Below are 42,103 nucleotides of genomic sequence, written 5' to 3' on the forward strand. Positions count from 1 at the left end.
GGCGATGCAACAGCGCGAGATCGACGCAGTGTCCACCGACGACTCGATTCTGGCCGGGCTGGTCGAAGAAGACCCGTACCTGCACATCGTCGGCCCGAACATGGCCACCCAGCCCTACGGCATCGGGGTCAACCTGAACAACACCGGACTGGTCCGGTTCGTTAACGGCACGCTGGAACGCATCCGTCGCGACGGCACGTGGAACACGTTGTACCGCAAGTGGTTGACGGTTTTGGGTCCCGCGCCCGCCCCTCCTGTACCTAGGTACGTGGACTGATGACCGAAGCTATCGACCCGCGCGACAGCGAAGACACTGACGACCCGGGCCCCGGCACTCAGCCGCCGGACGAGCAGTCGGGCCCGCTGTTGGAGTCGCGGCCGCAAGCCACTCAGGCGCTGTTCCGCCCCGATTTCGACGATGACGACGACGACCTAGCCCCGCTCTCCGGCGGCGGCATTGAAACCGACGCGCAGGAGCGGATGACGGCGGCCACCCGGGTGCTCCCGCCGGTACGACAGCTCGGCGGCGGGCTGGTCGAAATCCCCCGCGTGCGGGATATCGATCCGCTCGAGGCCCTGATGACCAATCCCGTGGTGCCGGAGTCCAAGCGCTTCTGCTGGAACTGCGGCAAGCCGGTCGGGCGGTCCGGCGACCACGGCAAGGGTACGTCCGATGGCTGGTGCCCGTTCTGCGGTAGCCCGTATTCGTTTCTGCCCCAACTGAATCCCGGAGACACCGTCGCCGGCCAGTACGAGGTCAAGGGCTGCATCGCGCACGGCGGGTTGGGCTGGGTCTACCTGGCCGTCGACCACAACGTCAACGATCGTCCGGTGGTGCTCAAAGGCCTGGTGCACTCCGGCGACGCCGAGGCCCAGGCGATCGCGATGGCCGAACGCCAGTTCCTCGCCGAGGTGGTTCACCCGCAGATCGTGCAGATCTTCAACTTCGTCGAACACACGGATCGGCACGGGGACCCCGTCGGCTACATCGTCATGGAGTACATCGGGGGGAAGTCGCTCAAGCAAAGCCTCAAAGACCGGGAAGCCGAGAAGCTACCGGTTGCCGAGGCCATCGCCTACCTGCTGGAAATCCTTCCCGCACTGAGCTACCTGCATTCCATCGGCCTGGTCTACAACGACCTGAAGCCGGAGAACATCATGCTCACCGAAGAGCAACTCAAGCTGATCGACCTGGGCGCGGTATCACGGATCAATTCGTTCGGATACCTTTACGGCACACCGGGTTTCCAGGCGCCGGAGATCGTCCGGACCGGCCCGACGGTGGCCACCGACATCTACACCGTGGGTCGCACGCTCGCGGCACTGACGGCCAACCTGCGCACCCGCAACGGCCGCTATGTGGACGGGCTGCCCGACGACGACCCGGTGCTGACCAGATACGACTCGTTCTGCCGACTGTTGCGCCGCGCCATCGACCCCGACCCACGGCGGCGGTTCACCAGCGCCGAGGAGATGTCCGGGCAGCTGATGGGTGTCCTGCGCGAGGTGGTCGCCCAGGACACCGGGGTGCCGCGGCCGGGGTTGTCGACGATCTTTTCCCGCACCCGCTCGACGTTCGGCGTGAATCTGCTGGTCGCCCACACCGATGTCTACCTGGATGGGCAGGTGCATTCGGAGAAGCTGACGGCCAAGGAGATCGTGACCGCCCTGCAGGTGCCGCAGGTGGATCCGGCCGACGTCGCCGCCCCGGTGTTGCAGGCCACGGTGTTGTCCGAACCGGTGCAGACGCTGGATTCGCTGCGGGCCGTCCGGCACGGCGGATTGGACGCGGAGGGCATCGACGTGTCCGAGTCGGTCGAGCTGCCCTTAATGGAAGTCCGCGCGCTGCTGGACCTGGGCGACGTGGCCAAGGCGACGCGCAAGCTCGACGACCTGGCCGAGCGGGTGGGCTGGCGCTGGCGGCTGGTGTGGTACCGGGCCGTCGCCGAGCTACTGAACGGCGACTTCGACTCGGCCATCAAACACTTCACCGAGATCCTGGACACCTTCCCCGGCGAGCTGGCGCCCAAGATGGCCCTGGCGGCCACCGCCGAACTGGCCGGCAGCCCCGACGAGAACAAGTTCTATCAGGCCGTGTGGAGCACCGACGACGGCGTGATCTCGGCGGCCTTCGGATTGGCCCGAGCCCTGTCCGCCGCCGACGACCGGATCGGTGCGGTGCGCACCCTCGACGAGGTGCCGGCCACTTCCCGGCATTTCACCACCGCGCGCCTGACCAGCGCGGTGACGCTGCTATCCGGCCGGTCGGCCGACGAGATCACCGAGGAGCAGATTCGCGACGCCGCCCGCCGGGTGGAGGCGCTGCCGCCCACCGAACCGCGTGTGCTGCAGATCCGCGCCCTGGTGCTGGGCGCCGCGATGGACTGGCTGGAGAACAACCGGGACGGCCGGAAGGCCAGCACCAACCACATCCTGGGCTTTCCGTTCACCGAACACGGGCTGCGGCTGGGCGTCGAGGCGTCGCTGCGCAGCCTGGCCCGCGTCGCGCCCACCCAGCGGCACCGCTACACGCTGGTGGACCTGGCCAACCGGGTGCGCCCCACCAGCACGTTCTGAGTTCCGCCGGGTCGGCTTGTCGGCCTTTTGCCGCGTCGCCGCGTGTGCTCGCCGCGCGTGCTCGCCGCGGCTGTCCTGCGGCCGTCCTGCCTGCACCGAGCGTGAACTCTGGGCGAAAATCGCGCCCGATTTTCGCCGTCACGTCACGCTCGGCGGGTGCTCGCGCGGCCCGTCCGCGGCCATCCGCATACCGTTCGCCGAGCGTGAACTCTGGGCGAAAATCGCGCCCGATTTTCGCCCTCACGTCACGCTCGGCGGGTGCTCGGCGGCGGCCCGTTCACCCGTCTGAGCAGGCCCGCAAGCGAATCGCAAGGAAACGCCCGCACAGTTAACTCATGCCACAGGGGGCACAGTGGATCGCCACCGCACGCATGCTGCGGCGCGCTGGGTTCGGGGTCAGCGGACCCGAGGTCGACGCGGCGGTCAAGCGCGACTGGCCGACGTACGTCGACGCCATGCTGGCCGCCGACCCCGACGCCGACCCGAGCGCGGTGGCCACCCCGATGCCGGCGCTGAGCCAGCCGAGCGCACCCGGTAAGAAGGCGACGCCGGCGGCGCGCAAGGAATATAACCAGCAGCTCACCGAGCAGGAGACGGTGCTGTCGCGCTGGTGGCTGCAGCGCATGGTCGCCGTCCAGCAGCCGGTGCATGAGAAGCTGACGCTGTTGTGGCACAACCACTTCGCCACCTCCGCGCAGAAGGTGCGGTCGGCTGCCCACATGGCGGCGCAGAACCAAAAGCTGCGCGCCCTGTCGCTCGGTGATTTCCGAACCCTGGCATACACGATGCTGACCGACGCCGCGATGTTGCGCTGGCTGGACGGGCAGGCCAATACCGCCAAGGCTCCCAACGAGAACCTCGCCCGGGAATTCATGGAGCTGTTCGCGCTGGGCCATGGCAACGGCTACACCGAGGACGACGTGCGCAACGGCGCCCGGGCGCTGACCGGGTGGGTGATCGGCCCCGGCGGTGAGACCTCGCTGACCCCCAAACGGCACGACGCGGGCGCCAAGACGCTGTTCGGCGTCACGGGCAATTTCGATGCCGGCAGTTTCTGTGACGCGGTGCTGGGTCAGCCCAAGTCGGCGGAGTATGTCGCGGGGCGCCTGTGGCAACAACTGGCTTCCGACGACCCGCCGTCATCGCAGGCACTCGACCGGGTCGTCTCGGCGTACGGGCCGCGGCGCAGCCTGCGCGCGATGACCCGGGCGATCCTCACCGATAGCGAGTTCATCGGCGATCGGGCCGCCCCAACCGGCAGGGTCAACACCCCGGTGGAGTGGCTGGTCGGGGTGCTGCGCACGCTCCAGGTGCCCTTGGATGATCCCAAACAGCTGAAGCTGGCCGAGGCGACGTTGCGAGCGTTGGGCCAGCGCCCCTTCTATCCGCCCAGCGTGGGCGGGTGGCCCAGCGGTCAGGCGTGGCTGTCTACCGCTAGCGCCGGCGCCCGACTGCGCGCCGCGACTCAGCTGGCGAGCGCCGGCGATCTGTCCGGCGTCGAAAGCGTCGGCCCCGGTGATCGCATCGACGCGGCCGGCTACCTGATCGGGGTCGGCGCGTGGTCGCAGCGCAGCGCCGAGGCGCTCAGACCTTTGGTGAACCGGCCGGCACAACTCGTCGCCGCCGCCGTCAACACGCCCGAATACCTGACGTCCTAGCGAGAGTGCCATGCCCGAAATCAATCGCCGCAAGTTCCTGCTCGCCAGCGCCGGCGTGGGCGCGGCCGGCGTGCTGTCCGGGGCCGTCGCGGTCAGCTGGCCCGACTTGATGCGGGCCGCGCAGGACCGGCCGCTGCCGGCAGGCGCCGGCGTGCTGGTCATCGTCTCGCTGTACGGCGGCAACGACGGGATCAACACCCTGATTCCCTACGCCGACAACGCATATCACGATTCTCGGTCGGACCTTGCGTACGCGGCGGCCGACGTCCTGCACCTCGATCAGCAACTCGGGCTCAACCCTGCGATGAAGGGGCTGGCGCAGTTGTGGAACCAGCACCAGCTCGCGATCGTGCGCGGTGTCGGCTATCCGCAGCCCGACCACAGCCACTTCCGGTCCATGGATATCTGGCAGACGGCTTCGCCAGCCGAACCGGTCTCGACCGGTTGGATCGGCCGCTGGCTCGACGCCACCGGCGACGACCCGCTGCGCGCTGTCAACATCGGGCCCGTCCTGCCACCGTTGGCAGTCGGCCAAAAATACACGGCCGCAGCACTTTCCACGTCTCCCGGGACAGCGGCGGGCAGATTCGACACCATCATGGACGCGCTGGGCCGTGACGACCCCGGTGACAACCCGGCGATGGCGGCCGTGGCCAAGGCCTATCGCGCCGCGCGCACCACCGACTCCACCTTCAAGTCGGTCAAACCGTCTGACAAGGCACACAATTCGCTGGCCACGCAGTTGAGCATGGTGGCCGCCGCGGTGCGGGCCCGTGTCCCCACCCGGGTATACATCGTCCAACTCGGCGGGTTCGACACCCACGCCAACGAGCGCGACACCCAGCAGCGCCTGCTGACAACTTTCGACCAGGCCGTCAGCGGGTTCCTGCAGGAGATGGCCGGCACCAAGGTCGTGTTGATGGCGTATTCGGAGTTCGGGCGCCGGGTGAAAGCCAACGCGTCCCAGGGCACCGACCACGGCACCGCGGGGCCGGTCTTCGTCGCGGGTGCACCCGGCGGACCCGTCAAAGGCGGCTTCTACGGCGACGAGCCCAGCCTCACCGACCTGGACAACGGCGACCTGAAGTACACCACCGACTTTCGCGACATCTACTACGAAGTGCTGGCGCGGACCGTCGGCACCGATCCCACGCCGTCGGTCGGCACCGGCCGCAAGGCCCTGGGCTTCCTAACCGCCTAGCACGCTGACGCAGTCACGGGCGATGGCCAGTTCCTCGTCGGTGTGGACCACGAGAATCGTGATCGGTGCATCGTCGGCGGAAATGCGGCCTTCACCACGCGCATTGCGGTCCTGGTCGAGGACCAGACCGAGCCCGGCCAGTCCGGCTAGCGCATCTCGCCGCACCGCCGCGTCGTTCTCACCGATGCCGGCCGTGAAGGTCAGCACATCGGTGTGCCCCAGCACCGCCAAATAGGCGCCGACGTATTTGCGTAATCGGTGAATGAACACGTCGTACGCCAATTGTGCTGCGCTGTCCCCAGACTCGATCAGCTGGTGCAGACGGCGGAAATCGCGCTCACCGGCCAGGCCCAGCACCCCGGACTTGTGGTTGAGCAGCGATTCGACCTCGTCCACCCCCATCCCGGCGTTGTGCCACAGATAGCCGACGACGGCCGGGTCCACGTCGCCGCTGCGGGTGCCCATCACCAGACCTTCCAGCGGGGTCAGGCCCATTGACGTGTCGACCGGGCGGCCGCGGGCGATCGCCGACGCCGACGCGCCGTTACCCAGATGCAGCACAATCTGATTCACGCTGTCCAGCGGCCTGCCCACAACCGAGGCGGCGCGCTCGCTGACGTAGCGGTGCGACGTGCCGTGGAATCCATAGCGGCGGATCTGCCACCGTTCGGCCAACTCACGGTCGATGGCGTACGTCGCGGCCGCGGCCGGCAGATCGTGAAAGAACGCCGTGTCGAACACCGCGACATGCGGCAGGTCGGGCAGCAGTTTGCGGGCCACCTCGATGCCCCGCAGTGCGGGCGGGTTATGCAACGGGGCCAGCGTCGACAACTCCCTGAGCCTGTCGATGACGGTCTCGTTCAAGACCGTCGGTCGGTGAAACTCCTTGCCGCCGTGCACTACCCGATGTCCCACCGCCAGCAGCCCGCAGGCGTGCAGGTCGATGCCGTCGTCGGACAGCATGTCGAACGCGCGCCGCAGCGCGGCTTCGTGGTCGGGGACCCCTCCCGAAGCCTCGCCGATCTGTTCGACGTGGCCGGAGGCCCGCGCCATGCCCGAGTCGGGGTCGACGAGTTGGAACTTCAGCGACGACGAGCCGGAATTGATCACCAGCACAAGGTGATTACTCATGGGCGTCCTGTGCCTGGATCGCGGTGATGGCCACGGTGTTGACGATGTCTTCGACCAACGCACCCCGGGACAGGTCGTTGACCGGCTTGCGCAAGCCTTGCAGCACCGGCCCGATCGCGATCGCCCCGGCGGTGCGCTGCACCGCCTTGTAGGTGTTGTTGCCTGTGTTCAGGTCGGGGAAGATCAGCACCGTCGCGCGACCGGCCACGGGCGAATCACCCAGCTTGGTGGCCGCGACGGACAGGTCCACCGCGGCGTCGTATTGGATTGGTCCCTCCACCAGCAGTTCAGGCTCCCGCTCGCGCACCAACTCCGTTGCCGCCCTGACCTTGTCGACGTCGGCGCCGGAGCCCGAGTCGCCGGTGGAGTAGGACAGCATGGCAACGCGGGGCTCGATGCCGAACTGGGCCGCGGTGCGCGCGGAGCTGATCGCGATATCGGCGAGCTGTTCGGTGCTGGGGTTCGGGATGATCGCGCAGTCACCGTACGCCAGCACCCGATCGGACAGGCACATCAGGAAGATGCTGGACACCGTCGAGACGCTGGGAACGGTTTTGATGATCTCCAACGCCGGCCGCACGGTGTGCGCCGTGGTGTGCACGGCTCCCGAGACCATCCCGTCAACCAACCCGTTGTACACCATCATGGTTCCGAAATATGTTGAATCGCGGATGATCTCGTGGGCCTGCTCGGTGGTGATGCCCTTGGCCTTGCGTAATTCGGCGTATTGGTCACCGAACTTGTCGAGCAGTTCGCTGGTGCGCGGGTCGGTCACGTCCGCACCATCCAGGTTGACGCTGAGTTCGGCAGCGCGCGAACGGATCTGGGCCTCGTCGCCTAGAATGGTCAGATCCGCAACGCAGCGCTGCAGCAACCGCCCGGCCGACTTGAGGATGCGGTCGTCGTCTCCTTCGGGCAGGACGATCCGCTTGCGGCGCGAACGCGCCTGCTGCTGCAGCCGCCGGGTGAACATCTGTGGCGTGGTGACGGTCGGGATCGGGATCGCCAGCTGCGCCAACAGGTCGTCGACATCGATATGGCGGTCCACGAGTTCCAGCGCGGTGTCGATCTTGCGTTGCGACGTCGCGGTGACCCGCCCGCGGGCCTTGGAGGCCGCACTGGCCGTGTCGTAGGTGCCCAGTACGGTGGTGATGATCGGCAACCGCAGACGCAGGCCCGTAACCAGCGCCGCGATGGACGGATGCAGCTCGAACCCGCCGTTGAGGACGATGCACGACAGCGACGGAAATCCTTCGGCCGCATGGGCACTCGCGACCGCGAGCACCACGTCGGAGCGGTCGCCAGGGGTGATCACGGCCATGCCGTCCCGCAACCGCTCCAGGACGTGGTCAGCGGTCATCCCGGCGACCAGCACGCCCATCACCTCGCGGTCGCGCAGCGCGACGTCGCCGCTGACCACCGTGCCACCCACGGCCTCCCGCAGTTCGGCTACCGTCGGCGCGGACAACAGGGGTTCTTCGGGCAGCACGTAGCTGCGCAGGGCGGGCGGAAGGGCCTCCGCCAGGGCACGTGAGACCGCATCAACGTCCGTGGGCTCGCACCGGTTGGCCACCACCGCGGCGGTGTGGGCCCGTTGGGCGGATAACTCCGACAGGCAGACCGCCACGACACTGGCGATCTCGGCGGGCGTGCGGTCCTTGCCGCGCACCGTCAACAGCACCGGCGCGCCGAGATTTACCGCGATCCGCGCGTTGACCGAGAGCTCCGCGGGGGTCGCCGAAATCCCCAGATCGGAGTAGTCGCTGCCGACGATCACCACCGCGTCGCACGCCTTGGCCATCGCCTGATACGAGTCGACGACGATGGCGATCGCGGCGTCAGGGTCGTCGTGCAGCTGCTGATAAGTCACGCCCACGCATTGCTCATATGGCAGCCCCGCGGTGGAGTGCTCCAGCAGCAGCTCCAGGATGTAGTCCCGCTGCCCCCCGGCGTCCTGCCGCGTAATCGGCCGAAACACACCGACTTTGGCGACGGCCGCTGCCAATCGATGCAGCAGGCCGAGCGCGATCGTCGACTTGCCCGTCTCCGGTTCGGGCGCGGCGATGTAGATCGCCGAACCCAGCACCACGGTTTCAGCCAAGTCGCCGCAACCTGGGCGCCAAGTCCTTTTCGAAGAGTTCGAGGAAGCGACGCTGGTCGTGCCCGGGTGCGTGGAACACCAGATGATTGAGACCCCACGTCACGTACTGGCCGACCTTCTCGACGGCCTCGTCGGGATCCGACGCCACGATCCAGCGCTTGGCGATCTGCTCGATCGGCAGTGCGTCGGCGGCCTTCTCCATCTCGATCGGGTCGTCGATGCTGTGCTTCTGCTCGGCGGTGAGCGACAGCGGCGCCCAGAAGCGGGTGTTGTTCAGGGCCAGCTCTGGATCGGGATCGTAGGAGATCTTGATCTCGATCATCTTGTCGATGTCGTCGGGGTTGCGGTCGGCGGCCGCCGCGCCCTCTAAGACGGCAGGCATCAGCTTTTCGGTGTAGAGCTCCTCGCCCTTCCCGGAGGTGCAGATGAACCCGTCCCCCGCGCGCCCGGCGTATTTGGCCACCGCGGGGCCGCCAGCGGCGATGTAGACCGGCACCCCGCCTTCGGGCACGTCGTAGATGGAGGCGCCCTTGAGGCGGTAGTACTCGCCGTCGAAGTCGACGCGGTCGCCGCGCCACAGCTCGCGCATCAGCCGGACCGATTCGCGCAACCGCGCGAACCGTTCCTTGAACTCGGGCCAACTGCCCTGATACCCGGTGGCGATCTCGTTCAGCGCCTCGCCGGTGCCCACCCCGAGGAAAACGCGTTGGGGGTAAAGGCAACTCATGGTCGCAAAGGCTTGCGCGATGACGGCGGGGTTGTATCGAAAGGTCGGGGTGAGCACCGAGGTGCCCAGCTGGATCCGTTCCGTGCGCTCGCCGACGGCGGTCATCCACGCCAGCGAAAACGGCGCGTGCCCGCCCTCGTGGCGCCACGGCTGGAAATGGTCGCTGACAGTGGCGCTGTCCATGCCGTGAGCTTCGGCGGCAACGGCAATTTCGACGAGCTCACGCGGTGCGAATTGTTCGGCTGATGCTTTATATCCGAGTTTCAGTTGAGCCACTCGTCATTTCTACTCCCTATGCTCGCGACCCGCCGCGCCCGGCTTCGCCGCGCTTGCGATCGCTCCTACACTCGCGGGCATGGAGACTGAACTCGTTCAGATCACCGACATTGTTCACCTCGCGCGCGGTCACGCGGTCAACTGGACATTGGTCACCGACGACACGGGTGTGGTGTTGATCGACGCCGGATATCCCGGGGACCGTGACGAGGTGCTGGCCTCGCTGCGCAAGCTGGGCTATGGGCCCCCAGACGTGCGCGCGATCCTGCTCACCCACGCGCACATCGACCACCTGGGGTCGGCGATCTGGTTCGCCCGCGAGCACGGCACCCCGGTGTACTGCCATGCCGACGAGGTGGGGCACGCCAAGCGCGAATACCTTGAGCAGGTCTCGGTTTTGGATATCGCGCTGCGCGTCTGGCGACCTCGCTGGGCCGTATGGACGGCGCACGTAGTGCGCAGCGGCGGCCTGATCCGGGACGGGATACCGACCGCCCAGGCGCTGACCGCCGACGTCGCCGCCGGCCTGCCGGGCCACCCGAGGGCCGTTTTCACTCCGGGCCACACCAACGGGCACTGCTCATATCTGGTCGACGGGGTGCTGGCCAGCGGAGACGCGCTGGTCACCGGCCATCCGCTGATGCGACAGAGCGGGCCGCAACTGCTGCCGGCGATCTTCAGCTACAGCCAGGAGCGTTGCGTCCGCAGCCTGGCCGCGCTGGCCCTGCTGGAAACCGAGATTCTGCTGCCCGGCCACGGCGACGTGTGGCGCGGTCCTATCCGCGAGGCCACCCAGGCCGCTCTGAACAAAGCGGCGTCCTAGCCCGCTAGCCCAGGTGCTCGCGCAGCGTGTGTCCGGCATACTCCGTCCGGAACGCACCCCGCTCCTGCAGCAGCGGAACCACCCGGTCGACGAACTCGTCGAGGCCGTGCGGCGCCAGGATGAAGCCGTCGCAGGCATCGGCCTGGACATAGCGGTCGATCTCCTCGGCGAGGTGCGCCGGGGTGCCCACGAACTGCTGGCGACTGGTGACGGCGATGACCAGTTCGCGGATCGACAGGTTTTGGGCCTGCGCGCGGTCGCGGTATTGGCGCACCACCGCGGCCGAGTTCGCGATCGGATCGATAGCGGGTAGCGGGCCGTCCGGGTCGTACTGCGACAGGTCTCGACCCCATACCCGCTCCAGCATCGCGATGGCTGCGGCGCGGCTCACCTGCTGATAGCGGATGTGTCGCGCCCTGTCCTCCGCGTCGTCGGTGGTGTCACCGATGACGAAGGCCGTGGCCGCAAAGACCTTGAGCCGGTTCGGGTCTCGACCGCAGTCCTTCGCGCGGCCCTTCACGTCAGCGTAGTGGTGCCGCCCGTCCTGCACCGACGCGTGCAGGGTAAACAGGGCGTCGGCGTACCGGGCGCCAAAAGCGCGACCCTCCGCGGAGTCGCCAGCGTGCAACAGCACCGGATGCCCCTGCGGTCCCGCGGGCAGTGTCGCGAAACCCCGCACGTCGAAGTGCACACCCCGGTATTCGACGGCGCGGATGCCGTTCGGGTCGACGTAGACGCCGTCTTGCGCATCCGCCAGCACCGCACCCGGCGCCCAGCCGTCCCAGAACTTTCGCGCCGCGATCAGAAACTCCTCGAGCCGCTGGTATCGGTCGGCAGGGTCGAGAAAGGCGCCGCGCCGGAAGTTGGCACCGGTGAAGGCGTCCGATGAGGCGACAATGTTCCAGCCCGAGCGGCCGTCGGACAGGTGGTCCATCGTGGCGAATTGCCTTGCGACCTCGAATGGTTCGTTGAAGGTGGTGTCGATCGTCCCGGTCAGCCCGATCCGGTCGGTGACCCCCGCCAGGGCTGCCAGCACCGTGCAGGTGTCCAGCCGGCCCACCACGTCGAGGTCGTAGATTCGGTCGCGGTATTCGCGCCCTCGCGGCCCTTCGGCTAGGAGAAAATCGAACAGGCCACGTTCGGCGGTGCGCGCCAGGTGCACGAACGACTCGAATTCGACCGGGGAACCCACGCCCGGGAAATGCGCCGCCAAGTGAATCGGCTTGCGACTCAAGGGATCAGACCCCACCTTTGCGCGATGAGTTCATGCGAGCGCAACCGGTCCTGGTGCCGGTGGGTCACCGAGGTGACGACGAGTTCGTCGGCGCGTGTCAACCGTTGCAGCGCGGACAGCCGCTCCGCGACCTCATCCGGATCACCCACAAATTGGGTTTCCAGCCTGTCTTTCACCACGGGCAGCTGTTCCTCGGTGAGCGGCGGACAATCGTCGGGATCCGGATAGGGCACGGCGCCGACGCCGGTTCGGATGGAATACACCCACTGCCCGTAGCCCGCGGCCAGACGCCGAGCGGTGGCGCTGTCGTCGGCGACGACGATGTCGGCGGACACCACAACGTAGGGGCGTTTCAGCGCGGCCGACGGGACGAACGCATCGCGGTACGCATCGATAGCCTCCAGAGCGGTCGCCGGAGTGATGTGATAGCTTGCGACGAACGGAAGCCCCTGCGCCCCAGCAAGTCTGGCGCTTTGACCCTTGGTGCTGCCGAAGATCCACGGTGTCAGTCCGGATCCCTCGCCCGGTACCGCGTGCACGTCAAAACCCTGGACTTGGTATGTACCGTCCAGCATCGCGATGATGTCGGCGAGTTGCTCGGCGAAGTCGGGCACCACCGCCTCCGGTTGCTGAAGAATCCCCATGGTTGCTTGGACCCGCTCCGTGTCGAGGAGTCCGCGCAGGTCGAACGGCAGCGGGATCACCACACCGTCGACCTCGCGCCACTGCCGCGGCGTGCGGCCCTTGACCGACGGCTGCTTCGGCTTGAAGCCGCTGTCGCGACGTTGCCCCCGGCCGACGCCCAAGTCGATCCGGCCCGGATAGAAGGCCTCGAGCATGCCGAAACTCTCGACCACCGCGGTGACCGTCGTGTAACCCAACTGCACCGCGGCCGCGCCCACGCGAATCGTGTTGGTAGCGGCCGCGATTTGGCCGATCAACACGGCCGGCGCCGAGCTGGCGACGCCGACGAAGTGGTGCTCGGCGATCCAGTAGCGACGAAAACCCCACCGCTCGGCGTGCTGGGCCAGGTCGATGGTGTTGCGCAGCGCCGTCGCAGCGTCGCCACCCGCGCTGATCGGCGCCAGGTCCAGGATCGACAGCGGGACGGTCACCGCGGCACCGCCGCGTAGCGGTTGGGAGCCACCGGTAGGCGGAGTCGCTCGCGCAGGGTTTCACCGTCCCGGTAGCCGGTCCTGAACCGACCGGCTTTCTGCAGCAGCGGCACCACCTCGTCGACGATCACCGGCAGATCGGTGGCGTTGACCGCGGGCCGCAGCCGCGCGCCGTCGATGCCGAGGCGCTGCCAATCCAGCAGCATATCGACCAAATCCGGTGCACTGGTTGATATTACGAGACAGTCGGAACGAAAATCGGCGTCACCACCGAACGACACCACCACGTCGGCGAACACCTTCAGGCCGTGCACCTCGTCGAGGATGGCGCGCAGCCCGGCGGCATCCATCGGCGTGATGAAGACGACATCCGCGGTGGCTACCGCGAATTGGTAGGCCGGGCCCGCGTGGGCCAGTGCGGCCACCACGGGCTGGCCCTGCGGTGGCCGCGGCGTGATCGACGGCCCCTTGACCGAGAAGTACTTTCCGGTGAAGTCGATGTGATGCAGCTTGTCAGTGTCGACGTGGTGTCCGGCCACGTCGGGGCGCACCTCGTCGTCCTCCCAACTGTCCCAGAGCCGGCGCACCACCTCGACGAAATCCCGGGCCTCGGGGAACAGGTCGGCGGCATCGACGGTTCGGCGGCCGAACAGCACCGCCTCGTGCGTCGTCACACTGACCCGAGGCTGCCAGCCCGCCCGGCCGCGTGACACATGGTCAAGCGTGGCAATGGATTTCGAGATATGAAAAGGCTCGGTGTGGGTGACCGTGGCCACCGGAACCAGCCCGATGTGCCGCGTCGCCGGGGCGATGCGCGCCGCCACCAGCACGGCATCGCCGCGGCCAGCCAGGCGTTTGGGATCGATGCGTTCGCGACGGCCCGGTTGCGGCATCAGGCTGTCGTCGATGGTGAGAAAGTCGAGCAACCCCCGCTCGGCGGTGACGGCCAACTCAGTCCAGTAGCGGCCGCTGAATGGCGACGGCGCCCGGGTGACCCGCCACGCCTGCGGGTTCCAGCCGTATCCGTCCAGTGCGACGGCCAGGTGAAACATCATGCCAGCCCTTTTGCCAGTTCTTTGTGGAAGGCAACCGGAAACACTGGGCCCTCCGACGGCAGCGGCTCGGGCAGCCGGATGTATCCGGCCGCCTGATACAGCTCCTCGGCCTCGGGCTGCCGGTCGCCGGTCATCAGGTAGACGTTCCGGTATCCGCGCGCGGCGATTTCGGCCTCCAGTTCGCTTAGCAGTGCCATCGCGTATCCGCGCCGTCGATGCGCGCTATCGGTCCAGATTCTCTTGAGTTCGGCGGTGTCGGCGTCCAACCGGCGGAAGCCTCCGCCGGTGACGGTCCGGCCGTCGAGCACGCCGACCAACAGTCCGCCGTCGGGCGGCGCGAACTCGTCGTCCGGGTTGTTCTGCAACCACGCCAGAACCCGATCGGGCGCGCCGCCGTACCGCTGCGCATATTCCACCGCCAGCTCCGCCAGCAGCGGCTGCGCCAGCGGCCCGTCCAACGCGGTTGGCACAAACGTCAGTTGGCCGGCTTCGGGCATCGGCTAAACCCGTGTTGCCGTGACGTACCGGGGGGTCACGGCAACGTCGCGTCCGCTGACCCAATAGCGCGAGGGGGATCCCGTGGTGGTGAACAGTTCGACGACGTTCCTGTCGACTGCGTGCCAGCCGTGAGCCGCCAGGTATTCGGGAACGTCACGGTAGTCGCCGGGGTAGGTCAGCCCGGCCAGGTCGATTTCCAGGCCGAACTCACGCCAGCGCTCGACGAACGCCTCCCCCGCCCTCAGCTGCTGCGTGGTCCAGGTCGGCATGTGGTCGGCCACGAACCGGCTGCCCGCGGCACTCACCGCGGTGACCGTATCCAGCAACCGATCCTGTCCGTCGGGCGGCAGATAGCCGATCAGCAGGTTCTCGGCGACCCACGCCGTCGGTTCAGCGGCGTCAAACCCGACCCGGCGCAGGGCGGCGAGCCAATCCTGACGGAGGTCGATACCGACCGCGCAACGATTGGCGGTCAGCTTGGCGTCCAGCTCGTGCAGCACTCGGCACTTGAAGTCGATGACGTTGGGCTGATCAATCTCGTAGACCGTAGTCCCGGCCGGCCACCACAGCCGAAACGGCCGGGCATCCAGACCGGACCCCAGAATCACCACCTGGCGGATGCCCGCCCGCCCGGCGTCTGCCAGGAATTGGTCTACAAATTGCGCATAGGTCGCAAGGATCTCGAGCATCCCCGTCACCAGCTGGTCTTCGCCGTCGTCGTCCGCGAACACCTCGTCCGTGACAATCCGGTTGAAGTACTCCAGCCCGGCGGCGCGAACCAGCGGCTCGGCGTATGGGTCGTCGAGCAGCCCTTTGTTGGTGCCCACGGCCCTGGCGGCCGCGCCAAACGTCGCGGTCATTCCGACACCGGTTGCCGGGTCCCACGTGTCGTCGTCGGTCCTCATCGGGTGGCAAACCCGACGGCCGCTCGCCAACCGAGCAACAGCACCGCAGTGACCGACGCGGCAACCGCCACAAAGCTCGCTGCCACACCCGCGGAACTGGCCCTGCGCAACAACATGCCGACCCCCACCGTGCACAGCCAGACGATCACGCCGGTGGGGGCCACGGACGTCGGCCGTCGCCACGCCCGGGCAGCCAGCCAGCCGACGAGGGTCCCACTCAGAAACGGCCACGCGGTGGATGCGACACCGGTGACGGTCAGCCCCTCGGCGTGGCTGCGGCGTCCAAGGGCGCAGAACACCAACACCCCAAGGAGGTCGGCGCCCAGCCACGCCAGCCCGCGACGTGGTTGCATGCAGCGAGACTACCGCGAATCCTTGACCCTCATGAGCACACAAGGACCACCGGCCTTCGATCCGTACGACCCGCTTGGGCTGGACGCTTCGTTGTCCGGCGACGAGATCGCGGTACGCGACACCGTCAGAAAGTTCTGCGCCGAGCACGTCATCCCATACGTCGCCGGCTGGTTCGAAGACGGTGACCTACCGGTGGCCCGCGAACTGGCGAAACAGTTCGGCGAACTCGGCCTGCTCGGCATGCACCTGACCGGCTACGGATGCGGCGGCGCCTCGGCGGTTCACTACGGCTTGGCCTGCCTGGAACTCGAGGCCGCCGATTCGGGCATCCGCTCACTGGTGTCGGTGCAGGGCTCGCTGGCCATGTTCGCGATCTGGCACAACGGGTCCGAGGAGCAGAAGCAGCAGTGGCTGCCGGGCATGGCCGCGGGTGATTTGATGGGCTGTTTCGGGCTGACCGAGCCCGATGTCGGATCCGACCCGGCCGCGATGAAAACCCGTGCGCGACGGGATGGTTCGGACTGGGTGCTGAACGGCCGCAAGATGTGGATCACCAATGGCTCCGTCGCCGATGTCGCCGTGGTGTGGGCCGTTACCGACGAGGGCATTCGGGGCTTCATCGTCCCCACCGACACCCCGGGTTTCACCGCCAACACCATCCACCACAAGCTGTCGCTGCGGGCGTCGATCACCAGCGAGTTGGTGCTGGATGACGTGCGATTGCCCGCCGACGCTCTGCTGCCCGGCGCTACTGGGTTGAAGGGACCGCTGGCGTGTCTGTCGGAGGCGCGGTACGGCATCGTCTGGGGGGCGATGGGGGCGGCCCGTTCCGCCTGGCAGGCCGCGCTCGACTATGCCACGCAGCGAACGCAATTCGGCCGTCCGATCGCGGGATTTCAACTGACCCAGGCAAAGCTCGTCGACATGGCCGTCGAACTGCACAAGGGCCAGCTGCTGTCGCTGCACCTCGGCCGCCTCAAAGATGGTGTGGGCCTGCGTCCCGAACAGGTCAGCTTCGGCAAGCTCAACAACACGCGTGAGGCGATAGAGATCTGCCGCACAGCCCGAACAATATTGGGCGGCAATGGAATATCGCTGGAGTACCCGGTTATCCGGCACATGGTCAACCTGGAATCGGTGCTGACCTACGAGGGCACGCCCGAAATGCACCAGTTGGTCCTTGGTCAGGCGTTCACCGGCTTGGCCGCGTTCCGCTGATGGTCATGCGCCGCATTGCCTGCCTGCTCTTGGCTCTCGGGATGGCGGCCGGGTGCGGGACGCCGCCCGGCGGCGGTCATTCCGAGGCGCCGTCCGGGGCGCCATCGGGCCCGTCGTCCTCCGTTGCGTCCGGGGACCCGGCCAAGGCCGACGCGGTGATGAAGGTGGTCAGTGACTTCATGGCGCAGGCTCATCTCAAGGCGGTGATCGTCCGAGTCACGTTGAACGGCAAGGAGATCGTCACGCGAGCGGTCGGCGACTCGATGACCGGCGTGCCCGCAACCACCGACATGCACTTCCGCAATGGCGCGGTCGCGATCTCCTACGTGTCGACCCTGCTGCTGAAGCTGGTCGACGAAAGGAAAGTCAGCCTGAACGACACGTTGTCGAAGTGGTTGCCCGACTTTCCGCATGCCGAGCGTGTGACGCTTGGGCAACTGGCGCAGATGACGTCCGGTTACCCCGACTACGTGCTGGGTAACGATGCGTTCTCCAACGCGTTGTACGCGGACCCGTTCCGGCAGTGGACAACTCAAGATATCCTTGGCCAGATCTCCTCGCGGCCACTGCTTTACGATCCCGGGACGAACTGGAACTACGCGCACACCAACTACGTCCTGTTGGGGCTGGCGCTGGAGAAGGCCACCGGCCAGGACATGCCGACGCTGTTGCAGAACGAGGTGCTGGGTCCGCTGGGCCTGAAGGCCACCGCCAACTCCGAAACGGCGGAGATCCCCACGCCGGTGCTGCATGCCTACAGCTCCGAACGACGCCAATTTCTCAAAATCCCCGCCGGCTCACCGTTTTACGAGGACTCGACCTACTGGAATCCGTCCTGGACCATCACCCACGGCGCCGTCCAGACCACCGACATCTTCGACATGGAGGCGACGGCGGTCGGTATCGGGTCGGGCAAGCTGCTGTCGCCGGAATCCTACCGGCGCATGGTGTCGACCGATCTGCGCGGAAAGACGCACGACCAACCCGGCTGTGGGACCTGCATGGAACAGGGCGTCGGCTACACCTATGGGCTCGGCATCATCACGTCCGGCGACTGGCTGATGCAGAACCCCATGTTCGCCGGTTATGCGGCGGTGGAGGCCTACCTGCCGTCGCAAAAGGCCGCGATCGCTGTCGCGGTTACGTATGCCCCGGATGCGTTCGACGTTCAGGGCAACTACACCAACCAGGCCGACATCCTCTTCCGCAAGATCGGCGCCGCAGTAGTCCCGGACGACGCCCCGCCCATGCCTCCGGAAGGTAGTTAGAAGGGCGGTGGGTCGTCGTCGCCCGGGTCGCCTTGGGTGGTGACCTGGGAGGTGACTTGCGTTGCGGAATAATAGTTTTGGCGGGATTGCCGATTGAGTCGACGTTCCGCCTTGACGTAGCGGGCGCGGTTCTGGGCGCGGGTGCTGGTGCGCAGCGGCATCGTCGCGGTCTTGTCGGCGCAACGCTGCCTGCCGGCCTGCTCGGGAGCAGGCAGGTCGCCGGTGGGGACGCACAGGGACGGGAACAGCAGCGCGCTGCCCGGCGTGGTCACGTAGGTGTGAGCCGAGGGTGAGGTCCAGATGACGGTGCCGTCCGGCAGCTGTTTGTCGCGCCAACCCCAGAACGTCTTGATCAAATGATGTTGGCGGCAAAGACATTTCAGGTTCGAGGCATGAGTGGCCCCACCCTGGTCGTGCGGGACGGTGTGGTCGAGGTCGCAGTTCAACGCGCTGCGGTCACAGCCGGGGAACCGGCAGGTCAAATCGCGGCACCGGATGAACTCGGCCAAACCGCGAGACGGCGTGTAGCCGCGCTCGGGACTGGCGTCGGTCGGGTGGATCAGCGGCGCCAGCTTTGCCGACGCGGCCAATTCCGCGACCAGCTCGGCGGGAAACAGCTCCTCAGTACCGACCACAAAACCCGGTGTCTGTGCGGCGCCCTCGACGGTGGCCTGCTCGGCGACCACATGAATCACCACCGCGGGCGGGGCCGAAGTCGCGCCGGCGGGGCAGGCCGGCAGCCCGCACCGGCACGCCAGCCGCTCCGCCCCGACCGCCAACGCTCCCATCGCGTCGGCCCGGCGCTGCATGCGGGTGCGCGGGTCATCGGCGCATACCGTGTCGGCCAAGGCATCCAGCCGCTTGTCCACCGCGTGCGCATCGGTACTGACCAGGCGACCAAAGATGTCGGACAGGCCATTCCCGCTGTCGGAGATGGACAGCTTCCGATCCTCCTTCGCCTTACGCCGGCGCCGCACCGCGTCGCGGTCCATGCGCTCGACGACCCGATCGATGCACGCGACCAACCGGCCGCGTGTCATCGACGCCCAGCGCCGGACCTTCGCGGCCAGTTCGGCATCCACGCTGGCCATCACCTCGGTATCGGTAATCAATTCGGTGCGGTACGCGATCGTCTGGAACGTCCAAAAGGTGATGTCACCGGCCACCAACGCGGCACCCACTCGAGGCAGGCGGTTGCGAAGAATGCGCGCGGACTCCACGTAGCTCGCGGCCAGGCCCTGGCTGATCTGCAGGGCGGCGGCCACTTCTGCCGTCACCGCATCCCAGGTGTCGGTGCAATACGTTTCGCACTCCCCGCGCTCGCGCAGCCGCAACACATCAAGCTCACCGATCGCGACCAGACGCTCCCCGGCCGCCCGGTTCTCCGCCCGCGACGCCGCGCACATCCGGTCGATCACATCGGCCGCGGACTCTGATTCGAACATGCTTGCGACTATAGCCGGGCCTACTGACATGGACGCCGCCAAAGACCCAACTTGTGGACAAAGCGGCGACTGTGGACAAGCGGCGGCTGGAGATTGCCATAGGTCGCCTCAGGGCGTTCAAGCCCGCCACGACTTCGGGCGTTCCCACCAATCGCGCCGTACGGTATAGATGCCCTGAGCGGACCAGTCGGCACTGAAGGAGGACCATGACGTCATCCAGCGAACCTGCCGCTGCTCACGGGCGCCATCACGTCGTCATCATCGGAAGCGGGTTCGGCGGCCTGAACGCTGCCAGGGCGCTCAAGCGAGCCGACGTCGACGTCACTCTCATCTCGAAGACCACCACCCACCTGTTCCAGCCACTGCTATATCAAGTGGCCACCGGGATCCTGTCCGAAGGCGACATCGCCCCGACCACCCGCCTGATCCTGCGCCGGCAAAAAAACGTGCGGGTGCTGCTGGGCGAGGTAAGCGCGGTCGACCTCAAGGCCGGGACGGTCACCTCGAAGTTGATGGACATGGAGACGGTCACGCCGTACGACAGCCTGATCGTGGCCGCCGGTGCGCAGCAGTCCTACTTCGGCAACGACGAGTTCGCCACCTACGCGCCCGGCATGAAGACCATCGACGACGCGCTGGAGCTGCGCGGCCGCATCCTCGGCGCGTTCGAGGCGGCCGAGGTCACCACCGATCCCGCTGAGCGGGACCGCCGCCTGACGTTCGTAGTGGTCGGCGCCGGCCCGACCGGTGTCGAGGTGGCCGGCCAGATCGTCGAACTCGCCGAGCGCACCCTGGCCGGGGCATTTCGAACCATCAAGCCCAGCGATTGCCGGGTGATCCTGCTCGACGCCGCACCCGCGGTCCTGCCGCCGATGGGTCCGAAGTTGGGTCTCAAGGCACAACGACGGCTGGAGAAGATGGGCGTCGAGATACAACTCAACGCCATGGTGACGGCCGTCGACTACAAGGGCATCACGATCAAGGAGAAGGACGGCGGCGAGCGTCGCATCGAATGCGCGTGCAAGGTGTGGGCGGCCGGCGTCCAGGCCAGCTCGCTGGGCGAGATGATCGCCGAGCAGTCGGACGGAACCGAGACCGACCGGGCCGGACGGGTGATCGTGGAGCCCGACCTCACCGTCAAGGGGCACCCGCACGTCTTCGTCATCGGCGACCTGATGTCGGTGCAGGGCGTGCCGGGGATGGCTCAGGGCGCCATCCAGGGTGCGCACTACGCCACCGACGTGATCAAGCAGACCGTCAAGGGTCGCGACGATCCGACAAATCGCAAGCCGTTCAAGTACTTCAACAAGGGCAGCATGGCGACCATCTCCCGGTACAGCGCCGTGGCACAGGTCGGCAAGCTAGAGTTCGGCGGCTTCCTCGCCTGGTTGGCCTGGCTGGTCCTGCACCTGTTCTACCTGGTGGGCCACCGCAACCGCATAGCCGCCATCTTCTCGTGGATGATCTCGTTCCTGGGTCGCACTCGCGGCCAGATGGCCATCACCAGCCAGATGATCTACGCGCGAGTGGTGACGAATTGGATGGAGGCCCAAACCCAAGGGCCGCTGGCGGCAGCAGAGCGAGCCGAAGAGGCCGAGCAGAAAGCCGCGGGTTAGCGCCGGCACATGTTCAACGCGCAAAACGATCTGCAGCAGGCGTTGGGCGGGACTATTGCCGCGGATCCGGCCGCGTCGGAAGGCCGCCAGAAACCCCCAAATTTTATTGGGCATGCGCGTAGTGTGAGATCGGAAAAAAGCGGGTAACCGCGCGGCGTTACCCGGGATCGCACTTAGAGGGGGATGGACATGTCGTTCGTTATCGTCGGACCGGAAGCTCTGGCCACAGCCGCCAGCAACCTGGCCAACGTCGGTACGTCGCTCGGTTCGGCCAACGCTGCGGCGGCAGCGCCGACGACTGGGGTTCTGTCCGCGGGGGCCGACGAGGTTTCAGCGGCTATCGCAAATATGTTTTCCGGATACGGGCAGGCTTACCAGGCGCTCGCCGGCCAAGTGTCGAACTTCCATGACCAGTTTGTGAATCTGCTCAACGGCGGCGGGTCACAGTACGCCAGCGCCGAGTCCCAGAACGCCGCGCAGCAAGCGCTCAACGCGATCAACGCGCCCGCGCAGTCGATCTTCGACCGCCCCCTGATCGGCAACGGCGCCGACGGCTCTTCGCCAGGTGCCGACGGCCAGGACGGCGGCATCCTGTGGGGCAACGGCGGGAACGGCGCGGCGGGTACCGTGGCCGGCCAGTCGGGTGGCCGCGGCGGCGACGCCGGCATCTTCGGCGGCAACGGCGGCAACGGCGGAGGCGTGTTGCTCGGTACCGGCGGCAACGGTGGCAACGCTGGCTTGTTCTTCGGCAACGGCGGGTCCGGCGGGATCGGAGTCAGCGGTAACGGCGGGGCCGGCGGGGCCGCGGCGTTCATCGGCGGCAACGGCGGAACCGGCGGGAGTGACTTCGGTGGCGGCGTGGGCGGTGCGGCCGGCCGGGCCGGATTCTTGTTCGGCGACGGCGGCGGCGGCGGCTTCACCAGCGGGGGCAGCGGCGTCGGCCAAGCGGGCGCCCCCGGCGGCTTCCTTTCCGGCAACGGCGGGGCCGGCGGCGGCGACAGCGTCTTGGGTGCAACCGGCGGTAACGGCGGGTCCTCCACCTTCTTCGGCAACGGTGGGGACGGTGGGTCTGGTAGCGGCGCCGGTGGCGCCGGCGGCCACGCCGGACTGTTCGGCAACGGCGGCGACGGCGGCGTCAGCAGTGCGGGAACCGGTGGCAATGGCGGCTCGGCGACGCTGGGCGGGAACGGCGGAAACGGCGGGTTCGGCCTCTTCGGAGGTGGCCAGGGGGGCACCCGCGGGCTGCTGTACGGCCAGAACGGCTCGAACGGGCTGTAAGCCGACTACTCACCAACGCACCACGTGGCGGCGAACTCGTCGCCTAAGCAACGCCCAGCCGGAGCGGCGGTCTCCATGCCGCCTCTCCGGCAACAGCGGCGACGGCCTAATGGATGCTCGTCGACCGCCGTGTCGCAGGCGTGGGCGCGAGACCGCGTGAGCTCTCGAGTCATTTCGCCCGAAATTAGGCATACTAGAGACACCGACGCCTAACATCTCTTCCAACGACTGCGCGCGTTGATGCCGAGCTGCTTTTCGATCCCCAGGGGGCCTGGATATGTCGTTTGTGAACGCGGTGCCGGAGGCGCTGGCCGCAGCGGCCGGTGACGTCGCGAATATCGGCGCGACGCTCGGCAGCGCCAACGCCGCCGCGGCGGCCCCCACCAGCGGGGTCCTGGCCGCCGGTGCCGACGAGGTTTCGGCGGTCATCGCCCAGATGTTCTCCGGCCATGCGGAGGCCTATCAGGCCCTGGCCGCCCAGGCCGCGAGCTTCCACGACCAGTTCGTGAACCTGATCAACGGCGGCGCGTCCTCCTACGCCACCGCCGAATCCCAAAATGTCGCCCAGACCGGGCTCAACGCCATCAACTCCCCCGCCCAGTCGATCTTCGACCGCCCCCTGATCGGCAACGGCGCCGACGCCACCACCCCCGGCGGCAACGGCGGCGACGGCGGCATCCTGTGGGGCAACGGCGGCAACGGCGCGACCGGCGGACTCGGTCAGAACGGCGGCAATGGCGGCTCCGGCGGGATCCTCTTCGGTAGCGGCGGCAACGGGGCGACCGCCGGACCCGGCGCGGCCGGTGGCAATGGCGGGAGCGCCGGGCTGTTGCTCGGCGACGGCGGCACGGGCGGGGCCGGACTGGGCGGCAACGGCGGCGCCGCAGGCCAGGCCGGGTTCCTGTTCGGCAACGGCGGTGGCGGCGGGTCCGGCACGAACTCGGGCGGTGCCGGCCAGGCAGGTGCCAACGGTGGGTTGCTATTCGGCAGCGGCGGGGGCGGCGGAGCCAACGAGGGCACAGGTGCGGGAAGCACCGGCGGTCAAGGCGGGTCAGCCTTCCTCTTCGGCGACGGCGGCAAGGGTGGATTCGGCGACCCGACCGGCGGCGCCGGCGGCCACGCTGGGCTCTTCGGCAACGGAGGCGACGGCGGCGTCGGCTTTGAGAACGGCGGAAACGGCGGCTCGGCGACGTTGGGTGGCAACGGCGGAAACGGCGGAGCCGGCTTAGTCCAACCCGGCGCCGGCGGCAGCCGCGGGCTGCTTTACGGCCAGGACGGGCAGCCCGGCATCTAGTCCAGCCGGGCGTCTGCACCGCGAGTCAAACCCTCACAGCGGCGCAGGTGGCAGCCCCGGGCTGCCGTACGGGCGACCAGCCAGCCCGGGGATTGGCCGAAAGCGCAAAACCGGCGCGTCCCGTCGCATACCATTCCGATCATCGCTTCAAGTTGAGCTGCAGGGGGCCTGGACATGTCGTTTGTGAACGCGGTACCGGAGGCGCTGGCCGCAGCGGCCGGCGACGTCGCGAATATCGGCGCGACGCTCGGCAGCGCCAACGCCGCCGCGGCGGCCCCCACCAGCGGGGTGCTGGCCGCCGGGGCCGACGAGGTCTCGGCCGTCATCGCCCAGATGTTCTCCGGCTACGCAGGGACCTACCAGGCGCTGGCCGCCCAGGCCGCGAGCTTCCACGACCAGTTCGTGAACCTGATCAACGGCGGCGCGTCCTCTTACGCCACCGCCGAATCCCAAAACGTCGCCCAGACCGCGCTCAACGCCATCAACTCCCCCGCTCAGTCGATCTTCGACCGCCCCCTGGTCGGCAACGGCGCCGACGCCACCACCCCCGGCGGCAACGGCGCCGACGGCGGCATCCTGTGGGGCAACGGCGGCAACGGCGCGGCCGGGCTTCCCGGCCAGGCAGGTGGCAACGGTGGTTCCGGCGGGATCTTCGTCGGCAATGGCGGTACGGGCGGGGCGGCTGGCACCAATTCGTTTGGCGGCAACGGCGGCAACGCTGCGTTCTTCTTCGGCAATGGCGGCAACGCCGGGTTGGGTGCCGGCGGAAACGGCGGGGCTGGCGGGGCCGCCGGGGCCATCGGCGGCGACGGCGGAAGGGGCGGTAACGACTTCTCCGGGGGTATCGGCGGCACTGCGGGCCGGGCCGGAGACTTCTTCGGCAACGGTGGCAGTGCCGGGTTCAGCACGAGCGGCAATGACGTGTACCACGATGGCACCAACGGCGGGCTCTTCTACGGCAACGGCGGAGATGGCGGAGGGGACTCCGCACACGGTGGTAAGGGCGGGTCAGCGTTCCTCTTCGGCAACGGCGGGGCAGGCGGTGACAGCCCCATCAACGGCGGCGAGGGCGGCCACGGCGGACTTTTCGGCGACGGTGGCAGGGGCGGCGACGGCATCCTTGGCTTCGGAGGCAACGGCGGCTCGGCGACCCTGGGGGGCAACGGCGGCAACGGCGGGCTGGGTCTGTTGCAAGGGGGTCACGGGGGCGCCCGCGGCCTGCTATTCGGCAACGACGGCCAGCCCGGCGCCTAACCCAACGCCTGCTCGATATCGGCGATCAGATCGTCGGTGCCCTCCAGACCGACGGAGATGCGAACCACGCCGTCGCCCAGCCCGATCGCGGCTCGGCCCTCAGGCCCCATCGCACGATGTGTCGTCGTCGCCGGGTGTGTGACAAGGGATTTGGCGTCGCCGAGGTTGTTGGAGATGTCGATCAGCCGCAACTTGTCCAGCACCTCGAAGGCCCGGTTCTTGGCGGCACTGTCGGGAACGTCGAGTTCGAAGGTGACAACCGTTCCCCCACCCGACATTTGGCGCTTGGCCAGGTCATGCTGCGGGTGCGACGGCAGGAACGGGTAACGCACCCATCGCACCGCCGGATGACCTTCCAGATACTCGGCGATCCGATGCGCCGAGGAGTTACCGTGCTCGATCCGAACCGCAAGCGTCTCAAGACCTTTCAGCAATATCCAGGCGTTGAAGGCGCTCAGCGCCGGACCGGTGTGACGCATCAGCTTCTGCACCGGTCCGTCGATGTACTCCCGGTCACCGAGGATCGCCCCGCCCAGCACGCGGCCCTGGCCATCGATGTGCTTGGTGCCCGAGTACACCACCACATCCACCCCGAGCGGAAAACCCTGCTGCAACAATGGAGTCGCAAATACGTTGTCCAGCACCACCTTTGCGCCTGCGCCGTGTGCCAGCTCGGTCACCGCAGCGATGTCCACCAGCGACTGCATCGGGTTCGACGGCGTCTCGAAGAACACTGCCTGGGCAGACACCGAGAGCGCCTCCTCCCACTGCGACAGGTCGTCGCCGTCGACAAAGACGGTCTCGACGCCCCAACGCGGCAGGATCTCGTTGCACACCACGAAGCACGACCCGAACAGGCTGCGCGCCGCGACCAACCGGTCGCCGGCGGCCAGCAGGGCGCCCAGCGAGGTGAACACCGCCGCCATGCCGCTGGCGGTGGCGAACGCCGCCGGGGCCCCCTCGATCAGCCGCAGCCGCTCCTCGAACATCGTCACGGTCGGGTTGCCGTAACGCGAGTAGACGAAGTGGTCCAGATCGCCGGTGAAAGATTTCTCGGCCGTGGCCGCGGACGGGTACACGTAGCCGGACGTCAAGAACATCGCTTCGGCGGTCTCATCGAAGCCGGACCGCAGCAGCCCGCCCCGCACACCGATCGTGGCCTGACTGACGCCGTCGGGCAGTTCCTTCGGAGTGCGAACCGAAGGAGGGTCGGTCACCCCTGCCTCCAGGGCAATCCGACTGCCCGCCAACCGGTTTCACCGCGGTGCCCGTGGGCGTCAAGCTGTCCCTCGAAACCGTCCAGCACGTTGTACGACGGAGCGATGCCCGCGTCGGTCGCGACCTCGGCGGCGCCGATGGACCGGTTGCCCGAACGACACAGGAACACCACCGGCCGGTCCCCCGACGCGGATGGCACCCGGTCGGCAAGTTCGGTCAGGAAGTTCTCGTTGTGCCGGCCGTCGGACGTATTCCACTCGATGAAGACCACGTCGCGGCCGAGGCTGGACAAATCGGGCACCCCCACGAAACGCCATTCGGCGTCCGTGCGCACGTCGACCAATACCGCCTCGGGGTTGTCGCTCAGCATCTTCCACGCCTCGAGCGGCGTGATATCTCCCGCGTAGCTCACCCGCGTGAGTCTCGCATATTCAGCCGGCTCGCGACTTCCCGGGCGCGATCGCGGGCGGCGGCCACATCGGGTGCGGTGGCCAACGCCATCCCCAGACCGCGCGGCGCATCCGGCTCGGACCGGGCGGCCTGGCCGAACACCTGGACGTCGCTTTCGGGGACACCCAGCGCATGGGTCAGCACGTCCGGGGCCACGATGCTGTGGTTGGCGCGGATCAGGCGAGCGGCACCCGGCGAGAGCATCATCGTGTCCACCGCCAAACCGAGGATGACCCGTGCCTGCAGCTCGAACGCTGAAAGCCGCTGCGTGCGCAGCGTCACCCAGGAGGTGTCCGGCGGGTAGGCGGTGACGTCGGCGAAGTACACCTCGTCGCCGTTGACCATCAGTTCGACACCAAACACGCCGCGCCCACCCAGCGCCTTGATGATGCGCGCCGCGATCGACTTGGCGGCGTCCAGCGCCGCGTCGCTCATCGGCTGCGGTTGCCAGGATTCGAGCGTCTGGGTCTCGTCTCGGCGATGGCCGATGGCCGAACAGAATTCGATGAACGGACCGCGCGGACCCTCGCTGCGCACCGCGAGCAGCGTGACGTGAAACTCGACTTCGACGACCGTTTCGGCCAGCACGCGCTGGGGCGCTTCCGGCCGCCCGACCGCGCGACGCCAGGCGGACTCGATGTCGGCGGGGCCCTTCACCAGCGCGCGCCCCTCGCCTGCCACGGGCATTACCAGCAGCGGGTATCCAGCGTGGGCAGCCACCGCCTGCAGCTCGCCCACCGATCCGACGAACCAGAACGGGGCGGTTGGCAGGCCGAGCTGGTCAGCGGCCAGCCGTCGCAAGCCCTCCCGGTCGCCGGTGAGCCGCACACCGCGGGCGCCGGGCACGACCTCGGTGAGGTCACCTTCGGTTTGGGCGCCGAGAGTCTCGAGAACCTCCACGGCGACAGCATGGGTGGTCGTGACCACGAAATCCGGTTGCAGTCCCTCGATGACCGTCGACAGCTCTGCCCCGTCGGTCATCGTGACCACCAGCGACTGATCGGCTACCGCGTGCGCGGGGGCATAGGCGTACCCGTCGATGGCGATGACCTCCGCGCCGAGTCGGCGCAGCGAAATCGCCAGCTCCCGGCTGAGCTCACCGGAACCCAGCAGCACCACCCGGGGCCGGACTTCGCCCTCGCTTTCGGCCGGCGTGGCGTCGGGGACCGCGGTGCGCTCGTCTGTCACAGGTCAAGGATAGGGGCCGGCGGGCGGTACTCAGGGCTGACCAGGCAGTAGCCGCACCATCAGGCCGTTGGCTTGGGCCAATACCTGGCCGCCATCGACCAATACCTGGCCGCCATCGCCACCGTCGACCAATTCCGCGCCCACAAACGCCTTGCGGCCCTCGACGCGGGTGACCCGTCCACGTACCGCCAGCGGGACATCGATCGGGGTGACGTTGCGGTAATCGACGTGCAGGAAGGCCGTGCGGCTGATCGGCCGTCCGGCGGCGTGCACGATCATGCCGAACAGGTGATCAAACAGCAGGGGCAGCACACCGCCGTGCACTGCGTGGTTGCCGCCGACGTGGAACCTGCTGAAATGCCCGGTCATCTCGACACCGTCGGGGGCATACCGCGTCAGCGTCCAGGGCGGCAGCAGCAGGCTGCCCATCCCGGGCAGGTCCGGCGTCCGCCCGGCCGGGGCCTTGCCTTCCTCGGCGGCCTGAAAGGGGCCGAGCAGCTCGACCAGCGCCGCGGCGTGCTCGGCCGCTTTGTCCCATACCCCGCCGTCCGGGTCGGCGGACACCGCCAAATCCTGCACCCGGCGCATGGTCTCGACGAATCGTCGGAAACCCGCGCCAGGCTCGGCCGGTCCATACGCCGGAAAGCCGCCGTGGTGTTCGTATTCGGGGTCGAGTTCCTTCGGATCGGATTCCTGGTTTGGGTCAGCCTCTGTCACGAGGCCGCCAATACGTCGCGGCGCACGATCGTTTGGTCCCGTCCCGGGCCCACGCCGATACACGAAACATGCGCTTCGGCAAGCTCTTCCAACCGCAGCACATAGTCGCGCGCCTTGGCGGGCAAGTCGTCGAACTCCCGCGCCGCCGAGATGTCCTCCCACCAACCGGGCAGCTCCTCGTAGACCGGTTTGGCCCGGTGTAGCTCGCTTTGGCTCATGGGCATCTCTGGGGTGCGTTTGCCGTCGATCTCGTAGGCCACGCAGACCGGCACGGTTTCGAGGCTGGAGAGCACGTCGAGCTTGGTCAGGAAGTAGTCGGTGATGCCGTTGACCCGGCTCGCGTAGCGGGCGATGACGGCGTCGAACCAGCCGCAGCGCCGGCGCCGCCCGGTGGTGACGCCGAACTCCCCACCGGTCTTGGACAGGTACTCGCCGTTCTCGTCGAACAGCTCGGTGGGGAACGGGCCCGAGCCCACGCGGGTGGTGTAGGCCTTGAGGATGCCCAGCACGGTCCCGATCCTGGTCGGGCCGATGCCGGAGCCGACGGCCGCGCCGCCCGCCGTCGGATTTGACGACGTGACATACGGATAGGTGCCGTGGTCGACGTCGAGCAGGGTTCCCTGCGAGCCCTCCAGCAGGACGGTTTCGCCGGCCTCCAGCGCGTTGTTGAGCAGCAGCCGGGTGTCGGCGATGCGATGCCGGAATCCCTCGGCCTGTTCGAGTAGGACCTGTACGACGTGCTCGGGTTCCAGCGCCTTGCGGTTGTAGATCTTGACCAGGATCTGGTTCTTGAGCTCGAGCGCGGCCTCGATCTTGTGGGTCAGCAGTTCGGGGTCGAGCACGTCGGCGACCCGGATCCCCATCCGCGCGATCTTGTCCTGATAGCACGGCCCGATACCACGGCCGGTGGTGCCGATCTTCTTGCTGCCCATGTACCGCTCGGTGACCTTGTCGATGGCCACGTGGTAGGGCATCAGCAGGTGGGCGTCGGCGGAGATCAGCAGCTTGGAGGTGTCGACGCCGCGGTCTTCCAGCCCCTTGAGTTCGCTGAGCAGCACCCCGGGATCGACCACCACGCCGTTGCCGATGACGTTGGTGACGCCGGGTGTGAGCACCCCCGACGGGATGAGGTGCAGCGCGAAGTTCTCGCCGGTGGGCAGGACGACGGTGTGCCCGGCGTTGTTGCCGCCCTGATAGCGCACCACCCATTGCGCGCGACCACCGAGCAGGTCAGTGGCCTTACCTTTGCCCTCGTCACCCCACTGGGCGCCGATGAGGACGATTGCCGGCATGACATGCTCCCTGCTCAGTCGTGGTGATCGCAGCCGGGTGCAGCGGGTCACCACCAAATTGTGGTCCAGCCGGTGAGCTACCCTATCTCAGCAGCTCGCGAGGAGGGTCTTGATTTCCAGTGTGGCGGTGCTGCCGTTCGCGGATCGGCGGGTCCCCGGCCCGCTGCAGGGCCTGCCCACCCACGCGGCCATAGACGACGCGATCGGCCCCTACCGACGGCTGCTGGTGGTCGGCGCCGACGCCGACCTGGCCGCGGTGCTCAACCGGTTGTTGCGCGCCGACCGGCTCGACGTCGAGGTCGGTTACGTGCCGCGCCGGCGCAGCGCGGCAACCCGGATCTACCGCCTGCCGGCGGGTCGGCGGGCGGCGCGGCGCGCGCGGCACGGTTCGGCCCGACGGGTGCCGCTGATCCGCGACGAGACGGGGTCGGTGATCGTGGGACGTGCCGATTGGTTGCCGCCGGACGAGCGGCCGGTCCTGCACGGCGAGGCCGTCGTGGACGACACCGTGCTGTTCGACGGCGACGTCGCCGGGGTGCGCATCGAACCCACGCGTGCCGCGCCGGGCCTGCGGGCGACGTTGCACGGCAATGGGTTTCGACGTCGTTGGGTCACCGGGCGCGCGGTCCAACTGGGCAGTACCGGTGTCCTCGTGGTGCGCGACGGCGTCCCGGCCTCGCGTTCGGCCCGCCGTTCGACGTTCTACCGCCACCTCGAGGGCTGGCTGCTGGTCCGGTAGTTTTCGACCGTGAGACCTAGCCCGATCTTCTTGGCCCTGGTTGGTGTGACGGCCACCGGCGGCGTGCTGGCCTGGCTGGCCGGCGACGAGGTGCGACCGCTGTCCTATGCCGGGGTGTTCACCTTCGTCATCGCCGGGTGGTTGGTGTCGCTGTGCCTACACGAATTCGGCCACGCGTTCACCGCGTGGCGATTCGGCGACCACGACGCGGCCGTGGGCGGCTACCTGACCCTGGACCCGAGGCGCTACAGCAATCCCGGCCTCTCGCTGCTGCTGCCGATGGTCTTCATCGCGCTGGGCGGGATCGGCCTGCCCGGCGCCGCGGTGTACCTGCGCACCTGGTTCATGACGCCGACCCGGCGCACGCTGGTCAGCCTGGCGGGCCCGGCGGCAAATCTGATACTGGCGGCGCTGCTGCTGACGCTCACCAGACTGTTCTTCGATCCCCGGGACCCACAGCACTGGGTGCTCTGGGCGGGAGTGGCCTTCCTCGGGTTCCTGCAGATCATGGCGGTGGTGCTGAACCTGCTGCCGATCCCCGGCCTGGACGGTTACGACGCGCTGGAGCCGCATCTGAGTGCCGAGACGCAGCGCGCGGTCGCACCGGCCAAGCAGTACGGGGTGTTCATTCTGTTCTTCCTGCTGCTGGCCCCGGTGGTGAATCAATACCTCTTCGGGTTCGTGCAGTGGCTGTTCGAGTTCTCCGGCGTGCCCCGGGTGCTGTCCAACGCCGGCTACTCGCTGACCCTGTTCTGGCGCCGCTGGTTCTGACCCTTGCAATACATGCAATAACACGCATATATTGACTGCCTATGGGCGCCGGACACAGTCACACACCCGCCGCGGCTGACGAGTCTCGGGTGATCCCCCGCATGATCATGGCCGCGGCGATCCTCGCGGCGTTCTTCGTGGTGGAACTGACCACATCGCTGCTGATCAACTCGATCGCGCTGCTGGCCGACGCGGGGCACATGCTGACCGACGTGGTCGCGGTGTTCATGGGACTGGCCGCGGTCGCGCTGGCCAAGCGCGGCAGCACCTCCCCCGAGCGCACCTACGGCTGGCATCGCGCCGAGGTGTTCACCGCCGTCGCCAATGCCGTCCTGCTCGTCGGGGTCGCGGCGTTCATCCTCTACGAGGCGATCGCACGGCTCGGTAACGCGCCGTCCATCCCCGGCGTGCCGATGGTGGTCGTGGCCCTGGCCGGGCTGGCGGCCAATTTGGTGGTGGCGCTGCTGCTGCGTTCACAATCCGGGGGCAGCCTGGCGGTCAGGGGCGCCTACATGGAGGTCGTCGCCGACACTGTCGGCAGCCTCGGCGTGCTGATCGCCGGCATCGTCACCCTCACGACGCACTGGCCCTACGCCGACGTGGTGGTCGCCGTCCTGGTGGCGTTGTGGGTGCTGCCGCGGGCGATTTCGCTGGCCCGCGCGGCGTTGCGGATCCTGTCCGAAACGTCGCCGGCCCACATCGACGTCGAGGAGCTGCGCTCGGCGTTGGGAGCGGTCGACGGCGTGACCGCGGTGCACGACCTGCATGTGTGGACGCTGTCGCCCGGCAAGGACATGTGCACCGCGCACCTGACCAGCACCGCGGATTCCGCCAAAGTGCTCAGCGCGGCGCGGGCGGTGTTGCGCGAACGCGGCCTCGACCACGCCACCGTCCAGATCGAGTGCCCCGACGAAAGCTGTTCGGAGAATTTCTAGAGCCCCAGCGCGGCGCGGGCCGCGGGGTCGCAGTCGTCGAGCAGATCCAGGCAGCGCCCGTACTCGGGGGTTTCACCGATGGTGTCGGCCGCCTGCGCCAGCGCGGCCACGCAGCGCAGGAACCCTCGGTTGGGTTCGTGCGCATACGGCACGGGGCCGAAGCCCTTCCAGCCATTGCGGCGCAACTGGTCCAGGCCGCGGTGGTAGCCAGTGCGGGCGTAGGCGTAGGCGGTGATGGCCCTGTCGTCGGCCAGCGCCTCTTCGGCCAGCGCCGCCCACGCCACCGACGCGGCCGGATGCGCCGCGGCGACGATGCCCGGATTCTCACCCGCCAGTAGCTCCGCCTCGGCCTCGCTGTCACCAGGCAGCAAGATTGGCTCAGGTCCCAGGAGATCGCCCATCCGTGTCATGGTCCCCATTCTGCCGTCGCACGGCCCCGGCGGTGGTCGCTAAGCTCCACTCATGCCCAACCCACCCGAGCCCGACCCGCGAGGCGGACCCGAGGACGCCGGCGAACACCCCACCGAGGTCTATCCCCCGGCGCCCAGCGACGCCGACACCACCGTGATCAGCACAGGCGGGCCGGTCATCGATCCCGCGGCGCCGGACAGCCAACGCGAACGCCGGTTCACCGCGCCTGGCTTCGACGCGAAGGAAACCCAGGTCATCGACACCGCGGCGGAGCCGGCGACGGAGATAATCCAAACCAGCGCAGGAGCCCCCACCACGCCGTCCGGCGCACCAACCAAAGCCGCTGTGCCGCAATCTATCCCGCCCCGCGATGGGGGCACGTCGCCGACGCAGTCCCGGCATTTCAACTGGGGCTGGGTGCTGGCGATCGTCCTGGTGGTGCTGGCGTTGGCGGCCATCGCGATCCTGGGCACCCTGCTGCTCACCCACAGCAAGCATGCGAAGGTCTCGCAGGAAGATCAGGTGCGGCACACCATCCAGAGCTTCGACGCCGCCGTGCAGACCGGCGACCTGTCCACGCTGCGCAGCATCACCTGCGGCACCACCCGCGACGGCTACGCCGACTACGACGAGCACGCGTGGCAGGAGACCTACCACCGGGTCGCGGCCGCCAAGCAATTTCCGGTGATCGCCAGCATCGACCAGGTGGTGGTCAACGGCCAACACGCCGAGGCCAATGTCACAACGTTCATGGCCTACGACCCGCAGGTCCGCTCGACCCGCAGCCTTGACCTGCAATTCCGCGACGACCAGTGGAAGATCTGCCAGTCCCCCAGCGGGTAGCCCTTAGTGCGCGCAGAGACGCGCGCAGAGACGCAAGGGTTAGACCCCCAGCGACTTGCCCGCGCAGTGCAGGTCGTTGCAGGCCTCCACGACCCGCTCGGTCATCGACGCCTCGGCCTTCTTGAGATAGCTGCGCGGGTCGTAGACCTTCTTATTGCCCACCTCGCCGTCGACTTTGAGCACGCCGTCGTAGTTGGTGAACATGTGGGCCGCCAGCGGGCGGGTGAACGCGTACTGGGTGTCGGTGTCGACGTTCATCTTCACCACGCCGTAGCGCAGGGCCTCCTCGATCTCCGACTTCAGCGAGCCCGAACCGCCGTGGAAGACGAAGTCGAACGGCTTGGCATCACCGGCCACGCCGAGTTTGGCCGCCGCCACCTGCTGCCCTTCGGCCAGCACGTCGGGCCGCAGCTTGACGTTGCCGGGTTTGTAGACGCCGTGCACGTTGCCGAACGTCGCGGCCAGGAGGTACTTGCCGTGCTCACCGGCGCCGAGGGCCTCGATGGTCTTCTCGAAGTCCTCGGCCGTGGTGTACAGCTTTTCGTTGATCTCGGCTTCCACGCCGTCCTCTTCGCCGCCAACCACGCCTATCTCGACTTCCAGGATGATCTTGGCGGCCGCCGCTTCCTTGAGCAGTTCCTGGGCGATGGCAAGGTTCTCCGCGATCGGCACCGCGGAACCGTCCCACATGTGCGAGCCGAACAGCGGATCCTTGCCCGCCGCCACCCGTTTGGCCGAGATCGCCAGCAACGGCCGCACGTAGCTGTCCAGCTTGTCCTTGGGGCAGTGGTCGGTGTGCAGCGCGACGTTGATCGGGTACCTGGCCGCGATGCTGCGGGTGAACTTGGCCAGCGCCACCGCACCGGCCACCATGTCCTTGACGCCGAGCCCCGAAGCGAATTCGGCACCGCCAGTGGAGAATTGGATGATGCCGTCGCTGCCGGCGTCGGCGAAGCCCTTGATCGCGGCGTTGACGGTCTCCGAGGACGTGCAGTTGATGGCCGGGAACGCGTACGAGTTGTCCTTCGCGCGTCCCAACATCTCGGCGTAGACCTCGGGTGTTGCGATGGGCATGAGAACTCCTCCTGGCGGCCGGGACCGGATAAGTATCGCAACCCCACGACTTCGTGTCGCGGCCAACCACGACCGGTATGTTGAAGCGTCATGAGCACCGCCGTGATGGCCTCGGGGACCATCCTCGACCCGATGTTCTGGATCGGCCCCAAGGGCCTGTTCGCCTCCGCGGTGCTGCCGACGATCCTGGTCATCGTCTACGTCGAGACGGGGTTGCTGTTCCCCCTGCTGCCCGGCGAGTCGCTGCTGTTCACCGGCGGATTGCTGGCCGCCCAGGGGACGCTGAACATCTGGGTATTGGCCCCGGCCGTCGCGGTGGTCGCCATCCTCGGGGACCAGACCGGGTACTTCATCGGCCGCCGGATCGGACCGGCACTGTTCAAGAAGGAAGACTCCCGGTTCTTCAAGCAGCACTACGTGACCGAGTCGCACGCCTTCTTCGAGAAGTACGGGTCGAGGGCCATCATCCTGGCCCGGTTCATGCCGTTCGTACGGACGTTCACGCCGGTGGTCGCCGGGGTGTCCTACATGCGGTACCCGGTGTACCTGGCATTCGACATCGTCGGCGGCGTGCTCTGGGGTGGCGGCGTGACCGTGGCCGGCTACTTCCTGGGCAACGTGCCGTTCGTGCACCAGAACCTGGAAAAGATCATCCTGGGCATCCTGTTCGTGTCGATGTTGCCGGCCTTCATCGCGGCGTGGCGCAGCTACCGGTCGCGCAGGCGGGCCCCCGCCGAGAAGGAACCCGACGCGCCCGCGCTACCCGAGTGAGTGGGCGGCCTCCATCAACATCCAGCCCGACAGCTGCACGGACAGGTCCCGCTCGGCGACCGCGGAACTGTTCACCGCGCCCTCGACGAACTTCGCCTGCTGGCCGCCCGCAGTGGGCAGCTCCGCGTCGCGGTCCCAGAACGGGCCGAACACCGGCAGTCCGTCGGTCGTCTGGCGGTACTCCCACGCCGATTTGGCCGACGTCAGCACGATTTTGCGGGCGGTCTCGCGCGCGGTGACGTCGTCGGCCGAGTCCCCGGGCAACGTGGTGGCGACCAGCGCGAGGTAGCGGGCGGTGACACCGGAGAACAGGCCCCCGTCGCCGCCCCCGGCGCCGCGCAGCACGCCTGAGGGCGCCATGTGCTCGTCGACCGCGGCGACCAGCCGGTGCACCCGCGGACCGTGCCGGTCGTCGTGGGTGCGTGCGGCCAGTTCGGTTTCCAGCCCGAGCACTACACCCTGGCAGTAGGTGTACTGCGCGCGCACCAGTGAACCGCCCTTGATGCCATCGAACACCAGGTGGGTGTCGGGGTCGATCAGGGTTTCGTCGATCCAGTCGGCCATCTGCTGGGCCCGCCGCATCCGGTCGCCGTAACGGGCCAGGAAGAGCCCGGCCGGGCCGTTGGCGGGCGCGTTGAAGAACTGGTCCTGCTTGCGCCACGGGATACCGCCGCCGTCCTCGGGTACCCACGCCGTCACGAACTGGTCGGCGAGCTTGCGTAGCGCCTTGCGGCGCTCGACGCCGGCGATGCGGGCGGCGCGTTCCAGCGCCAGCGCCAGCCACGCCATGTCGTCGTAGTAGCTGTTGATCCAGGAGAGGTTGTTCCGCAGGCGGTGCGAGCGGACCTGGCGGTTGATCCCGGCGCGGCGCTGTGGCTGCGGGTCCCGCAGTTGCGCATCGACGAGGCAATCCAGCAGATGCGCCTGCCACCAGTAGTGCCAGGTGCCGAACAGTCGGGCGTTGCGGTCCGACGGCCAGGCCACCGCGCCCAACTGCGTTCCCGGTAGTGCCCAGAGCCGTTTCAGATGCCGTTGCGCCACTGCCGTTTCAGCGCTGGCGGCCCGGTTCGCCCATACCTGCTCCATAGCACTAGATCCTGCCCTACCAGGCGCGCGTCATGTCCCCGTGCTGCCGGATCCAGGCGTGCATCGCGATCCCGGCGGCGACGCCGGCGTTGATGCTGCGCGTCGAACCGAACTGGGCGATCGACACGGTGAGCGCTGCCCCCGAACGGGTGTCGTCGGTGATGCCGGGGCCTTCCTGACCGAACACCAGCAGGCAATCCCGCGGCAGCGCGGTCTGTTCCAGCCGTGCGGCCCCTGGGACGTTGTCCACCGCGACGACGGTCAACCCGGCCCGGCCGGCGAAGTCGAACAATTCGGCCGTGCTGTCGTGATGACACAGCCGCTGGTAGCGGTCGGTCACCATGGCACCGCGGCGGTTCCAGCGCCGGCGCCCGACGATGTGCACCGTATCCACGGCGAACGCGTTGGCGGTGCGCACCACCGAACCGATGTTGGCGTCGTGGCCGAAGTTCTCGATCGCCACGTGCAGGGCGTGCCGGCGCCCGTCGATGTCGGCGATGATCGCCTCCCGGGTCCAGTACCTGTAGGCATCGACGACGTTGCGAGTATCGCCGTCGCGCAACAGGATTGGGTCATAGCGCGGGTCGTCGGGCGACTCGCCCGTCCACGGCCCGACACCGCCGGCCGGCGCACCCCATTCGGTCGGCCCCGGTTCTGTCACTTTGTGGTCCACACCGCGGCGTGGGTTCCGACTACCGCCACCGTCGCGTACAGCAACGCCTCGTTGATCTCACCCTGGGTGCACAGCGACGCACTGACCTGCACCGCGTCCAACGACGCGTCGGGCAGGATCAGCACCGACGAACCATACGTTGCGCACGCCGGGTTCAGGCCGCGGCCGGGCAGCGTCGGTGACGTGAGCAGCATCATCGGTCCGCCACGCTTGGCCGAGTCGTCGCGATAGCGCGCTGTGACCGCGCTGGCCTGCAATCCCATCAGCATGTAGCCGTTGCCGCTGAAGGCCGTCGGGTCTCCGAGCTGCGCCTGGGTCACCGGGGTCCCGTCGGCGCGCCACGCCGACAGGCTGGTGGACTTGACCACCAGGCCCGTGTCGTTGACGTTGGTCGGCATCAGACCCACCGGAAACGCCGCCGGATAGGCCGCCGAGGTATTCGAGATGCGGTCCCGCGCCGAATAGCTGTACACCCCGCGGACCTGGCTGCGGTCCGTCAGCGGGCCCAGGCAGACGGTGCCGGTGAGCCGGTCGGGCGGCGCCGAGAGCGGCTTGGCATCGTGCACTCCGGCTTGAACGGCGTCATCACAGCTGCCCAGCCCGGCGGATTCCATCGGGTGATTCAGGGCACCGTAAAGCCCGAAGCGGATGTCCTCGGCTTTGGCGTGCGCCGCCTTGGGATCGGTCGGGGCGGCGTCGACGTCGACCAGCACGTAGTCGCCGTCCCAGCGCAGATTCGACACCGCCATGTTCCAGCCCAACAGCGCCAGCGATTCGCCGACCCGCGCGCCCAGGGCGCCGTAAGGCCGGACGGGCTGGTTGGCCTTCGAGCAGCACACCAGGCAGACGGCCACGCAAAGCAGGCCAATCAGGGTGCGCACGGCTGGCAGACTAACCCAGCCCCAGTTCGGCGAGCCCCAGCACACTGCGGTAGGGCAGGCCCTCGGCTTCGATGGCCTCGGCGGCGCCGGTGGCGCGGTCCACCACTGTGGCGACACCCAGCACGTCGCCGCCCGCGTCTTGGACGGCCCGCACCGCCGTCAGCGCCGAGGCACCCGTGGTGCTGGTGTCCTCCACCACCAGCACCCGCTGCCCCGATACCTCGGATCCCTCGATAAGGCGTTGCAGCCCATGGGTTTTCGCGGATTTGCGGACTACAAAGGCGTCGATCGGGCGGCCGGGCGCGTGCATGATCGCCGTCGCGACCGGATCGGCGCCCAAGGTCAAACCGCCGACCACGGCATAGTCCCAGTCCTGAGTGAGTTCGCGCATCAGCCGACCGATGAGTGCGGACGCGCGGTGGTGCAGGGTGGCGCGGCGCAGGTCGACGTAGTAGTCGGCCTCCTTGCCCGACGACAGCGTGACGCGGCCGTGCACCACCGACAACCGGCGCACCAGGTCGGCCAGTTCCTGCTGCTCAGGCGCGGCCACGACCACCGCCGCGCAGGCGTTGAACGGCCACCCGAGCCACCCGGCGCGGTGCCCACCGCCCGGTGGCCGCCCGGACCAGCTTGCGCGGCATCGTCTGCCCGGCCGCGACCAGGTACTTGTACCGCAGGCTCGGGACGCTGATCACCTTGCCGCGGGCGATGTCGGCGATGCTCTCGTCGACCACCTCGTCGACCTCGAGCCACAGGTAGGACGGCACCTGGGCCACGTCCACGCCGGCGCGGCTGTGAAATTCGGTGCGGACGTAGCCCGGGCAGACCGCGTGCACCCCCACGCCGGTGCCGGCTAGCGACCCGGCCAGGCCCTCGGAGAACGACACGGTCCACGCTTTGGACGCCGAGTACGTCGCTCCCCTTCCCGGCAGCAGACCGGTGATGCTGGCGACGTTGACGACGGTGCCGGCCCCCGCGTCGAGCATGGCCGGTAACGCGGCCCTGGTCAGTTGCATCGTCGCGGTCACGTTGACGTCGAGCTGCGCCTGCAGCATGGCCGGGTCGGACGTCCAGAATTCACCGGACACCCCGAAGCCGGCGTTGTTCACCAGCACCCGCACCCCGTTAGACAGCCGCTGCGCGACCTTGTCACGGTCGGCGGCGTCGGCGAGGTCTGCGGGCAGAATCTCAACCTGGCCTTCGTGCTCCGTCAGCTCGTCGGCCAATTGCTGCAACCGTGCGACGTCACGGGCCACCAGCACCAGGTCGTAGCCGGCGCGCGCATAGCGGCGCGCGTAGCCGGCACCGATCCCGGAGGTGGGCCCTGTGATCAGGGCGACGGGTCGCGGCATGCGGTATCAGCGCTGGTAGTTGGACGCTTGTTGGCCGTTGCGACCGACGGGCGGAGGGCGCCGGATGACATCTGGTTTGCCACCGTCCCTGGCGTCCCTGGCTTCCCGGCGCACCGGCTCGCGGCGGCCCGCGTCGGACAGCAAGCCGGCCTCGGCCTGCGCGTGCCGCTGCGGCAACTCGGCGCGGCCCGCCGGCGCCAACGGTCGGCTCGGAGCCGCGTTGCGCGGCGCCGCTTCCTCCTGGGGTATCTCCTGCGGCAACGGCGGCAGCACCCGCAGCAGGTCGTTGAACTGTCGCACGGTGCGCAGCCCCTCGTCCCACTGCGTGCGGGTGCTGGCGATCGGCATGGCGACCAAGGTCCAGTTCTGCTCGTTCCACATGATCTCGGCGCAGGCGGGCGCGGTGTGCGCGAAGGTGACCATGCGCCGGTCGCAGGCCCGCCGCGCGGCGTCGAGGTTGGTGGAGTACACCATCCGCGGCCCGATCGCACCCAGCAGCCAGATGTCGCTCTCCCGCGGCTCTTTGAGCCCCTTGAGCCGCAGGTCGACCACCACGTTCGTGCCCACTTTGCGGTGCAACGCGATCACCGTGGCGACTTCCTCGAGATCGAAGATGTACACCGCCTCGCCACGGATCTGCCCCAGCACGACGTTGTGCGCCGGGACATCGCCCACCGTCGACATCACGCCGCGTGTCCAACGCTTCAGGATGTCGTTGGAATCGCGCTCGTAGTCGAATCCATGCGACCGCGCCCAGGACCTACGGCGCCTGCTGCGCCCGCGGCGCCGGTCGATGTCGATGTACAGCAACACCCCCGCACCGACGAAGCACAGCGCGGAGAGCGTGAACCAAAGCGGGACCATCCCGAATAGAGTATCTGCTGTCGGCCCGGAACAGGGAATGCGACCAGGTCACAAGCGAATTAAGGTTTGCTGGCCGTCCCCGTAGTGTTCCGGCCATGGCCTACGAGGACTATCAGCTGATGCGCGTCGCGGTGGCGGACGGCGTCTGTCGGGCGACGATTGACAATCCGCCGATCAATCTGCTTGATGCGCGATTGTTGACCGAGGTCGGTCGCCTTGCTCGGGAGATCGCGGCCGACGACGGGGTGCGCGTGCTGATCGTCGATTCGGCCGACCCGCAATTCTTCATCGCCCACGCCGACGTCGCGCTGCTCGACCGCCTGCGCGGCCCTGTCACCGAGGCCACCGCGCCGCCGGACGAGCTGTCCCCGTTCAACGCCACCATGGAGCTGTTCCGCACCCTGCCGAAGGCCACCATCGCGGTCATCGAGGGCGTCTGCCGCGGCGGCGGCAGCGAGTTCGCGATGGCCTTCGACATGCGCTATGCCGCCCTTGGCAAGGCGCGGTTCGGCCAGCCGGAGGTGGCGGTGGGGATCATTCCCGGCGGCGGGGCCACCCAACGGCTGCCCCGGCTGGTCGGCCGCGAACGGGCCCTCGAAGTCATCCTGGGCGGCATGGACTTCGGCGCCGCGACAGCCGAATCCTGGGGATATGTCAACCGCGCGCTACCCGCCACGGAGCTGCGGCGCTTCGTCGACAGGCTGGCCGCCCGCATCGCGTCGTACCCTCCGCCGGCCATCGCGAACGCCAAACGCGCGGTCGAGGCAGCGGCCAACCCGGATCTGGCGGCCGGGCTGCGCGTCGAGGACGACCTGCTTCGCGAGACCCTCGCGCACCCGGCCGCCCGCGCACGGCTGCAGGCGGTTATCGACGCGGGCGCCCAGACCCGAGACTTCGAGCTGGGCGCCGCGCCGAAACGCGACCAGAGTTAGCCCAGGACCAGCGCGTCGCCGTCCGCACTGACGTTGACCGGGACGACGTCGCCGTCGTGCACGTCACCGGCCAGCAGCATCTTGGCCAACTGGTCACCGATCGCCTGCTGCACCAACCGCCGCAGTGGACGCGCGCCGTACACTGGGTCGAAGCCGCGCTGCGCCAACCAGCGCTTGGCCGGCAGCGACACCTCGAGTTGCAGCCTGCGCTGCGCCAGCCGCTTGGCCAACTGCTGCAGCTGAATGTCGACGATCTGCACCAGCTCTTCGGGATTCAGCCCGTCGAAGACCAGCACGTCGTCGAGCCTGTTGATGAACTCCGGCTTGAACGCCGCGCGCACCGCCGCCATCACCTGCTCCTCGCTGCCGCCCGACCCGAGGTTGGACGTCAGGATCAGGATCGTGTTGCGGAAGTCGACGGTGCGGCCCTGGCCGTCGGTCAGCCGGCCCTCGTCGAGCACCTGCAGCAGCACGTCGAACACGTCCGGGTGGGCCTTTTCGACCTCGTCGAACAGCACCACGGCGTAGGGCCGCCGGCGCACCGCCTCGGTCAGCTGACCACCCTGGTCGTAGCCGATGTAGCCGGGCGGCGCGCCGACCAGCCGGGCCACCGAGTGCTTCTCGCCGTACTCGCTCATGTCGATGCGGACCATGGCGCGCTCGTCGTCGAACAGGAAGTCGGCGAGCGCCTTGGCCAGCTCCGTCTTGCCGACGCCGGTGGGGCCGAGGAACAGAAACGATCCGGTGGGCCGGTTGGGGTCGGCGACGCCGGCCCTGCTGCGACGCACCGCGTCGGACACGGCCTGCACGGCCTTGCGCTGCCCGACGACGCGCTTGCCCAGCTCGTCTTCCATGCGCAGCAGCTTGGCGGTCTCGCC

At 68.2% G+C, this 42,103-nt stretch carries 40 protein-coding genes and 1 pseudogene; 17 read left to right on the forward strand and 24 right to left on the reverse strand.

Features of this window, described 5'->3' with window-relative positions:
* From JO236_RS19185 to JO236_RS19200, 4 genes and pseudogenes are all read left to right on the forward strand, one after another.
* Positions 1–277: pseudogene (locus JO236_RS19185) on the forward strand (transporter substrate-binding domain-containing protein); the annotation flags it as partial.
* The gene (locus JO236_RS19190) at positions 277–2,577 is read left to right on the forward strand and encodes a serine/threonine-protein kinase PknG (RefSeq protein ID WP_293334045.1); all 2,301 of its coding nucleotides are present in this window, start codon (positions 277–279) and stop codon (positions 2,575–2,577) included. The pseudogene JO236_RS19185 and the gene JO236_RS19190, both read left to right, overlap by 1 nt.
* Positions 2,578–2,912: 335 nt before the next feature.
* The gene (locus tag JO236_RS19195) at positions 2,913–4,235 is read left to right on the forward strand and encodes a DUF1800 domain-containing protein (protein ID WP_293334047.1); all 1,323 of its coding nucleotides are present in this window, start codon (positions 2,913–2,915) and stop codon (positions 4,233–4,235) included.
* A 10-nt stretch (positions 4,236–4,245) separates the two neighbouring features.
* Positions 4,246–5,436 (forward strand): DUF1501 domain-containing protein, encoded by a 1,191-nt coding sequence (locus JO236_RS19200; RefSeq protein WP_293334049.1) that lies wholly within the window; start codon positions 4,246–4,248, stop codon positions 5,434–5,436.
* On the opposite strand, the gene JO236_RS19205 is transcribed toward JO236_RS19200, so the two are convergent.
* Genes JO236_RS19205 through fgd form a run of 3 tightly spaced genes read right to left on the reverse strand, consistent with a single transcriptional unit; the run spans position 5,425 to position 9,671 of the window.
* Positions 5,425–6,567, reverse strand: coding sequence for an acetate kinase (locus JO236_RS19205; RefSeq protein ID WP_293334051.1), 1,143 nt, complete (start codon positions 6,565–6,567; stop codon positions 5,425–5,427). The genes JO236_RS19200 and JO236_RS19205 overlap by 12 nt on opposite strands.
* Positions 6,560–8,656, reverse strand: a complete 2,097-nt coding sequence (pta, locus tag JO236_RS19210; protein ID WP_293334187.1) for a phosphate acetyltransferase — start codon at positions 8,654–8,656, stop codon at positions 6,560–6,562. Before pta ends, JO236_RS19205 begins: the two co-directional genes overlap by 8 nt.
* 4 nt (positions 8,657–8,660) lie before the next feature.
* Positions 8,661–9,671: a glucose-6-phosphate dehydrogenase (coenzyme-F420) gene (gene fgd / locus JO236_RS19215; RefSeq protein WP_293334053.1), complete on the reverse strand. Its 1,011-nt coding sequence runs from the start codon at positions 9,669–9,671 to the stop codon at positions 8,661–8,663.
* 79 nt (positions 9,672–9,750) lie between these two features.
* On the opposite strand from fgd, the gene JO236_RS19220 reads away from it, so the two are divergent.
* Positions 9,751–10,494: an MBL fold metallo-hydrolase gene (locus JO236_RS19220; RefSeq protein ID WP_293334056.1), complete on the forward strand. Its 744-nt coding sequence runs from the start codon at positions 9,751–9,753 to the stop codon at positions 10,492–10,494.
* Positions 10,495–10,498: 4 nt separating this feature from the next.
* Here JO236_RS19220 and JO236_RS19225 read toward each other — a convergent pair whose 3' ends face one another.
* Genes JO236_RS19225 through JO236_RS19250 form a run of 6 tightly spaced genes read right to left on the reverse strand, consistent with a single transcriptional unit; the run spans position 10,499 to position 15,654 of the window.
* On the reverse strand, positions 10,499–11,728 hold the full coding sequence (locus JO236_RS19225) for an NtaA/DmoA family FMN-dependent monooxygenase (RefSeq protein ID WP_293334059.1): 1,230 nt from the start codon (positions 11,726–11,728) through the stop codon (positions 10,499–10,501).
* A complete protein-coding gene (locus tag JO236_RS19230) occupies positions 11,725–12,843 on the reverse strand; it encodes an LLM class flavin-dependent oxidoreductase (RefSeq protein WP_293334062.1) in 1,119 nt (372 codons plus the stop codon). Before JO236_RS19230 ends, JO236_RS19225 begins: the two co-directional genes overlap by 4 nt.
* Positions 12,840–13,898, reverse strand: coding sequence for an LLM class flavin-dependent oxidoreductase (locus JO236_RS19235; RefSeq protein WP_293334065.1), 1,059 nt, complete (start codon positions 13,896–13,898; stop codon positions 12,840–12,842). The genes JO236_RS19230 and JO236_RS19235 overlap by 4 nt, the downstream gene beginning before the upstream one ends.
* The gene (locus tag JO236_RS19240; RefSeq protein ID WP_293334068.1) at positions 13,895–14,395 is read right to left on the reverse strand and encodes a GNAT family N-acetyltransferase; all 501 of its coding nucleotides are present in this window, start codon (positions 14,393–14,395) and stop codon (positions 13,895–13,897) included. The genes JO236_RS19235 and JO236_RS19240 overlap by 4 nt, the downstream gene beginning before the upstream one ends.
* Positions 14,396–14,398: 3 nt before the next feature.
* A complete protein-coding gene (locus JO236_RS19245) occupies positions 14,399–15,301 on the reverse strand; it encodes a class I SAM-dependent methyltransferase (protein WP_293334071.1) in 903 nt (300 codons plus the stop codon).
* Positions 15,298–15,654 (reverse strand): DUF3054 domain-containing protein, encoded by a 357-nt coding sequence (locus JO236_RS19250; RefSeq protein ID WP_293334074.1) that lies wholly within the window; start codon positions 15,652–15,654, stop codon positions 15,298–15,300. Before JO236_RS19250 ends, JO236_RS19245 begins: the two co-directional genes overlap by 4 nt.
* Positions 15,655–15,685: 31 nt before the next feature.
* Here JO236_RS19250 and JO236_RS19255 point away from each other — a divergent pair, with 31 nt between their 5' ends.
* On the forward strand, positions 15,686–16,873 hold the full coding sequence (locus JO236_RS19255; protein ID WP_293334076.1) for an acyl-CoA dehydrogenase family protein: 1,188 nt from the start codon (positions 15,686–15,688) through the stop codon (positions 16,871–16,873).
* On the forward strand, positions 16,873–18,141 hold the full coding sequence (locus JO236_RS19260) for a serine hydrolase domain-containing protein (protein WP_416362290.1): 1,269 nt from the start codon (positions 16,873–16,875) through the stop codon (positions 18,139–18,141). The genes JO236_RS19255 and JO236_RS19260 overlap by 1 nt, the downstream gene beginning before the upstream one ends.
* Here the strand turns inward: JO236_RS19260 and JO236_RS19265 are convergent.
* A complete protein-coding gene (locus JO236_RS19265) occupies positions 18,138–19,586 on the reverse strand; it encodes an HNH endonuclease signature motif containing protein (RefSeq protein ID WP_293334078.1) in 1,449 nt (482 codons plus the stop codon). The genes JO236_RS19260 and JO236_RS19265 overlap by 4 nt on opposite strands.
* A gap of 206 nt (positions 19,587–19,792) precedes the next feature.
* Between JO236_RS19265 and JO236_RS19270 the strand changes: the two genes are divergently transcribed.
* The 4 genes from JO236_RS19270 to JO236_RS19285 all read left to right on the forward strand — a co-directional run bounded on the left by JO236_RS19270 (position 19,793) and on the right by JO236_RS19285 (position 25,028).
* Entirely contained in the window at positions 19,793–21,202 is a 1,410-nt protein-coding gene (locus JO236_RS19270) for an NAD(P)/FAD-dependent oxidoreductase (RefSeq protein WP_293334081.1), read from the forward strand.
* Positions 21,203–21,391: 189 nt separating this feature from the next.
* Positions 21,392–22,480, forward strand: a complete 1,089-nt coding sequence (locus tag JO236_RS19275; RefSeq protein ID WP_293334084.1) for a PE family protein — start codon at positions 21,392–21,394, stop codon at positions 22,478–22,480.
* Between the two features lie 277 nt (positions 22,481–22,757).
* Entirely contained in the window at positions 22,758–23,774 is a 1,017-nt protein-coding gene (locus JO236_RS22450; RefSeq protein WP_416362291.1) for a PE family protein, read from the forward strand.
* Positions 23,775–23,948: 174 nt separating this feature from the next.
* Complete coding sequence (locus tag JO236_RS19285; RefSeq protein WP_293334087.1) at positions 23,949–25,028, forward strand: PE family protein; 1,080 nt, start codon at positions 23,949–23,951, stop codon at positions 25,026–25,028.
* Here JO236_RS19285 and JO236_RS19290 read toward each other — a convergent pair.
* From JO236_RS19290 to JO236_RS19310, 5 genes are read right to left on the reverse strand one after another with little or no spacing between them, the layout of a single operon-like run.
* The gene (locus JO236_RS19290; protein ID WP_293334090.1) at positions 25,025–26,245 is read right to left on the reverse strand and encodes an O-succinylhomoserine sulfhydrylase; all 1,221 of its coding nucleotides are present in this window, start codon (positions 26,243–26,245) and stop codon (positions 25,025–25,027) included. The two genes, JO236_RS19285 and JO236_RS19290, sit on opposite strands and share 4 nt — an antisense overlap.
* Positions 26,242–26,658 (reverse strand): rhodanese-like domain-containing protein, encoded by a 417-nt coding sequence (locus tag JO236_RS19295; protein WP_293334093.1) that lies wholly within the window; start codon positions 26,656–26,658, stop codon positions 26,242–26,244. The genes JO236_RS19290 and JO236_RS19295 overlap by 4 nt, the downstream gene beginning before the upstream one ends.
* Complete coding sequence (purT, locus tag JO236_RS19300) at positions 26,655–27,884, reverse strand: formate-dependent phosphoribosylglycinamide formyltransferase (RefSeq protein WP_293334095.1); 1,230 nt, start codon at positions 27,882–27,884, stop codon at positions 26,655–26,657. The genes JO236_RS19295 and purT overlap by 4 nt, the downstream gene beginning before the upstream one ends.
* Positions 27,885–27,914: 30 nt before the next feature.
* Positions 27,915–28,601, reverse strand: coding sequence for a PaaI family thioesterase (locus JO236_RS19305; RefSeq protein WP_293334096.1), 687 nt, complete (start codon positions 28,599–28,601; stop codon positions 27,915–27,917).
* Entirely contained in the window at positions 28,598–29,893 is a 1,296-nt protein-coding gene (locus JO236_RS19310) for an adenylosuccinate synthase (RefSeq protein ID WP_293334098.1), read from the reverse strand. Before JO236_RS19310 ends, JO236_RS19305 begins: the two co-directional genes overlap by 4 nt.
* A 109-nt stretch (positions 29,894–30,002) precedes the next feature.
* Here JO236_RS19310 and JO236_RS19315 point away from each other — a divergent pair, with 109 nt between their 5' ends.
* From JO236_RS19315 to JO236_RS19325, 3 genes are read left to right on the forward strand one after another with little or no spacing between them, the layout of a single operon-like run.
* Positions 30,003–30,632, forward strand: coding sequence for a peptidase M50 (locus JO236_RS19315; RefSeq protein ID WP_293334142.1), 630 nt, complete (start codon positions 30,003–30,005; stop codon positions 30,630–30,632).
* A gap of 9 nt (positions 30,633–30,641) precedes the next feature.
* Complete coding sequence (locus tag JO236_RS19320) at positions 30,642–31,403, forward strand: site-2 protease family protein (protein WP_293334145.1); 762 nt, start codon at positions 30,642–30,644, stop codon at positions 31,401–31,403.
* 41 nt (positions 31,404–31,444) lie between these two features.
* A complete protein-coding gene (locus JO236_RS19325; RefSeq protein WP_293334148.1) occupies positions 31,445–32,338 on the forward strand; it encodes a cation diffusion facilitator family transporter in 894 nt (297 codons plus the stop codon).
* Here JO236_RS19325 and JO236_RS19330 read toward each other — a convergent pair.
* Positions 32,335–32,748 carry a DUF3151 domain-containing protein gene (locus JO236_RS19330; protein WP_293334151.1) on the reverse strand — a complete coding sequence of 138 codons (414 nt, stop codon included), beginning with the start codon at positions 32,746–32,748 and terminating at the stop codon, positions 32,335–32,337. The two genes, JO236_RS19325 and JO236_RS19330, sit on opposite strands and share 4 nt — an antisense overlap.
* A gap of 52 nt (positions 32,749–32,800) precedes the next feature.
* On the opposite strand from JO236_RS19330, the gene JO236_RS19335 reads away from it, so the two are divergent.
* Positions 32,801–33,592 carry a hypothetical protein gene (locus JO236_RS19335; RefSeq protein ID WP_293334154.1) on the forward strand — a complete coding sequence of 264 codons (792 nt, stop codon included), beginning with the start codon at positions 32,801–32,803 and terminating at the stop codon, positions 33,590–33,592.
* A gap of 39 nt (positions 33,593–33,631) precedes the next feature.
* Here the strand turns inward: JO236_RS19335 and fbaA are convergent, their stop codons facing one another.
* Positions 33,632–34,666, reverse strand: a complete 1,035-nt coding sequence (fbaA, locus tag JO236_RS19340) for a class II fructose-bisphosphate aldolase (RefSeq protein ID WP_293334157.1) — start codon at positions 34,664–34,666, stop codon at positions 33,632–33,634.
* A gap of 90 nt (positions 34,667–34,756) precedes the next feature.
* On the opposite strand from fbaA, the gene JO236_RS19345 reads away from it, so the two are divergent.
* Complete coding sequence (locus tag JO236_RS19345; protein WP_293334160.1) at positions 34,757–35,437, forward strand: VTT domain-containing protein; 681 nt, start codon at positions 34,757–34,759, stop codon at positions 35,435–35,437.
* Here JO236_RS19345 and JO236_RS19350 read toward each other — a convergent pair.
* From JO236_RS19350 to ttfA, 6 genes are read right to left on the reverse strand one after another with little or no spacing between them, the layout of a single operon-like run.
* Positions 35,426–36,523 (reverse strand): glycoside hydrolase family 76 protein, encoded by a 1,098-nt coding sequence (locus JO236_RS19350; protein WP_293334163.1) that lies wholly within the window; start codon positions 36,521–36,523, stop codon positions 35,426–35,428. The genes JO236_RS19345 and JO236_RS19350 overlap by 12 nt on opposite strands.
* Before the next feature lie 16 nt (positions 36,524–36,539).
* Complete coding sequence (locus JO236_RS19355; protein WP_293334166.1) at positions 36,540–37,184, reverse strand: TrmH family RNA methyltransferase; 645 nt, start codon at positions 37,182–37,184, stop codon at positions 36,540–36,542.
* Complete coding sequence (locus JO236_RS19360; RefSeq protein WP_416362292.1) at positions 37,181–38,065, reverse strand: hypothetical protein; 885 nt, start codon at positions 38,063–38,065, stop codon at positions 37,181–37,183. Before JO236_RS19360 ends, JO236_RS19355 begins: the two co-directional genes overlap by 4 nt.
* 22 nt (positions 38,066–38,087) lie before the next feature.
* Positions 38,088–38,627 (reverse strand): orotate phosphoribosyltransferase, encoded by a 540-nt coding sequence (gene pyrE, locus JO236_RS19365; protein WP_293334172.1) that lies wholly within the window; start codon positions 38,625–38,627, stop codon positions 38,088–38,090.
* Positions 38,614–39,429, reverse strand: coding sequence for an SDR family NAD(P)-dependent oxidoreductase (locus JO236_RS19370; protein ID WP_293334175.1), 816 nt, complete (start codon positions 39,427–39,429; stop codon positions 38,614–38,616). The genes pyrE and JO236_RS19370 overlap by 14 nt, the downstream gene beginning before the upstream one ends.
* Positions 39,430–39,435: 6 nt before the next feature.
* Entirely contained in the window at positions 39,436–40,293 is an 858-nt protein-coding gene (ttfA, locus tag JO236_RS19375) for a trehalose monomycolate transport factor TtfA (RefSeq protein WP_293334178.1), read from the reverse strand.
* A 95-nt stretch (positions 40,294–40,388) separates the two neighbouring features.
* Between ttfA and JO236_RS19380 the strand changes: the two genes are divergently transcribed.
* Entirely contained in the window at positions 40,389–41,225 is an 837-nt protein-coding gene (locus tag JO236_RS19380; RefSeq protein ID WP_293334181.1) for an enoyl-CoA hydratase/isomerase family protein, read from the forward strand.
* On the opposite strand, the gene JO236_RS19385 is transcribed toward JO236_RS19380, so the two are convergent.
* Positions 41,222–42,103, reverse strand: an 882-nt coding sequence (locus tag JO236_RS19385; protein WP_293334184.1) for an AAA family ATPase, incomplete at its 5' end; no start/stop codon positions are given. The two genes, JO236_RS19380 and JO236_RS19385, sit on opposite strands and share 4 nt — an antisense overlap.

Origin of the sequence: Mycobacterium sp. (assembly GCF_019247635.1) — a bacterium.
Taxonomy (GTDB): domain Bacteria; phylum Actinomycetota; class Actinomycetes; order Mycobacteriales; family Mycobacteriaceae; genus Mycobacterium.

Excerpts from the sequence above, each read along its gene's own strand:
- JO236_RS19220 (WP_293334056.1), top strand. The coding sequence starts at position 9,751 with ATGGAGACTGAACTCGTTCAGATCACCGACATTGTTCACCTCGCGCGC.
- JO236_RS19350 (WP_293334163.1), bottom strand. The coding sequence starts at position 36,523 with ATGGAGCAGGTATGGGCGAACCGGGCCGCCAGCGCTGAAACGGCAGTG.
- JO236_RS19275 (WP_293334084.1), top strand. The coding sequence starts at position 21,392 with ATGTCGTTCGTTATCGTCGGACCGGAAGCTCTGGCCACAGCCGCCAGC.
- JO236_RS19335 (WP_293334154.1), top strand. The coding sequence starts at position 32,801 with ATGCCCAACCCACCCGAGCCCGACCCGCGAGGCGGACCCGAGGACGCC.
- JO236_RS19345 (WP_293334160.1), top strand. The coding sequence starts at position 34,757 with ATGAGCACCGCCGTGATGGCCTCGGGGACCATCCTCGACCCGATGTTC.
- JO236_RS19325 (WP_293334148.1), top strand. The coding sequence starts at position 31,445 with ATGGGCGCCGGACACAGTCACACACCCGCCGCGGCTGACGAGTCTCGG.
- JO236_RS19255 (WP_293334076.1), top strand. The coding sequence starts at position 15,686 with ATGAGCACACAAGGACCACCGGCCTTCGATCCGTACGACCCGCTTGGG.
- JO236_RS19205 (WP_293334051.1), bottom strand. The coding sequence starts at position 6,567 with ATGAGTAATCACCTTGTGCTGGTGATCAATTCCGGCTCGTCGTCGCTG.
- JO236_RS19240 (WP_293334068.1), bottom strand. The coding sequence starts at position 14,395 with ATGCCCGAAGCCGGCCAACTGACGTTTGTGCCAACCGCGTTGGACGGG.
- JO236_RS19250 (WP_293334074.1), bottom strand. The coding sequence starts at position 15,654 with ATGCAACCACGTCGCGGGCTGGCGTGGCTGGGCGCCGACCTCCTTGGG.
- JO236_RS19260 (WP_416362290.1), top strand. The coding sequence starts at position 16,873 with ATGGTCATGCGCCGCATTGCCTGCCTGCTCTTGGCTCTCGGGATGGCG.
- JO236_RS19310 (WP_293334098.1), bottom strand. The coding sequence starts at position 29,893 with ATGCCGGCAATCGTCCTCATCGGCGCCCAGTGGGGTGACGAGGGCAAA.
- JO236_RS19195 (WP_293334047.1), top strand. The coding sequence starts at position 2,913 with ATGCCACAGGGGGCACAGTGGATCGCCACCGCACGCATGCTGCGGCGC.
- JO236_RS19285 (WP_293334087.1), top strand. The coding sequence starts at position 23,949 with ATGTCGTTTGTGAACGCGGTACCGGAGGCGCTGGCCGCAGCGGCCGGC.
- JO236_RS19245 (WP_293334071.1), bottom strand. The coding sequence starts at position 15,301 with ATGAGGACCGACGACGACACGTGGGACCCGGCAACCGGTGTCGGAATG.
- JO236_RS19190 (WP_293334045.1), top strand. The coding sequence starts at position 277 with ATGACCGAAGCTATCGACCCGCGCGACAGCGAAGACACTGACGACCCG.
- JO236_RS22450 (WP_416362291.1), top strand. The coding sequence starts at position 22,758 with ATGTCGTTTGTGAACGCGGTGCCGGAGGCGCTGGCCGCAGCGGCCGGT.
- JO236_RS19235 (WP_293334065.1), bottom strand. The coding sequence starts at position 13,898 with ATGATGTTTCACCTGGCCGTCGCACTGGACGGATACGGCTGGAACCCG.
- ttfA (WP_293334178.1), bottom strand. The coding sequence starts at position 40,293 with ATGGTCCCGCTTTGGTTCACGCTCTCCGCGCTGTGCTTCGTCGGTGCG.
- JO236_RS19270 (WP_293334081.1), top strand. The coding sequence starts at position 19,793 with ATGACGTCATCCAGCGAACCTGCCGCTGCTCACGGGCGCCATCACGTC.
- fbaA (WP_293334157.1), bottom strand. The coding sequence starts at position 34,666 with ATGCCCATCGCAACACCCGAGGTCTACGCCGAGATGTTGGGACGCGCG.
- JO236_RS19380 (WP_293334181.1), top strand. The coding sequence starts at position 40,389 with ATGGCCTACGAGGACTATCAGCTGATGCGCGTCGCGGTGGCGGACGGC.
- JO236_RS19200 (WP_293334049.1), top strand. The coding sequence starts at position 4,246 with ATGCCCGAAATCAATCGCCGCAAGTTCCTGCTCGCCAGCGCCGGCGTG.
- JO236_RS19330 (WP_293334151.1), bottom strand. The coding sequence starts at position 32,748 with ATGACACGGATGGGCGATCTCCTGGGACCTGAGCCAATCTTGCTGCCT.
- JO236_RS19265 (WP_293334078.1), bottom strand. The coding sequence starts at position 19,586 with ATGTTCGAATCAGAGTCCGCGGCCGATGTGATCGACCGGATGTGCGCG.
- JO236_RS19370 (WP_293334175.1), bottom strand. The coding sequence starts at position 39,429 with ATGCCGCGACCCGTCGCCCTGATCACAGGGCCCACCTCCGGGATCGGT.